47 protein-coding genes are annotated in these 57,671 nt (G+C 67.4%); 17 read left to right on the top strand and 30 right to left on the bottom strand.

The annotated features are described in order from the left end of the window. Positions 1-168: 168 nt before the first annotated feature. The 3 genes from gyrB to dnaA all read right to left on the bottom strand — a co-directional run bounded on the left by gyrB (position 169) and on the right by dnaA (position 6,141). Positions 169-2,694 carry a DNA topoisomerase (ATP-hydrolyzing) subunit B gene (gyrB, locus tag AC3WON_RS17015; protein WP_492352319.1) on the bottom strand — a complete coding sequence of 842 codons (2,526 nt, stop codon included), beginning with the start codon at positions 2,692-2,694 and terminating at the stop codon, positions 169-171. A gap of 217 nt (positions 2,695-2,911) precedes the next feature. Beyond that, positions 2,912-4,027 carry a DNA polymerase III subunit beta gene (dnaN, locus tag AC3WON_RS17010; protein WP_492352318.1) on the bottom strand — a complete coding sequence of 372 codons (1,116 nt, stop codon included), beginning with the start codon at positions 4,025-4,027 and terminating at the stop codon, positions 2,912-2,914. A gap of 368 nt (positions 4,028-4,395) precedes the next feature. Next, positions 4,396-6,141, bottom strand: coding sequence for a chromosomal replication initiator protein DnaA (gene dnaA / locus AC3WON_RS17005; protein WP_492352317.1), 1,746 nt, complete (start codon positions 6,139-6,141; stop codon positions 4,396-4,398). A gap of 814 nt (positions 6,142-6,955) precedes the next feature. Between dnaA and rpmH the strand changes: the two genes are divergently transcribed. The 4 genes from rpmH to yidC all read left to right on the top strand — a co-directional run bounded on the left by rpmH (position 6,956) and on the right by yidC (position 9,738). After that, positions 6,956-7,090 carry a 50S ribosomal protein L34 gene (gene rpmH / locus AC3WON_RS17000; RefSeq protein ID WP_008650850.1) on the top strand — a complete coding sequence of 45 codons (135 nt, stop codon included), beginning with the start codon at positions 6,956-6,958 and terminating at the stop codon, positions 7,088-7,090. 163 nt (positions 7,091-7,253) lie between these two features. Beyond that, complete coding sequence (gene rnpA / locus AC3WON_RS16995) at positions 7,254-7,718, top strand: ribonuclease P protein component (protein WP_492352334.1); 465 nt, start codon at positions 7,254-7,256, stop codon at positions 7,716-7,718. 19 nt (positions 7,719-7,737) lie between these two features. Further along, on the top strand, positions 7,738-8,049 hold the full coding sequence (gene yidD / locus AC3WON_RS16990) for a membrane protein insertion efficiency factor YidD (RefSeq protein ID WP_492352316.1): 312 nt from the start codon (positions 7,738-7,740) through the stop codon (positions 8,047-8,049). 21 nt (positions 8,050-8,070) lie between these two features. Beyond that, positions 8,071-9,738, top strand: a complete 1,668-nt coding sequence (gene yidC, locus AC3WON_RS16985; protein WP_011616294.1) for a membrane protein insertase YidC — start codon at positions 8,071-8,073, stop codon at positions 9,736-9,738. 107 nt (positions 9,739-9,845) lie between these two features. On the opposite strand, the gene AC3WON_RS16980 is transcribed toward yidC, so the two are convergent. The 6 genes from AC3WON_RS16980 to AC3WON_RS16955 form a co-directional block, all read right to left on the bottom strand. Further along, positions 9,846-10,010 (bottom strand): rubredoxin, encoded by a 165-nt coding sequence (locus AC3WON_RS16980; protein WP_035817912.1) that lies wholly within the window; start codon positions 10,008-10,010, stop codon positions 9,846-9,848. Then, positions 10,007-10,882: a metal-dependent hydrolase gene (locus tag AC3WON_RS16975; protein WP_492352315.1), complete on the bottom strand. Its 876-nt coding sequence runs from the start codon at positions 10,880-10,882 to the stop codon at positions 10,007-10,009. Before AC3WON_RS16975 ends, AC3WON_RS16980 begins: the two co-directional genes overlap by 4 nt. Positions 10,883-10,928: 46 nt before the next feature. After that, on the bottom strand, positions 10,929-11,891 hold the full coding sequence (locus AC3WON_RS16970) for an alpha/beta fold hydrolase (RefSeq protein ID WP_492352314.1): 963 nt from the start codon (positions 11,889-11,891) through the stop codon (positions 10,929-10,931). Further along, positions 11,888-12,778, bottom strand: a complete 891-nt coding sequence (locus AC3WON_RS16965) for an SDR family NAD(P)-dependent oxidoreductase (protein WP_492352313.1) — start codon at positions 12,776-12,778, stop codon at positions 11,888-11,890. The genes AC3WON_RS16970 and AC3WON_RS16965 overlap by 4 nt, the downstream gene beginning before the upstream one ends. Before the next feature lie 62 nt (positions 12,779-12,840). Beyond that, positions 12,841-14,415 carry a flavin-containing monooxygenase gene (locus AC3WON_RS16960; RefSeq protein WP_492352312.1) on the bottom strand — a complete coding sequence of 525 codons (1,575 nt, stop codon included), beginning with the start codon at positions 14,413-14,415 and terminating at the stop codon, positions 12,841-12,843. A gap of 258 nt (positions 14,416-14,673) precedes the next feature. After that, on the bottom strand, positions 14,674-15,747 hold the full coding sequence (locus tag AC3WON_RS16955; protein ID WP_492352311.1) for an AraC family transcriptional regulator: 1,074 nt from the start codon (positions 15,745-15,747) through the stop codon (positions 14,674-14,676). 115 nt (positions 15,748-15,862) lie between these two features. Here AC3WON_RS16955 and AC3WON_RS16950 point away from each other — a divergent pair, with 115 nt between their 5' ends. The 7 genes from AC3WON_RS16950 to AC3WON_RS16920 all read left to right on the top strand — a co-directional run bounded on the left by AC3WON_RS16950 (position 15,863) and on the right by AC3WON_RS16920 (position 24,266). Then, positions 15,863-16,468, top strand: coding sequence for a hypothetical protein (locus AC3WON_RS16950; protein ID WP_492352310.1), 606 nt, complete (start codon positions 15,863-15,865; stop codon positions 16,466-16,468). 8 nt (positions 16,469-16,476) lie between these two features. Next, a complete protein-coding gene (locus AC3WON_RS16945) occupies positions 16,477-18,072 on the top strand; it encodes a GMC family oxidoreductase (protein ID WP_492352309.1) in 1,596 nt (531 codons plus the stop codon). Positions 18,073-18,340: 268 nt separating this feature from the next. After that, a complete protein-coding gene (locus AC3WON_RS16940; RefSeq protein ID WP_492321320.1) occupies positions 18,341-19,315 on the top strand; it encodes a TetR/AcrR family transcriptional regulator in 975 nt (324 codons plus the stop codon). A gap of 206 nt (positions 19,316-19,521) precedes the next feature. Further along, positions 19,522-20,418, top strand: coding sequence for a DUF1571 domain-containing protein (locus tag AC3WON_RS16935; protein ID WP_492321321.1), 897 nt, complete (start codon positions 19,522-19,524; stop codon positions 20,416-20,418). Between the two features lie 250 nt (positions 20,419-20,668). Beyond that, complete coding sequence (locus AC3WON_RS16930; RefSeq protein ID WP_492352308.1) at positions 20,669-22,021, top strand: DUF2957 domain-containing protein; 1,353 nt, start codon at positions 20,669-20,671, stop codon at positions 22,019-22,021. 37 nt (positions 22,022-22,058) lie between these two features. Further along, positions 22,059-23,339 carry a DUF2957 domain-containing protein gene (locus AC3WON_RS16925; protein ID WP_492352307.1) on the top strand — a complete coding sequence of 427 codons (1,281 nt, stop codon included), beginning with the start codon at positions 22,059-22,061 and terminating at the stop codon, positions 23,337-23,339. 87 nt (positions 23,340-23,426) lie between these two features. Further along, complete coding sequence (locus AC3WON_RS16920; RefSeq protein WP_492352306.1) at positions 23,427-24,266, top strand: OmpW/AlkL family protein; 840 nt, start codon at positions 23,427-23,429, stop codon at positions 24,264-24,266. Positions 24,267-24,389: 123 nt separating this feature from the next. Here AC3WON_RS16920 and AC3WON_RS16915 read toward each other — a convergent pair whose 3' ends face one another. The 3 genes from AC3WON_RS16915 to AC3WON_RS16905 form a co-directional block, all read right to left on the bottom strand. After that, complete coding sequence (locus tag AC3WON_RS16915) at positions 24,390-25,877, bottom strand: efflux transporter outer membrane subunit (protein WP_492352305.1); 1,488 nt, start codon at positions 25,875-25,877, stop codon at positions 24,390-24,392. Positions 25,878-25,879: 2 nt separating this feature from the next. Beyond that, positions 25,880-29,032: an efflux RND transporter permease subunit gene (locus AC3WON_RS16910; RefSeq protein ID WP_492321326.1), complete on the bottom strand. Its 3,153-nt coding sequence runs from the start codon at positions 29,030-29,032 to the stop codon at positions 25,880-25,882. A gap of 63 nt (positions 29,033-29,095) precedes the next feature. After that, entirely contained in the window at positions 29,096-30,346 is a 1,251-nt protein-coding gene (locus AC3WON_RS16905; protein ID WP_492352304.1) for an efflux RND transporter periplasmic adaptor subunit, read from the bottom strand. Positions 30,347-30,956: 610 nt separating this feature from the next. On the opposite strand from AC3WON_RS16905, the gene AC3WON_RS16900 reads away from it, so the two are divergent. Beyond that, a complete protein-coding gene (locus AC3WON_RS16900) occupies positions 30,957-31,700 on the top strand; it encodes a TetR family transcriptional regulator (RefSeq protein WP_492352303.1) in 744 nt (247 codons plus the stop codon). 9 nt (positions 31,701-31,709) lie between these two features. On the opposite strand, the gene AC3WON_RS16895 is transcribed toward AC3WON_RS16900, so the two are convergent. Next, a complete protein-coding gene (locus AC3WON_RS16895) occupies positions 31,710-32,804 on the bottom strand; it encodes an ABC transporter substrate-binding protein (protein WP_492352333.1) in 1,095 nt (364 codons plus the stop codon). 296 nt (positions 32,805-33,100) lie between these two features. On the opposite strand from AC3WON_RS16895, the gene AC3WON_RS16890 reads away from it, so the two are divergent. Both AC3WON_RS16890 and AC3WON_RS16885 read left to right on the top strand, forming a co-directional pair. Then, positions 33,101-33,775 carry a response regulator gene (locus AC3WON_RS16890; RefSeq protein ID WP_492352302.1) on the top strand — a complete coding sequence of 225 codons (675 nt, stop codon included), beginning with the start codon at positions 33,101-33,103 and terminating at the stop codon, positions 33,773-33,775. A gap of 2 nt (positions 33,776-33,777) precedes the next feature. Beyond that, positions 33,778-35,232, top strand: a complete 1,455-nt coding sequence (locus AC3WON_RS16885) for a sensor histidine kinase (protein WP_492352301.1) — start codon at positions 33,778-33,780, stop codon at positions 35,230-35,232. Positions 35,233-35,235: 3 nt separating this feature from the next. On the opposite strand, the gene AC3WON_RS16880 is transcribed toward AC3WON_RS16885, so the two are convergent. The 12 genes from AC3WON_RS16880 to AC3WON_RS16825 all read right to left on the bottom strand — a co-directional run bounded on the left by AC3WON_RS16880 (position 35,236) and on the right by AC3WON_RS16825 (position 46,517). Next, complete coding sequence (locus AC3WON_RS16880) at positions 35,236-36,705, bottom strand: dihydrolipoyl dehydrogenase family protein (protein ID WP_492352300.1); 1,470 nt, start codon at positions 36,703-36,705, stop codon at positions 35,236-35,238. 67 nt (positions 36,706-36,772) lie between these two features. Beyond that, positions 36,773-37,669 (bottom strand): patatin-like phospholipase family protein, encoded by an 897-nt coding sequence (locus AC3WON_RS16875; protein WP_492352299.1) that lies wholly within the window; start codon positions 37,667-37,669, stop codon positions 36,773-36,775. A 22-nt stretch (positions 37,670-37,691) separates the two neighbouring features. Continuing rightward, a complete protein-coding gene (locus AC3WON_RS16870; protein ID WP_492352298.1) occupies positions 37,692-38,114 on the bottom strand; it encodes a PaaI family thioesterase in 423 nt (140 codons plus the stop codon). 50 nt (positions 38,115-38,164) lie between these two features. Next, entirely contained in the window at positions 38,165-39,223 is a 1,059-nt protein-coding gene (locus AC3WON_RS16865) for an AbrB family transcriptional regulator (RefSeq protein ID WP_492352297.1), read from the bottom strand. 124 nt (positions 39,224-39,347) lie between these two features. Continuing rightward, on the bottom strand, positions 39,348-40,862 hold the full coding sequence (locus AC3WON_RS16860; RefSeq protein ID WP_010811346.1) for a tripartite tricarboxylate transporter permease: 1,515 nt from the start codon (positions 40,860-40,862) through the stop codon (positions 39,348-39,350). A gap of 28 nt (positions 40,863-40,890) precedes the next feature. Continuing rightward, a complete protein-coding gene (locus AC3WON_RS16855) occupies positions 40,891-41,364 on the bottom strand; it encodes a tripartite tricarboxylate transporter TctB family protein (protein ID WP_492321334.1) in 474 nt (157 codons plus the stop codon). Between the two features lie 230 nt (positions 41,365-41,594). After that, the gene (locus tag AC3WON_RS16850) at positions 41,595-42,563 is read right to left on the bottom strand and encodes a Bug family tripartite tricarboxylate transporter substrate binding protein (RefSeq protein WP_492321335.1); all 969 of its coding nucleotides are present in this window, start codon (positions 42,561-42,563) and stop codon (positions 41,595-41,597) included. Positions 42,564-42,957: 394 nt separating this feature from the next. Next, complete coding sequence (locus AC3WON_RS16845; protein WP_492321336.1) at positions 42,958-43,794, bottom strand: ChaN family lipoprotein; 837 nt, start codon at positions 43,792-43,794, stop codon at positions 42,958-42,960. A gap of 16 nt (positions 43,795-43,810) precedes the next feature. Beyond that, positions 43,811-44,158 (bottom strand): DUF2149 domain-containing protein, encoded by a 348-nt coding sequence (locus tag AC3WON_RS16840; RefSeq protein ID WP_492352296.1) that lies wholly within the window; start codon positions 44,156-44,158, stop codon positions 43,811-43,813. Further along, complete coding sequence (locus AC3WON_RS16835) at positions 44,155-44,664, bottom strand: MotA/TolQ/ExbB proton channel family protein (RefSeq protein ID WP_492352295.1); 510 nt, start codon at positions 44,662-44,664, stop codon at positions 44,155-44,157. The genes AC3WON_RS16840 and AC3WON_RS16835 overlap by 4 nt, the downstream gene beginning before the upstream one ends. Positions 44,665-44,708: 44 nt before the next feature. Next, positions 44,709-45,902: a cobaltochelatase subunit CobN gene (locus AC3WON_RS16830; RefSeq protein WP_492352294.1), complete on the bottom strand. Its 1,194-nt coding sequence runs from the start codon at positions 45,900-45,902 to the stop codon at positions 44,709-44,711. An 18-nt stretch (positions 45,903-45,920) separates the two neighbouring features. Next, positions 45,921-46,517, bottom strand: a complete 597-nt coding sequence (locus AC3WON_RS16825; protein ID WP_492352293.1) for a TonB-dependent receptor domain-containing protein — start codon at positions 46,515-46,517, stop codon at positions 45,921-45,923. 128 nt (positions 46,518-46,645) lie between these two features. Here AC3WON_RS16825 and AC3WON_RS16820 point away from each other — a divergent pair, with 128 nt between their 5' ends. Both AC3WON_RS16820 and AC3WON_RS16815 read left to right on the top strand, forming a co-directional pair. Next, positions 46,646-46,903, top strand: coding sequence for a type II toxin-antitoxin system RelE family toxin (locus AC3WON_RS16820; RefSeq protein ID WP_492352292.1), 258 nt, complete (start codon positions 46,646-46,648; stop codon positions 46,901-46,903). Further along, complete coding sequence (locus AC3WON_RS16815) at positions 46,900-47,280, top strand: helix-turn-helix domain-containing protein (protein WP_492321342.1); 381 nt, start codon at positions 46,900-46,902, stop codon at positions 47,278-47,280. The genes AC3WON_RS16820 and AC3WON_RS16815 overlap by 4 nt, the downstream gene beginning before the upstream one ends. 27 nt (positions 47,281-47,307) lie before the next feature. On the opposite strand, the gene AC3WON_RS16810 is transcribed toward AC3WON_RS16815, so the two are convergent. From AC3WON_RS16810 to AC3WON_RS16790, 5 genes are all read right to left on the bottom strand, one after another. Then, complete coding sequence (locus AC3WON_RS16810; protein ID WP_492352291.1) at positions 47,308-50,514, bottom strand: efflux RND transporter permease subunit; 3,207 nt, start codon at positions 50,512-50,514, stop codon at positions 47,308-47,310. A gap of 3 nt (positions 50,515-50,517) precedes the next feature. After that, on the bottom strand, positions 50,518-51,756 hold the full coding sequence (locus tag AC3WON_RS16805; RefSeq protein WP_492321344.1) for an efflux RND transporter periplasmic adaptor subunit: 1,239 nt from the start codon (positions 51,754-51,756) through the stop codon (positions 50,518-50,520). A 260-nt stretch (positions 51,757-52,016) separates the two neighbouring features. Further along, positions 52,017-52,655, bottom strand: a complete 639-nt coding sequence (locus AC3WON_RS16800; protein ID WP_011616272.1) for an MOSC domain-containing protein — start codon at positions 52,653-52,655, stop codon at positions 52,017-52,019. A 165-nt stretch (positions 52,656-52,820) separates the two neighbouring features. Beyond that, entirely contained in the window at positions 52,821-53,993 is a 1,173-nt protein-coding gene (locus tag AC3WON_RS16795) for an MFS transporter (RefSeq protein ID WP_492321345.1), read from the bottom strand. Positions 53,994-54,215: 222 nt separating this feature from the next. Next, entirely contained in the window at positions 54,216-55,241 is a 1,026-nt protein-coding gene (locus AC3WON_RS16790) for a D-2-hydroxyacid dehydrogenase family protein (protein ID WP_492321346.1), read from the bottom strand. A gap of 460 nt (positions 55,242-55,701) precedes the next feature. Here AC3WON_RS16790 and AC3WON_RS16785 point away from each other — a divergent pair, with 460 nt between their 5' ends. Continuing rightward, complete coding sequence (locus tag AC3WON_RS16785; RefSeq protein WP_492321347.1) at positions 55,702-57,558, top strand: phosphoenolpyruvate carboxykinase (GTP); 1,857 nt, start codon at positions 55,702-55,704, stop codon at positions 57,556-57,558. Positions 57,559-57,671: the final 113 nt, after the last annotated feature.

The following is a 57,671-nucleotide window of genomic DNA, read 5'->3' as shown; positions in this document are numbered from 1 at the left end:
TCCAGGAAATGAAAAACGGGTTACGAGAAACTTCTCGCAACCCGTTGATTTTAGGGGTGTCGATGGAGGCACTTTTTGGGCTGCACGCTAGCCCAGCTAATTCCATCTCTAGCCCAGCAAGCTGGTACGCAGTCCAGCTAATTCCGGTTTCCTACAGCTATACCTTGATTAAACGTCGATATTTCTCGCAACCAACGCATTCGATTCAATAAAGTTCCTTCGCGGCTCCACCTCATCCCCCATAAGGGTGGTGAAGATTTGGTCGGCGGCAATAGCATCCTCAATCTGCACCTTCAGCAGACGGCGTTGCGTAACATCGAGGGTGGTCTCAAACAGCTGCTCGGGGTTCATTTCACCAAGACCCTTATACCGCTGCCTCGAAACCCCACGCTCCGCCTCCGAAAGCAACCACTGCATCGCCCCATGGAAGTCATTGACAGTCTGATCCCTCAGCTTGTCCCCTTCCCCGCGCTGCACCTTGGTCCCCTCAGGCGTCAGCCCCTGGAACGTCTTGGCCGCATTGGACAGCGCCGCATAATCCGCCCCGTGGACAAAATCCGCATCCAGATGTGACAGCCGCACGTTGCCATGATGACGCCGCGCAATCATCAGGCGGTGCTTGTCGGTCTTTTCGTCGAACTGAGCATAGACATCGGCAGTGCCGTCGTCATTGACTGCGGCGCCGATCAGGGTCTTAGCATGCATCTCAGCCAACTTAGCCTTCAACGCCACAGCCGAAGCCTCAGCAGCAGAAGCGCTGTCCAGATCCAGCGCCACCCCATCAGCAATCGCCCGCAGCGCATCAGTATCAACAACCCGTGACAGCCGCGAAATCACCCCCTCAGTCAACTGATACTGCCGCGCCAACTCAGTCAGCGCATCCCCATTGATCTCCGACCCATCCGGCCGCACCAGCACAGCCTTCTCCATCGCCAGCTTCAACAGATAAGCATTGAGCTCGACATCATCCTTGATATACCGCTCTTCCTTGCCATGCTTGATCTTGTACAGCGGCGGCTGCGCGATATACACATAACCGCGCTCGATGATGTCAGGCATCTGGCGATAGAAGAACGTCAGCAGCAGCGTGCGGATGTGGGAGCCGTCCACGTCCGCGTCGGTCATGATGATGATGCGGTGGTAGCGCAGCTTTTCCAGGTTGTAGTCGTCCTTGCCGATGCCGGTGCCCAGCGCGGTGATCAGCGTCAGCACTTCCTGGCTGGACAGCATCTTGTCGAAGCGGGCGCGCTCTACGTTCAGGATCTTGCCCTTCAGCGGCAGGATGGCCTGGAACTTACGGTCGCGGCCCTGCTTGGCGGAGCCGCCTGCGGAGTCGCCCTCCACCAGGAAGAGTTCTGACAGGGCGGGGTCTTTTTCCTGGCAGTCGGCCAGTTTACCGGGCAGGCCCATGCCGTCCATCAAGCCCTTGCGGCGGGTCATTTCGCGGGCCTTGCGGGCGGCTTCGCGGGCGCGGGCGGCGTCTACGATCTTGCCGCAGATGATCTTGGCGTCGCCCGGGGTTTCCAGCAGGAAGTCGTTCAGGGCCTTGCCGACAAGTTCTTCCACGGGCAGGCGCACTTCGGACGAGACCAGCTTGTCTTTGGTCTGTGAGCTGAACTTGGGCTCGGGCACCTTGACGGAGAGCACGCAGGACAGGCCTTCGCGCATGTCGTCGCCGGTGGTTTCCACCTTGGCTTTCTTGGCGACTTCGTTTTCTTCGATGTACTTGTTGATGACGCGGGTCATCGCGGCGCGCAGGCCGGTCAGGTGGGTGCCGCCATCCCGCTGCGGGATGTTGTTGGTGAAGCAGAGCACCTGCTCGTTGTAGCCGTCGTTCCACTGCATGGCCACTTCCACGGCGATACCGTCTTTTTCGGTATTGGCGTAGAAGATGTTGGGGTGCAGCACGCTCTTGGAGCGGTTGATGTATTCGACAAAACCCTTCACGCCGCCGGAGAAGGCAAAGTCTTCTTCCTTGCCGGTGCGCTGGTCCACCAGCTTGATGTGGACGCCGTTGTTCAGGAACGAGAGCTCGCGGATGCGCTTGGAGAGGATCTCGTAGTGGAACTCAACGTTGGTGAAGATCTCTTCGTCGGCCAGGAAGTGCACTTCAGTGCCGCGCTTGTCGGTGGCGCCGATGATCTTCATCGGCGAGACTTCAACGGGCTGGCCGTCGGGGCCGGGCACGGTCTCGACGATGCGGTTCTGCACGTCGCCCTTGGCGAATTCGATCAGGTGCACCTGGCCGTCGCGGCGCACGGTCAGGCGCAGCCACTTGGACAGTGCGTTCACGCAGGACACGCCCACGCCGTGCAGGCCGCCGGATACCTTGTAGCTGTTCTGGTTGAACTTGCCGCCGGCGTGCAGCTCAGTCATGGCGATTTCCGCCGCGCTGCGCTTGGGTTCGTGCTTGTCGTCAAACTTGACCAGGGGCGGGATGCCGCGGCCGTTGTCGACGATGGAGATCGAGTTGTCGCTGTGGATGGTGACCTGGATCTCGGTGCAGTAGCCGGCCAGCGCTTCGTCGATGGAGTTGTCCAGCACCTCAAACACAAGGTGGTGCAGGCCGGTGCCGTCGGAGGTGTCGCCGATATACATGCCCGGGCGCTTGCGTACCGCCTCCAGGCCTTCCAGGATCTGGATCGAAGAGGCTCCGTAGGTGTTTTCCTGTTGCGGTTTCTGCTGTTCGGTCATGTCTTTCTACTCAACGGCTGATGCGAAAGCCCGGCCGCGCCGGCACATTGGCAGGGCGTCTGGCTTTCCGCATGGCGGGTTACTAAAAACGGCAAAAGGGGCAGATCGTTTTCGATCCTGCCCCCGCTGCGAAGAGACGTCCCGCGATGAGGCGGGTGTCGTAGCGTGCCGTTTGCTGCTCCGGTATCTCTGTATCTGTAGTCCTGTTACCGGATCATCAGATGCGCATCGGCATGACGACGTACTTGAAGTTGTCGTCTTCCGGCACGGTAATCAGCGCACTCGAATTCGAGTCGCCAAGGCTGACCTGCACCTGCTCGGTCTTCAGGTTGGCAAGCACGTCGAGCAGGTAGGTCACGTTGAAGCCGATATCGAGCGCGTCGCCCGAGTAATCGAGTTCCAGCTCTTCCTGCGCCTCTTCCTGGTCGGCGTTGGTGGAGCTGATCTTGAGCATGTGCGTGTCGAGGATGCAGCGCACGCCCTTGAATTTGTCGGTGGTCAGGATCGCGGTGCGTTGCAGCGCCTGCTGCAGGCGCACGCGGTCGATCGCGAAGGCGTTCTTGTAGCCCTTGGGGATCACGCGCTGGAAGTCGGGGAACTTGCCTTCGACCAGCTTGGAGATCAGTTCGATATTGGCGAAGGTGAACTTGACCTGGTTGGCGGCCAGCTGCACCGTCACCGGATCGTCGTTGTCTTCCAGCAGGCGCTGCAGTTCCAGGATGGTCTTGCGCGGGATGATGACTTCCTGGCGCGAGCCGACGCCAGCCGCTTCGTTCTCGAGCTCAACGCCGCAGTAGGCCAGGCGGTGGCCGTCGGTGGCGACTGCCATGACCTTCTTGCCTTCCACCACCAGCAGCATGCCGTTCAGGTAGTAGCGGATGTCTTGCTGCGCCATGGCGAAGTGGACCATCGCCAGCAGGTGCTTGAAGGTCTTCTGCGGCAGCGTGACGCTGGCGTTGAATTCGCTGGCTTCGGCAACGGTCGGGAATTCCTCTGCGGCCAGCGTCTGCAGTGCGAAGCGGCTCTTGCCGGATTGCACGGTCATGCGCTTGTCGTTGAGCGACAGGGCCACGTCGCCGTCAGGCATGGCACGCAGGATGTCCAGCAGCTTGCGCGCGGCCACGGTGGTGGCGACGCTGTCGCTGCCGACGCCGCATTCCGCATGCGTGGTGATCTGGATCTCGATGTCGGTCGAGAGGAAGGAAACGTTGGACCCGGACTTGCGAATCAGCAGATTGGCCAGGATCGGGAGGGTGTGGCGGCGCTCCACGATGCCGCTCACGATTTGCAGCGGACGCAGCAGGTTGTCTCGCGAGGTTTTGACCAATTGCATTGAATTTATCCTTCGTCGTTTGTAATCGGCGACCGCAGAACGCAAATAGCTCCGAATTCACTTAGGAATCAAGGAGTTAATGTGCCATTGTACCAAGGATAAGCCGCTGCGGTGAAGCGGGGCGGGACCGGCGGGCGGGCCAGCTGTGCACAAAAAGCCACGCTGGCGCAAACCGTACTTGCCATCCCGTCCCGACTCACCGCAAAGCCTTATCAGTGGCCATTTTCCGGTCACTTGCCCCGGCGTCGCTGACGTTAATTCCCCAGGCGCCACGGGATGTCCGTGGCGCGCACCCTACAGTATGCCAGCCCCGAGGGGCCGGCCCTTCAAAACGCCTTTCCCGGGGCATCCCGGGCACCGGCCATGCATCAACCCTTGAGCGTTTGCTCCAGCACGTGCAGCTCATGGTTGAGCTGCGCGTCCTTGCTGCGTTCGTCGGCAATCTTGCGCACGGCGTGCAGCACGGTGGTGTGGTCGCGGCCGCCAAAGAGCTCGCCGATTTCGGGCAGGCTCTTCTGCGTCAGCTCCTTGGCCAGGTACATCGCAATCTGGCGCGGCCGTGCAATATTGGCAGGCCGCTTTTTCGAGTACATGTCAGCGACCTTGATGTTGTAGAAATCCGCGCAGGTCTTCTGGATGTTCTCCACAGAGATCTGGCGGTTCTGCACGGTCAGCAGGTCCTTCAGCGCCTCGCGCGTCACCTCGATGGTGATGTCCTTGCCGTGGAAGTTGCTGAAGGCCAGGATCTTGCGCAGCGCGCCTTCCAGCTCGCGTACGTTGGAGCGCAGGTGCTTGGCGACGAAGAACGCCACCTCTTCAGGCACGTTCACGTTCTCGGCGGCGGCCTTCTTCATCAGGATGGCCACGCGCATTTCCAGCTCGGGCGGCTCGATGGCCACGGTCAGGCCGGAGTCGAAGCGCGAGATCAGGCGGTCGTCGATGCCGGTGATTTCCTTGGGGTAGGTATCGCTGGTGATGATCACCTGCGCCCGGTTGGCAATCAGGGCCTCAAAGGCATAGAAGAACTCTTCCTGCGTGCGGTTCTTGCCGGAGAAGAACTGGATATCGTCGATCAGCAGCAGGTCCAGCGAGTGGTAGTAGCGCTTGAACTCGTCGAACGCCTTGCGCTGGTAGGCCTTGACCACGTCGGACACGTACTGCTCCGCATGGATGTAGCGGATGCGCGCGCGCGGGTTCTCCATCAGCATGTGGTTGCCGATGGAGTGGATCAGGTGGGTCTTGCCCAGGCCCACGCCGCCGTACAGGTAAAGCGGGTTGTAGGACTTGCCCGGGTTGTTGGCCACCTGGATGGCGGCGGCACGGGCCAGCTGGTTGGCTTTACCAGTGACGAAGTTGTCAAAGGTCAGGATCGGGTTCAGGCGCGAGCGCTCATGCACCGTGTCGCTGGGCTGGTGGCCGGGCATCGGCGTGGCGCCGCCCATCTGGGGCTGGTGCTGCGGGGACGGATGCTGCGGGTGCTGCGGCTGGTGCTGCGCCTGGCGGTAGGAGCGGGCGCTGGCCTCGGCGGGGTCCATGTGGACCACGTCGATCTCGGCCATGTCGGCGCCGTGCTGCGGGTGATGCTGGCCCGGGTACTGACCCTGGGCGCGCGCGCCGGCCGGGACCGGCGCCGCTGAGGGCATGCCGGCGGGGTTACCGTACTGCGGCTGGCCCATGCCGTACGCGGCTGCGGCGGGGTAGTCGCCGTAGCCGGGCTGCCCCGGCATGGCAAACGGGGGCTGGCCGGGCATCGGCTGGGCGCCGGGATAGCCGCCCATGCCCGTACCCGGTGCTGCGTGGCTGTCCATGCCGCCCGGGCCCATGCCGGGCTGGGCCGGCTGCATATAGGCAGCGGCACGGCCCGACGCGGCGGGATCCAGCACGAACTGGACGCTGACCTGCGCTTCCCAGTACTCGCAGGCCAGTGCGGTGATGCGCCCGGAGAACTGGCTCTTGACCCAGTCCAGCTTGAAACGGTTGGGCGCAGCAATCCGCAGCGCGTGCGTGTCTTCATCGAACGCAACGGGCGCCAGCGGCTTGATCCACGTTTTGAACTGTTGCGGCGTCAGCTCGCGCTCTAGTTGCGCGGCTGCCGCCTGCCAGAAATCTTGCATTGTTTGTTGTTTGGTAATCGCACCCGGATCCACTTCTTCAGCAGCCCGGGCACGCCACAAGCGGCGTATACGCCGCGCTATCCGGGCCGCCCCAGCCGTATTGGGAATTAATTCCCTTCGGCAAGGCCTCCGCGGCATGCCATGCAGCCGCCAGCGAGCCTTCAGGCTCGCCGCACTGGCGTGCGTTCAGTCATGCGTTGCCGCGGTGGGGGCCCGGGTTGCGCCTGCGCCACGCAGCCCGTGTTGTGTTTGGACCCGGATTGTATACCCGCCGCCGAGTTATCCACAAAGGATAAGTCTGTGGACAACTTGTGCAAATGCGGTGGATTTGTGTGCACAACCCTTGCTGTGATGCGGCTTTGCGGGGTGTGGAAACGGGCAAAATCTCAGGCAAAACAGGGACTTCGCCTGTGGATGACTACGCTAGAGGTGGCCCTCGGGGCACATGCAGTTACCCACCGGCTGTTGTGGACAATGGGGCACCACGGGCCACAGGGCGCTGTGGCAATTGTGCCCTTGCACACAGACTTGCGCCTTGACAGCGCCGGAGAAAATCGTTTAAATGGCGGGTTCTGCGATGCGGCAGGGGATCACGTATGCGCATCGCCGGTCTGGCCTGTTCGTGCCGTCCGCGCTAACAGGTTAGCTACCTGCACACGCGTAAGCACGGCCGGCAGCAAGACAGAACCAGAATCGTCGGATACGCCGCTGCAGTTCCTCGCAAGCGGCAGCCCCATGCGAACCATACGCGGCGGCCACGGCACCCCGGCACCGGCCGGAGTCGGGCGAGCCAAGATCAACCAGAGAGTGCAACATGAAACGTACCTACCAACCTTCCGTTACCCGCCGCAAGCGTACCCACGGTTTCCGCGTGCGCATGAAGACCCGCGGCGGCCGTGCCGTCATCAACGCACGTCGCGCCAAGGGCCGCAAGCGCCTGGCCATCTGAGGCCCGGGCGACCGGCCTGACGGCGCACCCGGCGCCGGCTGCAGCATACCGCAGCCGTGCCGCGCAGCCGTCAATGCCCACCGCCCCGGCTTCAGGTCGGCCGGCAGCTTGCCGCAGGGCGCCGCTTTTGCGCCAGCAGTCTTACTCGCCAGCGTTACCAAGCGTGTCAGCCCATGCCTTCCCCAAAGCCGCGAGGCTAACAAAGACGGATGAGTTTTCATCCGTTTTTGCTTTGCGGCCCCGGCGGCGCAGCCCGCATTTCGTGCTCTACGTGCGCGCCAATGACCGTCCGGAAGGCCGGCTTGGCGTGGTGGTCGGCAAGAAGTTCGCGCCGCGCGCGGCTGAGCGCAACCTGGTGAAGCGCATGGCGCGCGAGCTGTTCCGCCAGCGCCGTGAACACCTGGCGGGGCGCGATGTACTGCTGCGCCTGCAAGCCAAGTTTCCGCGCGCGGAATTTGCAACGCGCGCGGCGGTCCGAAGGGCATGCGCGGCGGAAATCGCCAGCCTGCTCGACGTAGCGGCCAAGCCATTGCCGCCACCCGCACCGCCTGCCTCGCCCCCGGCACCGCCTTCCGCGGCGCCACCGGCGAGCCCCTCGCAAAGCCAGCCACCGGGCCTTCCGGCCTGAACGCGCGCCAACGCCCGCCATGAAGCGAATCCTGATAGCCCTGCTGCGTATCTACAAGATCGCCCTGAGTCCGTACCTGGGCTCGCAGTGCCGCTTCCTGCCGACCTGTTCCGACTACGCCCGCGACGCCATCGTCCATCACGGCGCCGCGCGCGGCAGCTGGATGGCCGCCTGCCGGCTGTGCCGCTGCCATCCTTTCGCCCAAGGCGGGTATGATCCCGTGCCGGGCACGGAAGCTGACGACACTGCCAGGCCGGACACCCACGCGGGCCGTTCCGTCCATGCCGCCGCAGGCCATGCGCCTGTTGCGATCCGTCTGCCCAGACCCTGATTTCTCCGACCACAGCCAGACATGGATATCAAACGCACCATCCTCTGGGTCATCTTCTCGATGTCCCTCGTGCTGCTCTACGACAACTGGCAGCGCTCCCAAGGCCATGCGTCGATGTTCTTCCCGAGCACGACCCAACAGGCCGCCTCGGCGCCCGCCGCCAGCGGCGCTGCCGCGCAGGGCGACGTGCCCAAGGCCAACGTGGCGCCAGGCGCAGCGGGTACCGCTGCCCCGGCCGCGCCGCAGGCCGCGGCCCAGCCCACCGGCGAGAAGGTCGTGGTGACCACCGACACGGTGCGCGCCGAGATCGACACCGCCGGCGGCATCGTGTCGCGCCTGGAGCTGCTCAAGGAGCATGAGAAGGACGGCAAGCCGGTGGTGCTGTTCGAGCGCGACAACGTGCGCACCTACATGGCACGCTCGGGCCTGATCGGCGGCGACCTGCCCAACCACACCACGGTGTTCACCGCCGCCCCGGGCCCGCGCACGCTGGACGGCGCCGAGCAGCTGGAAGTGGCGCTGACCGCCGAGAAGAACGGCGTGAAGCTGGTCAAGACCTATGTGTTCCGCAAGGGCAGCTATGTGGTCGACACCAAGTTCGCGGTGACCAACGCGGGTGCCGCGCCGGTCTCGCCGACGCTGTACCTGGAACTGGCGCGCGACGGCAGCAAGGTCGAGCAGTCGCAGTTCTACAGCACCTTCACCGGCCCTGCCGTCTACACCGACGCCGACAAGTACCACAAGATCGACTTCGAAGACATCGCCAAGGGCAAGGCCACCGTGCCGGCCGCCGCCAACAATGGCTGGGTGGCGATGGTGCAGCACTACTTTGCCTCGGCCTGGATCCCGCAGACCGGCAAGGAGCACAGCTTCTACGTCCAGCAGATCGACCCGCACCTGTACCGCGTGGGCGTGCAGCAGCCGCTGGGTGAACTGGCCCCGGGCGCCACGGTGACCACCGATGCACGCCTGTTCGCCGGTCCGCAGGAAGAGCACATGCTCGAGAAGATCGCCCCGGGCCTGGAGCTGGTGAAGGACTATGGCTGGCTGACTATCCTGGCCAAGCCGCTGTTCTGGCTGCTGGAGAAGCTGCACGGCTTCCTGGGCAACTGGGGCTGGTCGATCATCGCGCTGACGGTGCTGATCAAGCTGGTGTTCTTCCCGCTGTCGGCGGCAAGCTACAAGTCCATGGGCAAGATGAAGGACCTGCAGCCGCGCATGACGTCGATCCGCGAGCGTTACAAGAACGACCCGCAGAAGATGAACCAGGAGATGATGGGGCTGTACAAGACCGAGAAGGTCAACCCGCTCGGCGGCTGCCTGCCCATCGTGATCCAGATCCCGGTGTTCATTGCGCTGTACTGGGTGCTGCTGTCGTCGGTGGAAATGCGCGGCGCGCCGTGGCTGGGCTGGATCCATGACCTGTCGGTGCCGGATCCGTTCTACATCCTGCCGATCGTGATGGCCGTGTCGATGTTCGTGCAGACCAAGCTGAATCCGACCCCGCCGGACCCGGTGCAGGCCAAGGTCATGATGATCATGCCGCTGGTGTTCTCGGTGATGTTCTTCTTCTTCCCGGCCGGCCTGGTGCTGTACTGGGTGGTGAACAACATTCTGTCGATTGCGCAGCAATGGCAGATCAACCGCATGCTCGGCAAGGGCAAGGCGGCAGTGGTGGCGAAGAGCTGAAGCTGTTGCAGGTTGCGGTAAGCAAAAAAGCCCGGCAGTGATGCCGGGCTTTTTGTTTGGCGGATCGGGGCGCTGACAGCCATCACCCCTCGTTGATCACCGCCCGCCTATAGCGCAACCATGTCGAAATCCGCTTTCGCCATGCCGCAGTCCGGGCAGCTCCACTCCAGCGGGACCGCGCCCCACGGTGTGCCGGGCGCGATCCCGTGCTCGGGCATGCCGAGCGCTTCTTCATAAACGAATCCACAGATACGGCACTGCCAGATGGTCATGCGGCCCCCCGCAGCGAGGGCGCTCGAGTGGAGACACCGGCGGCGCGCGCGGTGTTTTCGATTTCCTCGACCAGCGGGGCGATGCGCGCCAGCTCGGCGCGGCTGTCGTCGTCCCACGGATGGAAGCCGGGGCGGAAGTAGCTGAGCCATTCCGGGATCATCTTGGGCAGCACGGCGGGCGAGGCCCACAGGAAGCGCAGCACGCCACCAAACCCGCTCAGCTTGTTGCGGCAGCCCTTGTCGCCCATCACCAGCGCGATATGGAACACGAACACCATGGCCCAGAACGTCACGGTGGTGGTCAGCATGGTGAAGGTGCGCAGGAAGTAGCGGTAGGGACCGGGCTTCATCACCGTGTTCCAGACATCGTAGGCCACCGCCTTGTGCTCGGTTTCTTCCAGCGCGTGCCAGGTCCACACCTGCCGGTAGCCGGTCTCGGAGGCCGCGCCCATGTGGCGCTGATCCTGCAGCAGGCCGCCGGCCAGCATCGCGGTGTAGTGCTCCAGCGCGATGGTATGGGCCAGCTGCCACGATTTGGGCAGGATCTTGCGCAGCAGGTCCAGCAGCTTCCACACCGTGCGGTCCAGCGCCGCGGCGGGCAGGCCGGCGTCTTCCATCAGCCGGTTGTAAAGGATGTGCTCGCGCGTGTGCATCGCTTCCTGGCCGATAAAGCCGGCGATGGCGCGGCTCAGTTCGGGGTCTTTCACCTGGTCGCGGTAGTTGCGCACGCTGTCCATGAAGAAGCGCTCCCCGGCGGGGAAGAAGATCGACAGCGCGTTGATGAAATGGGTGACGTGACGGCCCCGTTCGTGCCAGTCGCTGATGCGTTCTGGCGGCAGGTGGGGATGCACGTCGCGGCGGACTGGCATCATGGCGGTCTCCTTGGGTGACGGCCGGCGCGTGCTGCGCCGGCGCAATTCATTGGCTGGCGAGGAATGGCAGCAGGTCTGCCGCCACGCGTTGCGGGTCTTCTTCCATCGGCACGTGGCCAAGCCCCGCGTAGCGGAGCAGCTGCGCGCCGGGGATGCGCTCGGTGAAGGCCTGCGCGTGCGCGTGCGGGATCCAGCGGTCGCGCTCGCCCCACAGCACCAGCGTGGGGGCGCGCACGCTGCCGAGCAGGTGGGTGTCAAGCTGGGCAAAGTCGAGCCTGGGCACCATCTTGCCGACGGCCTCGCGGCTGCCTTCGGCGTAGAAGAAATCAACGTAGCGGCGGAAGGTGGATTCCGGCACGCGCGAGGCATCGCCATAGACGTCGCGCGTGGCGGCGCGGATGATGAACTCGGGCAGCATCCACGGTGCCGACCAGCGCACCGGCGCATGGCGGAACAGGTCGATGTAGATCGGCAGCCGCATCGGGAAGCCGGCGGCGTCGATCAACACCAGCTTGTCGACCGCATCGGGCCGGCGCACCGCCAGGTCCCACGCGATCAGCCCGCCCAGCGAATTGCCGATGATGCTGGCGCGGCGCACGTTCACCGCGGCCAGGAAGGCATCGATGAAATCGCGGTAGCGGTGCACGTCCATGGTTTCGATGCGCCCGCGCGCATCGCGCAGCGGCCCGGTCAGCCCGAACGGGGCGATGTCGAGCCGCAGCACGCGATAACGCTGCGCCAGCATCGGCACCATCCCCTGCCACGTATGCAGCGAAGCGGCGAAGCCGTGGATCAGCACCAGGGTCTCGCCGTCGGCGGGGCCTTCATCGGTGTAGTGCACCATCGCATCGAGCACGCGCACCCAGCGCGAGGCTGGCAGCGCATGGCGCTGCGCCAGCGTGGCGCGCGACAGGCTGAACAGCCCTACGCGGCCTTGCCCGAACCAGCGCGTCAGCGCCCCCGGTGGCGCCAGCAACGCAGCATCCTGTTCGATCGCGAGCCGGTTCACGGGCGCTCTCCCTGGCCGACCGAGGCCGGTGCGGCAACGGGGCCCAGATCGCGCTTGCGGCGCGTTTCGCGCACCACCAGCGACTGGTAGGCAGCGGGCAGCAGCCGCGCCATGGCATCGGCGGCGTAGGCGTCAGGTCCGATCAGCACGCGCCGGCGGTTGCGGCGCACGCCTGCCAGGATCACGCGCGCGGCCTTGTCGGGCGAGGTGATGAAGAATTTCTCGAACTCATCCTTGCCGTGCTGCGCGTCGCGCACCAGGAAGCCGTTGACGCTGGATGACACACGGCTGGCCTGGGCGATATTGGTCTTGATGCCGCCCGGGTGCACGGTGGTGGCCGACACGCCGCAGTCCATCAGGTCCAGCTCCTGCCGCAGCGATTCGGTGAAGCCGCGCACCGCGTACTTGCTGGCGTTGTAGGCGCCCATGCCGGGCTGGGCGAAGATGCCGAAGATGCTCGATGTATTGACCACGTGGCCGTCGCCGCTGGCCTTCAGGTACGGCAGGAAGGCCTTGGTGCCGTACACCACGCCCCAGAAGTTGATGCCCATGATCCATTCCAGGTCGTCGTAGCTCATGCCCTCGACGGTGCTGGACAGCGCCACGCCGGCGTTGTTGAAGATCAGGTTGATGCGGCCGTGGGCCTCGGCGGCCGCGGCGGCCCACGCGTAGACCGCGGCGCGGTCGGCCACATCCACGGTGTGCTGCGTGATGCGGGCCTGCGGTGCGGCGGCCATGGCCTGGACCACGGTCTGCGCCAGCCCGGCCTCGTTGCGGTCTGACAGCGCCAGGTGGCAGCCCTGCCGTGCCAGCGCCAGCGCCAGCGCGCGGCCGATGCCAGAGCCGGCGCCGGTGATTGCGGCAACCTTGTTGCGGAAGTCCTTCATGTCCGGTCTCCTTCCGGTGATGTCGTTCTTTTGGGTGTGAATCGGGGGAATGCGCGTGTGCGTCACGCACCGGCGACCGTGGCGATATCGGCCGACCCGGCCTGCATTGCGGTCTCGTCCGGCAACGCGCGCCGCACCGGGTACAGGTCGTAGTCGGTCATGCGAAAGCTCGCCGTGGCGCGGCGGAACTGCCAGGTGAAGCCCGGCCACAGCGTGGTGTTGCGGCCGCTGCGCGGGTCGATGTACCAGCTGGCGCAGCCGCCGGCGGACCAGATCGCATGGCCCAGCCGCGCCTGCAGCCGTTCGTTGAAGCGGCGCTGCACCGGCTCGCGCACGTCCACCGCCTGCACGCCTTCGCGGCGCATCTGCTGCAGGGCGTCGACGATGTAGGCCACCTGCGACTCGATCATGAACACCATCGAGCTGTGGCCCAGGCCGGTATTGGGACCGACCACGAAGAACAGGTTGGGGAAGCCCGCCACGGTGGTGCCCAGGTAGGCCTGCGCGCCGTCGCGCCAGGCATCGACCAGGTCCACGCCGTCAAGGCCCGAGATCACGCCGCGCGGCATCGGGTCGGTGGCATGGAAGCCGGTGCCCAGGATGATGCAGTCGGCGGGCCGGCGCGTGCCGTCGCGCAGCACCACCGCGTCGCGCTCCACGCGGGCAATGCCGGTGGTGACCACGTCCACGTTGTCGCGCGCAAGCGCCGGGTAGTAGTCGTTGGAGATCAGCACGCGCTTGCAGCCGATGGTGTAGTCCGGCGTCAGCGTCGCGCGCAAGGCAGGGTCGCGCACCTGCCTGGCCAGATGGCGGCGCGCGACGCGCTCCACCACCTTCATGATCTTCGGATGCAGCACGAAGCCCAGCACGCGCGATTCCAGCATCCAGTAGATGCCGGTGCGCACCAGCGTCTGCGTGAACGGCAGGCGGCGGAACAGCCAGCGCTCCGCCGCGCTGACCTCGCGGTCCGGCTTGGGCATGATCCACGGCGGAGTGCGCTGGTACAGGTCCAGCTGCGCCACCTGGGGCGCGATCTGCGGCACGAACTGGATCGCGCTGGCGCCGGTGCCGATCACGGCCACGCGCTTGCCGGCGAGCGCATAGGCGTGGTTCCAGTGCTGCGAGTGGAAGCACTCGCCCTCGAACGAGTCCAGCCCCGGGATATTGGGATAGGAAGGCCGGCTCAGCCCGCCCATGCCGGAGACCAGCACGCGCGCCCGCACCACCTTGCCGTCGGCCATCTCCAGGCGCCACACCTGCGCGGCCTCGTCCCAGGCGGCGTGGCGCAGTTCATGGTGCAGCCGCAGGTGCGGGCGCAGGCCGAAGCGGTCGGTGCAGCCTTCCAGGTAGGCGCGGATCTCCGGCTGGGTCGAGAACATGCGCGACCAGTCCGGGTTCGGCGCGAATGAAAAGGAATACAGGTGCGACTGCACATCGCAGGCGCAGCCCGGGTAATGGTTGTCGCGCCAGGTGCCGCCGACTGAGCCGGCCTTTTCGAAGATCAGGAAGTTGCGCTCGCCGCGCTCGCGCAGCCGTATCGCCATGCCGAGGCCGGCAAAGCCACTGCCGATGATGGCAATGTCTGTGTGCTCAAGGGCAGGGGATGCCTGCTGCGGCAACTCCGCGGGTGCATTCATGGGCGCTCCTCACCGTTATTACAGTGTTTATTGTGACATTGATGGATGTCATCGTAGGAAGCGCAGGGCAGGTGGTCAATGCCGTGAGTTGAAGGATGGTTCTAATTTCTGGGGATTTCCAGCGGCGCTTCACGCACATAAAACAAGGCCATGCCACCCCGCAGGCGCTTGCGCCGTGGGATTCGGTCGTGCGTTTGAAACCGGGAGATTTTTTTCAGGCTTCGCGGATCACGAAGGCGTGGCCGCAATATCGGGGCGCTAGGCGGCCTGTCCCTTGCGGCGCCAGCCGTGCGGCGTTTCACCGGTCCAGCGCTTGAAGGCGTGGGTGAAGGCACTCTGCTCGGAATAGCCGAGCCGCATCGCGCACTGCGCCAGGCTGATGCCGGGATCGGCAAGATACTGCTCCGCCAGCGCGCGCCGCACGTTATCCACAAGCTGTGAATAACTGATGCCCTGCGCCTGCAGCCGCCGCTGCAGGGTGCGCACGGGCATGCCCAGGTGCGTGGCCACGTCGGCAATCGGCAGTTCGCCCTGCGGCAGCCGCCCGCTGATATAGGCACGCGCCTGCGCCAAGGCGTCGGCCCCGGCCGGCGCGATCTGCTGCAGCTGGGTATCGGCGATGCGCGTCATCTGCGCCTGCATGCCCGCGTCGGCCTGCAGCGACGGCAGGTCGAGCAAGGCCCGTTCGATATGCATGGCATGGCGCGCGGCGTTGAAGACCACGGGGCAGCCGAACACCTCGGCATGCAGGCGGGTATCGGCCGGCGCGGGATGCGGGAATTCCACCTGGGTGGCCACGTGCTGCTCACCGATCAGCCAGCGCGCGAACACCACCCAGGTTGCCATGTGCAGCTCATGCGCATGGCGCGACAGCGGGCCATGCCGGGCTTCCCAGGTCATGCAGGCGGCCTGCGGCGTTTCGATCAGGCGGGTGCCGCCGATATCGTTGGCCAGCACCTCATAGCGGATGCCTTGCAGGATGGCGTCGCGCACCGTGGGCGTGGTCAGCACCACGTAGCCCATCTCGGCATAGTGGCGCGGCGCGAAGGCGGCGCCGGCGCGCAGGCCGACATCGGAATCGCCGGTGACCTGCTCCAGCCAGTCGAGCAGCGCCAGGTAGGCGGCACCGGGAATGCGCGTGGCGGTCTGCGCACCGGTGGCGTGCAGCAGCTCGGGCGGCACGCCGACGGCGCGCAGCTGGTCGGCCGGGGCAATGCCCTGGCGCGCGCCGTGGTCGAGCACGGCGCGGAGGTAGGCGAGCGAGACGGTGCCCAGTGCGGTGCCCGCTTGCGCACCACTGGCACCGCCGTCGGGCTGGTTGGCGCGTGGCATCAAATCACCTGTCGTGCGGGATCAAGACCGGGCACCGATCTTTATCCAAACTCCGGGTAGCGTCAATGCGGGCCTGCCCCCGCCTGAATACAAGAGACCGACGCATGGAGACAATATGGCCCCCAATCATCCACACCGCCGTGCGGATGCCGATGCCGAGGCGCTGCACGCGCTGACGCGGCGCGGCTTCCTGAAAGTCGGCCTCGGCTTTTCGGCCGCGCTGGCCTGTACCGCGCTGGTGCCGTCGCTGGCCGGCTGCTCGTCGGCAGATCCCGCGCCGCAGGCCGGCATGACCTGGCTGCGCCCGCAAGACGTGGCGATGTTCCGCGCGCTGCTGCCGGCCATCGTCACCGAGCTGGCCGAAGCGCCGCCGCCGCGGCGCGCGGCCCTGGAGCAGGACGCGCTGCGCAATATCGACGCGACCTGCGCTGCGATGGGCGCGGGTGCGCAAGCCGAGCTGCGCAAGCTGTTCGGCCTGCTTGCCAGCATGCCGCTGCGCTGGGCGCTGACCGGCATCCGCCAGGACTGGAGCGCGGCCACGCCCACGCAGGTGCAGGCCTTCCTGGCGCGCTGGCGCGCCAGCCGCCTGGCCACGCTCAATGCCGGCGCGGTGGTGCTGGTCAAGCTCACCAGCGTGGGCTACTACGTGTTGCCGGCCGCGTGGGCGGGCAGCGGCTATCCCGGCCCGAACGCGGCCGTCTACAAGGCGCTGCACGCCTGATCCCCGACATGGCCATCGACAATCTCTACGACGCCGGCATCGCCGCCGGCTGGAAGGTACTGGACGCCGCCACCTTCACCACCACGCGCACGCTGGATGCCGACGTGGTCATCGTCGGCAGCGGCGCGGGCGGCGGCATCAGCGCCGAGGCGCTCAGCCGCGCGGGCCTGCGCGTGGTGCTGCTGGAAGAGGGCGCGCTGCGCACCTCGGACAGCTTCCGCGACATGGACGAGAACCGCGCCTATCGCGAGCTCTATCAAGAGGCCGCGGCCCGCACCACGGCCGACGGCGCCATCGCCATCCTGCAGGGCCGCTCCGTCGGCGGCAGCACCACGGTCAACTGGTCATCGAGCTTCCGCACGCCGCCGCAGACGCTGGCGCACTGGGCAACGCATCACGCCGTCACCGGCCACAGCGAGGCCGACATGGCGCCGTGGTTCAGGAAAGTGGAAGAGCGCCTGGGCATCGCGCCATGGGCGATGGCGCCCAATCCCAACAACGACGTGCTCAAGCGCGGCTGCTCGACACTGGGCTGGGAATGGCACGTGATCCCGCGCAACGTGAAGGGCTGCTGGAACTCCGGCTATTGCGGGCTGGGGTGCCCGGTCAATGCCAAGCAGTCGATGCTGGTGTCGACCATCCCGGCGGCACTGGCCAGCGGTGCGACGCTGGTGCACCGCGTGCGCGTGCGCACGCTGGACCATGACGGCAAGCGCGTGCAGTCGGTCACCGGCGAAGCGCTGGGCGCGGACGGCTATACGCCCACCGGCGTCGGCGTGGTCGTGCGCGCCAAACACTTCATCGCCGCCGGCGGCGCCATCAACACGCCGGCGCTGCTGCTGCGCTCGCGCGTGCCGGACCCGCATGAGCGGCTGGGATTGCGCACGTTTATCCATCCGGTGAATATCAGTATCGCGAAAATGCCAGAGCGCATTGATCCCTATTATGGCGCACCGCAGTCGATCGCTTCCGACCACTTCCAGTGGAAGGATGGCGCCACCGGGCCGATGGGCTACAAGCTGGAGGTGCCGCCGATGTTCCCCGGCATCAGCGCGGGCGTGCTCAACGGCGTGGGCGAGGCGCTGCGCCGCGACATGGCGCGACTGCCCCATACCAACGCCATGCTGGCACTGCTGCGCGACGGCTTCGTGCCAGAGAGCACGGGCGGGCGCGTGCGGCTGGCGGCCGACGGCAGCCCGCTGCTGGACTATGAGATGAGCGACTACGCCTGGGACGGCGTGCGGCGCGCGTGGCTGAGCATGGCGCAGGCGCAGTTTGCCGCCGGCGCGGAGCGGGTGCGGCCCGCCCACCTGGACGCCGCCGAGTACCGCAGCTGGCCCGAGGCGCGCGACGCCATCGCGCAACTGCCGCTCAAGCCATTCCGCACCGCGCTGTTCACCGCGCACCTGATGGGCGGCTGCGGCATGAGCGACGATGCGCGCGGCGGCGTGGTGGACAGCCATGGCAACCACCACCAGCTGGCCAACCTGTCGGTGTTCGACGGCTCGGTGTTCCCGACCAGCGTGGGGGCCAATCCCCAATTGTCGGTGTTCGCGCTGACGGCACAGAATGCGCACGCGCTGGCACGGCGCCTCACGTCATGAGGTATTGGCCGCGCAAGCCTGCAATGTCCTGCGTTGCAGGCATCCGGCATGGCTGCTCGATGCAGGCTGCGGGCGACATTGTTGTGCGATTCCCCACGCCAGTGGCGCAATTAGAATGTCCACTCCAATTCAGCTCTTGTGAAACGCTCGAAGCGCTGGATAGGCTTCGTACAGCTGTTTCAAGCATCCGTATGCCGTCAGAGCAGGGAGCGGAACAGCGTAGCAAATTGCTAAGGGGTTTACGGCAGCAACAACGAGAGACGCCCCCATGAAGACCGGCAAAAGCTCGGCAGGAGACACCAAGGCCCGGATTCTCGACGCCACGGAAAAGCTGTTTACCGAGGTCGGCTATGAAGCCACCTCGCTCAGGCAGGTCACGTCGCGCGCCATCGTCAACCTGGCCGCCGTGAACTACCACTTCCGCAGCAAAGACATCATGATGCACGCCGTGCTGAGCCGGCGGCTGGACCCGCTCAACGCGCGGCGCCTGGCGCTGCTCGATGCGTGCGAAGCGCGCTGGCCCGGCAACAGCATCCGCTGCGAACACGTGATGGGTGCGCTGTTCGTGCCCGCGCTGCAGATGGCACGCGACCCGTCGGTGGGCGGGCCGTCGTTCCTGCGGCTGCTCGGGCGCGTGTATTCGGACACCTCGCCCTTTATCCAGCAATACCTGCTGGAGCACTACGCCCCGGTGTACGGGCGCTTCTTCGACGCCTTCTCGCGCGCCATTCCGGGGCTGCCGCGGCATGAGCTCGGCTGGCGCCTGCAGTTTGCGCTCAAGGCGCTGGCCGGCGTGCTGGCCGGCGAAGAACTCACCAACCTGCTGCCGGCGTTCACGCAGGGCCGGCAGATGAGCGATGCGCACGTGCTGGCCCAGCTCACCGCCATGGTGGAAGCCGTGCTGAACGTGGCGCAACCCAGCGCGGATGAGTTCTCGGCGCTGCAGTCGGTGTTCGAGCTCGGCGAGCAGCAGCAGGCCGAGCAGCGCGCCAGCAGGCTGGCCGCTGCGCAGTCTGCCGATGACCCGGGTGCCAGTTATGCCGCAATGGCGGCAACGATGGGCGATGCGGCCAGCCAGACCGCCGCCGCCCTCGGCAAGGCCCGCATCAGCGCACGCACCGTGCGCAATGAGGGCACCAAACGCGCAGCCGTGACCAGCATGCCGGTCCGCGCGCGCGAGCAGACCGTGAGCTTCCCCAGCAACCCGCTGGATGACTGGATGCGAATGCGCACCAGGACATAGCGGCGCGCGCCACGCCCGGTTACCGCCGGGCCGGCGCCACCGCGCTCACGCAAACCTGAACCGTCGATCCATCCAGCGAGGCCACGCACAGGCCCCGCGGACCCCGTGCGCCTTATCGGATTTTCCAAGGGCGCGGCGGTGGCCCCGTTCGTCCCTGCGTTGCCCGCGCTCCGCCTCCTGGCGGACATCTTGAGGAGGAAGCTGCCATGTCGATCCAACCGCTTTACCTTGCCGCCGTCGCCGGTGCCGTCATCGGACTGCTGGCCGCACCGCTGGCCATGCCCCCCGTGGCCATGGCCCAGACGGCCACAACCACCGCCGCCGCGGGCACGGGCTATGACGGCCAAACATCCGCACAGCAAGCCGCACTGTTCTCGCGCCAGGTCGCCAGCGGCGAACTCGCGCGGCTGTCCGATGAGCAGGTGCTGGCCGTGTTCCAGGCGCTGCAGCCGGATGCACTGCTGAAATGGGCCCGTGCCGAGATGAACCGCTATCCCGAGTACGAGTACTGGATGTCGCGCCAGGAGCGGCTCAACAACCAGTGGCAGGACCAGCCCGCCAAGATGCAGATCCGCTACCGCCACCAGCCGCGCCAGCTCTATGCCAAGTGGCTGCCCGGCGGCGCGCAGTCGGGCCAGGAAATCATCTACGACGAGACCCGCCGCAAGGACGAGATGTACGGCCACCTGGGCGGCGTGCTGGGCTTCACCTCGATGTGGATCGCGCTGGACGGCACCCTGGCGCGTTCGCAGTCCAACCACACCGTGCGCGACCTGGGCTTCCAGTTCGTGCTGTCGATGCTGGAGCGCGATGCCAGGTCCCTGCGTGCCGCCGGCCTGTCCGAGAAATACAGCAAGGCCGAGATCGTGCAGGAGCAGGGCGTGCGCATGGTGGCGCTGACCTGGGACCTGCCGGCCGGCGCGCCGCAGTACTACGCCAAGAAGGTGCAGCTGATGCTGGACCTGAAGCATCCCTATATCCGCGTGGAAACGGCCTGGGATGCGGACGGCAACATGGTCGAGAAGATCGTGTTCGACAAGCTGGTGCGCAAGACCTTCGAGGCCTCGGCGTTCGATCCGGCCAATCCTGACTATCGCTTCTGATATCGGCAAAGCGGCGCGCACCGTGCGTTTGAATCGGTGGCCGCGCCGCTTTGCCGCGCAGTCCGTGCAACACCCGCAATCCACAGCCACATGCGGCATGCACGCCAGGCGCGCCTGTTTGGAACGGCCGCTCTATTGACGCAAAAACACGCGAGCGGCGAGAGTCGCCGCACCCGGGAGGGATCCGGCCGCAGAGCCGGACACCAGATCCAGAAACAGGGGTCGCCAAGAAAAAATCAGGAGACAGGCAATGACCATGTCGATGCTTCGACGCAGTACTTTGGTTTTGACAGGGGTGAGCCTTGCCGCGGCGCTGGCCGGCTGCGGTGGCGGCGGCGGCGATGAAGAGGCGCCGCGCGCCGGCACGCAGGCACCGCAATGCGCTGACACGGGCACGTGCCCCGCGCAGGGGCCGGTCACCATCGGCGGCCCGCCGGGGTCGTTGTGCCCGGCGGCACTGGACTACAGCACCACCTTCACCGGCGGCTCCGGCGCGGGCGAACTGGTCAAGCTGCGCTTCGACACCGCGGCCCGCACCTACCAGCTGGAGATCATCGAGTCGCCGGTGCCCAAGCAACCCGGCAGCGTCAGCCCGACGCGCGCGGGCGTGACCTTTACCGGCACCTTTGCCAACATGACCTCGCTGCCGACTGCCGAGCAGAACCGCTGCGCGGTTGCGCTGCAGACAGCAACGGCGTCTGACGGCACCTCGCAGGCGAATATCGACAGCGCGAAGCCGCCGGTGATCTTCCTGGGCAACGGCGTTGCCGGCGGCGGCATCCCGGGTGCCACCATCTCCTATCCGGGCGTGCTCGGGCTGGGCGCGATCCCGGCCACCACGTTCCCGTTCTACCCGGTGCTGGCATTCGCGCAGACCGAGACCGACTTCATCAAGGTTGCCGGCAGCTACAACCTGCTGGGCTACCACCAGGTGCCGTCCGGCGGCTCGCTGACTTCGTCGAGCCACTTCACGCCCGCGACCGCGCAGACCACCGAGACGCTGAACGCCGACGGCAGCTGCACCGCCGCGGCCGGCAGCTGCCTCAGCACCGGCAACAGCTGGAAGCTGCGCAGCGCCGATGGCGCCTTCGAAAGCAGCAATGCCGATGGCAGCCGCCGTTACCCGTCGTTCCAGAGTGCGGCCATCACCAGCAACAACGCCAGCCGCGCCAAGGGGCTGATGGTGGTGGGCAAGCTCAACGGCGCGCTGGTGCCGCTGCTGGTGCGCACCGGCTACGCGCAGATCTCGCTGCTGCCGCTGACGGTCAATGTCGACGACGAATCGGGCCTGGCGCTGATGGCGCCGGCGAAGGCACTGGCGAGCGGCCAGCTTGACGGCGGCTATATCGGCTCGGGCAGCGACTTTGTCTACACCGCCTCGCTGGTCAAGGGCGCGCGCGTGGAGCTGCTGGACCCGATGACGATGAACCAGACCGGCGCCTTCCAGCTCGACTTCACGCAGAACGCGCCGGGCATGATCGCCACCACCGACAACAGCGGCACCACCGGTGCGCTGATTGCCAGCGGCCGGGTGTTCAGCCACCTGTCCGGCGCCGGCAGCGCCAGCCCGACCTTCCGCGTCGGCGTGCTGGCAGCACCCTGAGTCCACCAAGAACACACAAGACCGAGGAGACCACGCCATGCAACCCCATCGACTGATCCTGCCGCGGGCCTCGCGCCCATCCACGGTGCCGGCGCGTGCGCTGGCCGTGGCCGCCGCCGCCATGCTCGCCGCCTGCGGTGGCGGCGGCGGCGACGACGCGCCGTCCACGCCGGCCGCGGTGCAGACGCGGCTGTGCCCGGCATCGCTCGACTACACCACCACCTTCACCGGCGGCACCGGCTCCGGCGAGCTGGTGAAGGTGCAGATCGACACCATCAAAAAGACCTGGCAGGTGACCTTCGTGGATTCCTCGGTGCCGCGCCAGACCGGCACCGTGCAGCCCACGCGCAGCGACCCCACCAACGGGCAGAACGTGATGCGCGGCACGCTGAAGGCGGAGACGGGGTTGCCGACCGAGAAGCTTAACCAGTGCGCGTTCGAGCTGAGCGGCGCCAGCCTCGATCCGAACCGCCCGGCCAAGCTCTTTGTCGGCGAAGGCGTGGTGGGCGGCACCATCCCGGGCGCGCGCATCCAGTTCAACGGCGTGCTGGGCGCCGGCGCGGTGCCTGACACCACCTTCCCGTACTTCCAGTTCATCGGCTTCGCGCAGACCGAGACCGACCTGTCGAAGATTGCCGGCCAGTACAACGGCACGGGCTTCCACGAGGTGCCGTCCAAGCAGTTCCAGCTGGTGGCGCAGGACTACCGCATGGCGCTGGCTGCCGATGGTTCGTTCACCGTCTGCGACAACGCCACCAACACGTGCGAGCGCAAGGGCAACAACTTCGTGCCGCAGGCGAGCGGCGCGCTGCTGTCGACCAACTACAAGGCCGAGAGCCAGCCGCCCACGCTGGGCGGCACGCTGGGCAAGGCCTACCTGATCGTGGGCAAGCTGCGCGGCCAGCTGGTGCCGATCATGATCCGCGTGGGCTATGCCAATGACACGCTCGCCAACGGCCCGCTTGGTGCCGACGACGAGATCGGCATCGGCATGATGGCGCCGGCGGTAGCGGTCAGCGAGGGCACGGTCAACGGCGAATACGTCGGCGTCGACAGCAACTTCAACTACCGCGTGACGGCACTGATCGGCGCCGCGGCCACCATGATGGATCCGTTCCGGCCGCACGATGCGTCGCTCGCCATCCCGTACCGGCTGGACTTCTCGCAGCAGGTGCCCGGCGTGGTCCGCACTTCGCGGCGCGATGCACCCGCAGGCTCGCCGCCGACCGGCAAGCTGATGTTCACCGGCGGCGTGTTCGGCTTCCTGGAACAGCGCGACAGCGGCCCGTACTTCACCGTCGGCGCATTCGTGCAGTAGGCACGCTACCAGGCCCGGGCCATTGCAGCCCGGGCCACTGCGCCACGATTCGACCATACAGAGACATCCAATGCCGGGGGACACAAGATGAAAACCATACGCCTCACGCTCACACTGATGCTGGCCGCGCTGGCCAGCTTCGCCCTGCCTGCCCATGCCCAGAAGAAGGGCGACAACGTCGTATCCGCCGGCTGGTTCTATATCCAGACCCATGGCCAGAGCGGTCCGCTGACCACGTCGCTGCTGGACGTGCCGATCAACTACCCGCTGGGCCTGCCGTCCAGCTTCACCGCGCCGGGCAGCAGCCTCTCGTCGTCCAATGCCAATACGCTGGGGCTGACCTTCAGCCACTTCGTCACCGACCATATCGCGGTCACCGCGGTGGGCGGCATCCCGCCGGAGTTCAAGATCTATGGCCACGGCGAGCTGATTCCGCCGGGCCCGGCCGGCGCGCTCGGCCGCCAGAGCCTGGGCGACCCGGCGCTGAACCCCATCATCACCAAGGCACGGCAGTGGAGCCCGGCGGCGATGGTGCAGTACCACTTCCTGGATCCGGGCACGCGTTTCCGCCCGTTCCTGGGGCTTGGGGTGTCGTACAACTTCTTTACCAACATCGAGGTCAATCCGGCGTTTGCGAGTTCGGTCAACAACAACCTCGGCGCGATCCTGGCGGCGGGGGCGGGCATCCCGGGGCCGACGTCGGTGAGTGCGGATGCATCGTCGTCATGGGCGCCGGTGTTCAATATCGGCGGCACCTACAACTTCGACGAGCATTGGGGGCTGACGGCGGCGGTGACTTATATCCCGCTGAAGACGACGTCCACGATGACGATCAAGGCGGCCGACGGGACCGTGCTGTCGACGTCGAAGACCAAGCTGGAGCCGAATCCGCTGGTGTTCTTTTTGGCGGCTTCGTACAAGTTCTGACGGCTGAAAGAAGAAAAGCCAGCGGCAGTACCGCTGGTTCTTGATTGACCGATTGTGGTCTCCCTCTCCCGCTTGCGGGAGAGGGGAGCAAACCAGCGGCGCGGGAAGCGCTGCAGGCTGACCTTACTGCGTGACGGTGCCCGACGTAGCAGGCGTCCCCTGCTGCGCCACCGGACTGCTCTCCTGCAAGCCACCGCCCAGCGACCGGTACAAGTCGATCGCATTGTTCAGCCGCAGCTGCCGCGCCTGGATCAGCGCCTGCTCGGCAGTGAACAGCTGGCGCTGCGCATCGAGCTCGTCCAGGTAGCTGGCGATGCCGCTACGGAAGCGCAGGCGCGCCAGTTCATAACGTGCCTGTTCCGCGTTGCGCACCTCTTCCTGGCCGGTGACCTGGTCTTCCAGCGTGCCGCGCGCCACCAGTGCATCGGCCACTTCCGCGAAGGCCGTCTGGATGGTCTTCTCGTAGTTGGCGATCTGGATGTTCTTGCGCACATTGGCCAGGTCCAGGTTCGACAGGTTGCGGCCATAGTCGAAGATCGGCAGCACCAGTTGCGGCGCAAACGACCACGCGCGCGTGCCAGCATCGAACAGTCCCGAGAACGTCGGGCTGATGGTGCCCGCACTGGCGGTCAGCGTGATGCGCGGGAAGAACGCCGCGCGCGCCGCGCCGATATTGGCGTTGGCCGACAGCAGCAACTGCTCGGCCTGGCGGATATCGGGGCGCTGCTCGAGCAGTTCCGACGGCAGGCCGGCCGGGATGTCGCTGATGATGCGCTCGTCCGACAGGCGCACCGGCGCCGGAAGGTTCTCGATGCTGCCGATGGGCTTGCCCACCAGCACTTCAAGCGCGTTCTGCGCCTGCGCGCGCTGGCGCGCCAGCTGCGCCGCGGCCACGCGGGCCTGCGCCACCAGCGATTCGTTGTCGCGCAGGTCCAGCGCCGAGGTGGCGCCCGCCTCGAAACGCTGCTTGGCCAGGCCGTAGGTGCTTTCACGCGCCTTCAGCGTGTCGCGCGCCAGGTCGTACTGCTCGGCGAAGGAGCGCTCGGCCAGGTAGGCCTTGGCAACTTCCGACACCAGCGAGATCTGCGCCGAGCGGCGTGCCTCTTCGGTGGCGAAGTACTGCGCCAGCGCGGCATTGGACAGGCTGCGCACGCGTCCGAAGAAATCCAGCTCATACGACGTGATGCCCAGGCCCACCTGGTAGACCTCGGTCACGCCGGGCTGGCCGAGCACCGTTGCCGACTGGGCAGCGGTGGTGCGGGCCCGGGTGTAGCCGCCGGTCGCGTTCACCGTGGGCAGCAGGTCGGCGCGCTGCACCTGGTACAGCGCGCGCGCTTCCTCGATGCGCAGCGCGGCGGTGCGCAGGTCGCGGTTGTTTTCCAGCGAGGTCGCGATCAGCGTCTGCATGCGCGGGTCGCGGAAGAACTCGCGCCAGCCGATGTCGACGGCGCGGCGGGTCTCGCCGCTCTTCACCTCGGCGGTGGCGTAGCCCTCGGGCGCCACCGGGAAGCTGTCTGCCACCGGCGGGGCAGGGCGGTCATAGTGGGGCGCGAGCGTGCACCCCGTCAGAACGCCGGCCACCAGCAGCAGTGTGGTCAGAGTCTTGGTCATGTTCAGATTTCCTCTTTCGGCTCGTGCCACTTCTGGTCCAGCATGCGCTGGCGCGCACTGCCCTTGAAGCGCTTGCGCACCACCACGAAGAAGACCGGCACCAGGAAGATCGCCAGCACCGTGGCGGTGATCATCCCGCCAATCACGCCGGTACCGATGGCGCGCTGGCTGGCCGAACCCGCACCGGTGGCGATCGCCAGCGGCAGCACGCCCAGGATGAACGCCATCGACGTCATCAGGATCGGGCGGAAACGCAGGTGCACCGCTTCCAGCGTGGCTTCGATCAGGCCCTTGCCCTGCGCCTGCAGGTCCTTGGCGAATTCCACGATCAGGATGGCGTTCTTCGCCGACAAGCCGATCGTAGCGATCAGGCCCACCTTGAAGTACACGTCGTTGGGCATGCCGCGCAGCGTCACGCCGAGCAGCGCGCCGAGCACGCCCAGCGGCACCACCAGCAGCACCGAGAACGGGATCGACCAGCTTTCATACAGCGCGGCCAGGCACAGGAACACAATGATCAGCGACAGCGTGTACAGGATCGGTTCCTGCGAGCCGGCCAGGCGTTCTTCATAAGACTGGCCGGACCACTCGAAGCCGAAACCCGGCGGCAGCTTGGCGAAGTTCTCTTCCATCACGCGCATGGCTTCACCGGTACTGCGGCCCGGCGCGGCCTGGCCCGCCAGCTTCACCGCCGGCATGCCGTTGTAGCGCTCCAGGCGCGGCGAGCCCATCACCCACTTGGAGGTCGCGAACGCGGCAAACGCCACCATGTCGCCGTTGCTGTTGCGCACGCGCAGCTTGGTCAGGTCGTCCGGCAGGCGGCGGTCCGAGCCTTCTGCCTGCACGATCACCTTGCGCACCCGGCCTTCATAGATGAAGTCGTTGACGTAGTTCGAGCCGAACGCAATCGACAGCGTCGAGTTGATGCTCGCCACCGTGACGCCGAGCGCCTTGGCCTTCTCGCGGTCGATGTCGATCTGCAGCTGCGGCGCATCTTCCTGGCCTTCGGGGCGCACGCCCATCAGCACCGGGCTCTGCGCGGCCATGCCGAGCATCATGTTGCGCGCTTCCATCAGCTTGGCGTGGCCCTGGCCGGTGCGGTCCTGCAGGCGGAAGTCAAAGCCCGAGGAGTTGCCCAGCTCGGAAATCGCCGGCGGGTTGAGCGGGAAGATAATCGCGTCCTTGATGAACGACAGCGCGCCGAAGGCACGGCCGACCAGCGCCTGCGCGGTCTCGCCGTCGCCGGTGCGCTCCTTCCAGTCCTTCAGGCGCACGAACGCGATACCGCCGTTCTGGCCGCGGCCGAAGAAGGAGAAGCCCGCCACCGTGATCATCTGGTCAACCACCTTGCTTTCCTTCTGCAGGTAGTAGTCCTCGATCTGCTTGAGCACGCCGATGGTACGGTCCTGAGTGGCGCCGTTGGGCAGCTGCACCACGGTGATCATGTAGCCCTGGTCCTCGTCGGGCAGGAACGACGACGGCAGGCGCTTGAACAGCACCACCACGCCGACGATGATGACCGCGTAGATGATCAGGTAGCGGCCGGAGCGCTTGAGGATGCGCGCGACCACGCCCTGGTAGCTGGTGGCCGAACGCGCGAAGGTGCGGTTGAACCAGCCGAAGAAGCCCGTCTTCTCATGGTGATGGCCGGCTTCCACGGGCTTGAGCAGCGTCGCGCACAGCGCCGGGGTCAGCGTCAGCGCCAGCAGCGCCGAAAACGCCATCGACGAGATCAGCGACAGCGAGAACTGGCGGTAGATGTTGCCCACCGAGCCCGAGAAGAATGCCATCGGGATGAACACCGCGGTCAGCACCAGCGTGATGCCGACGATGGCGCCGGTGATCTGGCCCATGGCCTTGCGCGTGGCTTCACGTGGCGAGAGTCCTTCCTCGCTCATGATCCGCTCGACGTTCTCGACCACCACGATGGCATCGTCCACCAGGATACCGATGGCCAGCACCATGCCGAACATGGTCAGCACGTTGATCGAGAAGCCGAACGCCAGCAGCGCGCCGAACGTACCCAGCAGCGCGATCGGCACCACCAGAGTCGGGATCAGCGTGGCGCGGAAGTTCTGCAGGAACAGGTACATCACCAGGAACACCAGCACCACGGCTTCGAGCAGGGTCTTGATCACTTCCTCGATCGAGATCTTGACGAAGGCCGAGGTGTCGTAAGGCACCGAGTACTGGTAGTCCGCCGGGAAGTTCTTGGACAGCTCTTCCATCTTGGCGCGCACCGCGGTGGCCGTGGCCAGCGCGTTGCCGGTCGGGGCCAGCTTGATGGCGATGGCCGCCGACGGCTTGCCGTTGGTGCGGGCCTGGGTCGAGTAGTCGGCGCCGCCCAGCTCCACCCGGCCCACGTCCTTGATGCGCACCGAGGACCCATCCGGGTTGGTGCGCAGCAGGATGTTGCCGAACTGCTCAGGCGTGGTCAGGCGGCTTTCGGTGGTGACGGTGGCGTTGAGCTCGGTGCCCTTGGGCGAGGGCGTGCCGCCCAGCTCGCCCACGGCGACCTGGATGTTCTGCTCGCCCACCGCGGCGGTGACGTCGGTCGGGGTCAGGTTGTAGCCCGTCAGCTTGGCCGGGTCCAGCCAGATCCGCATGGCGTACTCGGTGCCGAACAGGTCGGCCTGGCCCACGCCCGGCACGCGGCGGATCGAGTCGATCACCTGCGCCGAGACATAGTTGCCGAGCTGGATCGCGTCAGCCGTGCCGGACTTGGACGACACGGTCAGGAACATCATGTAGTTGTTCCCGGCCTTGTCCACGCGCACGCCCTGCTGGCGCACTTCAGCCGGCAGGCGCGCTTCCACGCGCTTGAGGCGGTTCTGCACTTCGACCGAGTTCAGGTCGACGTTCGAACCCGGCGCGAAGGCGATGGTGATGCTCGCCAGGCCGGACGACTCGCTGGTGGAGTTGTAGTAGAGCAGGTTAGGGGCGCCGTTGAGCTCCTGCTCGATCACCGAGGTGACGGAATCCTCCAGCGTCTTGGCCGACGCACCCGGGTAGGTGGCGGTGACCGAGATCGTCGGCGGGGCGATGTTCGGATATTGCGCGATCGGCAACTGCAGGATCGCCAATATGCCGCCCAGCATGATGATCAGCGCGAGCACCCACGCGAACACCGGCCGGTCGATAAAAAACTTGGCCATAAACTGGCTCCCTCTTGGTCTAGCGGTCTAGCCGTATTTGCCGTATTGGTGGTACGGCAGGGTTCAGCCTTGCTTGGCGTCAGACTTGGCTTGCTGCGGGCCCTCGGCCTTGGGGGCCGAGGCCGGCGCCGCCGGGGCGGAGCCCGTTGCCGCGGCCGGTGCCGAGGCCCCGGCCGGCTTGAACGGCACCGCCTTGGCCGGCGCACCGACCTTGACCTTCTGCAGGCCCTCGACGATCACCTTCTCGCCGCCCTTCAGGCCTTCGGTCACCACCCAGCGGTCGCCAATGGCCTGCGGCGCCTTGACCGGCACCGCCGCGACATTGCCGTCCGTGCCCACCACCATCACGCTGGCACCCTGCGCGCCGCGGATCAGCGCCCGCTGCGGCACGGTCAGTGCGTTCTCGTCCACGCCCTGCTCGATCTTCACGCGCACGAAGGTGCCCGAGAGCAGCTCGCGCTTCGGGTTCGGGAACTGCGCACGCAGCGTGATCGCGCCGGTGGTCGGGTCGACCGTCATGTCCGAGAACAGCAGCTTGCCGGTGTGCTCGTACTCGCGGCCGTCTTCCACGAACAGGCGCACGTTGGCGCCGCCGTTGACGCCCTTGACCACGCCGGACTCGATGGCGCGGCGCAGGCGCGTGACTTCCGAAGCCGGCTGGGTGAAGGTGACCCACATCGGGTCGACCTGCTCCACCAGCGCCAGCTTGGTCGCCTCGCCCTTGCCCACCAGCGCGCCCTCGGTCACCAGCGCACGGCCGGCGCGGCCGCTGATCGGCGCGGTCACGGTGGTGTAGCCCAGGTTGATCTGGGCGGTGCGCACCGCCGCCTTGGCCGAAGCCACGTCGGCGTTGGCCTGGCCGGCGGAGGCCACGGCGTCGTCGTACTCCTGCTTGCTGACCGCGTTGACGGCCACCAGGGGCTTGTAGCGGTCGGCCTTCAGGCGCGCCGAGACGGCATTGGCCTCGGCGCGCTGCAGCGCGGCCTGTGCCGAAGCCAGCGTGGCCTGGTAGGGTGCCGGGTCGATGCGGAACATCACCTGGCCGGCCTTCACTTCGCCGCCCTCGGTGTAGTTGCGCGACAGCACGATGCCTTCGACGCGAGCACGCACTTCGGCCGTGCGTATGCCTTCCAGGCGGCCCGGCAGTTCATTGACGACGGCGACCGGCGACGGCGTCACGGTCACCACACCCACTTCCGGCGGGGGCGGAGCGCCGCCTTCGGCCTTCTTGTCGCCACAGGCAACAAGCGCCACGGCAGACAGCGCCGCTAGTGCATAGGCAGCAACGCAACGGATACGTTGGGACTTCCTCATCGATAACCCCATGATGGCAATTTGAGATCTGCCGCATCGTCCCGACCTGTCATCCGACAAACGGAAACGACACAGCGCGCCGCACGGTTTGCGGCGGACAAAAGCGTGATGCTAGCCACAATTCGCGGCGTCGCAATGTCAAATGCGACGAACGGTGGCTTTTATGTAACGACTGGATTCATGACCGGCTGGCCTGCGGCAGGGATTGCCAGCTGTGCTGGGTATGTCACAGAAGGCGGCTGGCCGAATGCCGGGCAAGCGCGTATTATATATACATTCAAGCATGTATGTTAAGTTGATGTTGCAGAAGGGCCTTTCGGCGCACAACCTGCGCAGCGGGGCCGCTGGAATACGGATCCTGGCCCCGGTCAAACCCAACCGGCCAGTCCGAATACCCGTTCGGAATCACGGCGCAAACCGCCGGCTCGGGTTAGGATGCGCGCCGTCGTGTCGGCTCGCAAGCTGCAAGCACATTGGCATGTGACGACAACGACCCGCCGGCGCGTGCGCCGGCCCGTGCGGCTGCCACAGCGGGGCCGCACCCAGGGAGAACTAACAAGGCTGGCCATGACGGCTCGATCGCGTCATGCCGCCGGCACCAGAGACAAAAATGGTCAGACGTACCAAGGAAGAGGCGCTTGAAACGCGCCACCGGATTCTCGACGCGGCCGAAGCCGTGTTCCACGCCCGCGGCGTGGCACGCCCGTCGCTGGCCGACATCGCCGAGGCGGCGGGTGTCACGCGCGGCGCGATCTACTGGCACTTCAAGAACAAGAGCGATGTGTTCGCCGCCATGTGCGACCGCGTCAACCTGCCCGTGGAAGCGCTGTGCGACCCCGAGCGGCTCGCGCGCCAGGAAGACCCGCTCGGCGGCATCCGCGACATCTGCGCCTATGTGATGCGCCAGACCGTGGTCAACCCGCGCTGGCGCCGGGTGTTCGAGATCATCTTCCACAAGTGCGAAATGGTGCAGGACAACGGCGCCATCCTCGAGCGCCAGCGCCAGTCGCACCAGGAAGGCCTGATCAAGATGCGCGAGCACCTGCGCCTGGCCCTGGAGCGCGGCCAGCTGCCCGCCGACCTGGACCTGGACCTGGCCGTCAACGCCTTCCATGCCGCCATCGGCGGGGTGCTGGCGCACTGGCTGTTCTCGCCGCAGGACTTCGACCTCGACGCCAACGCCGAGCGCATGTCCGACGCCTTCATCGATACCCTGAAGTTCTCACCGGCGCTGCGCCACGGCTACGTGCCGCGCCCGATGGCGGCGCTGGACCGGGAACTGTCCACGCTGTGCCAGCAGGCCTGCCCGAACGGCCAGCCGGGCGGGCTCGATACCGGCGACCTGGTCCCCTGAGCCGCGCGCTCAGCCGCGCATGGCCTCGCGCCAGCGCGCCAGGAATGCGCGCTTGCGCATCGCGTCCTGCGCGGCCAGCAGGCCCGGGCCGACGCTGATCGGCTTGAGCGCGTAGCCCAGCCGCTCGGACAATGCCGCCGCGGTGTGCACGCTGTCGGTATCGGTGCGGATGGTGTAGAGCTGCGAGGTCGACTTGGCCAGCAGCGCCTGGCCCTCGCGCGAGAGCAGGTAGTCCAGCCACAGCCGCGCCGCATTGGGCCGCGGCGCGCGCCGGGCAATAAACGCCACCCGCGACATCACCAGGGTGTAGTCGCGCGGGGCGATCACGTCGATGGCCGCGCCACGCTCCATCAGCGACAGCGCGTACGAACCCAGCAGGTTGTAGCCCATCACCAGCTCGCCGCTGGCGATGCGCTCGATCATCTCGGCAGTGGACGCCGACAGCTGCACCCCGGCGCGCCCCAGCGCCTGCGCCAGGTACCAGAACTCGCTGCCCATGCGCGCATCCTGCTGCGCCAGCAGGTAGCCCACGCCCGAGCGCTCCACGTCATACGTCACCACCTTGCCATGCCAGCGCGGCGCGTGCTCCTGCAGCAGCCGCGCCAGCCCGCTGCGGCTGCGCGGCGGGCGCATGCCGGCCAGGTGGTGGCGGTTGTAGACGATCACCGCGGGCTCGAAGGTGGTGCCCCAGGCCTCGTCGCGCCACACCGCCCAGCCGGGCAGGCCGCCGCGCTCGGGCGAGGCGTAGCGCTGCGCATGGCCGTCGTTGACGAGCTTGATCTGCAGGTCCATCGCCGTGCTCCACAGCACGTCGGCGAAGGCCGCACCGGGCGCGGGCCGGCTGCCGCCCAGCGCCGCGGTCTCGGCCAGGAAGCGCTGGTTCAGCTCGATCGTGTTGAGATCCTGGTAGTGCACGCGGATGCCCGGGTAGCGCGCCTCGAACGCGGCGATCAGCGGCTGCGCCACTTTCAGGTCGGTCGATGCATAGACCGTGACCATGCCTTCGCGCATGGCGCCGGCGATGGTGGCGTCATACCCGGACGGATACCCCGGCGGTGGCGCCGGGGGCCTAGACTGGGCATGAAGGGGCCACGCAGCCGACAAGGTGGCGCCGGCCAGCAGCGATGCGCCCAGCAGGCGGCGGCGCTGCCCCGAGGCAGGCGGCTCGCAAGCGCACGGCAGGGACGGCGGGGGTGGACGCGTGGGCACGGTGGTCGGAAACGGAAGAACTGCCTGTGGAAGGGAGCGGGCGCACGGACAACACGCGCCGGGACCAGCGGGGCGGGGGTATTATAGGCGCCCGCGGCGGGCGCGCTCCATCGGTGCAGCCCCCTGTTGTGCGGGCGTTTTCCGCCGCCGCGACTGAAACATGGACCAAACCGGCAGAGGAGGAGACCGGCATGCGCATCCTGCTGGTGGAGGATGAAATCGAACTGGCACGCTGGGTCGCCCGCGCGCTGGAGCAGGGCGGCTTTGTGATCGAGCATGTCGCCGACGGCCTGCCCGCCGAGGCCCGCCTGCAGGCCGAGGAATACGACGCGGTGCTGCTCGACCTGCGCCTGCCCGGCAAGGACGGGCTGGCCGTGCTCAAGTCCATGCGCGCGCGCGACGACCGCACCCCGGTGCTGATCCTGACCGCGCAGGACACGCTGGACGAACGCGTGCGCGGCCTGAACCTGGGCGCCGACGACTACCTGCCCAAGCCCTTTGCCATTGCCGAGCTGGAAGCGCGGCTGCTGGCGCTGATCCGCCGCAGCCGCGGGCGCGCGCATCCGCGCTTGCAGTGCGGCACGCTGGTGTTTGACGGCGAGACCCGCAGCTTCACGCTGGACGGCGCCCCGCTGGCGCTGACCCCGCGCGAATCGACCCTGCTGGGCGCGCTGCTGGCACGCAGCGGCCAGCCGCTGACCAAGGCGCAGCTGCTCGACAAGGTGTTCTCGCTCGACGCCGATGTCTCGCCCGACGCGATCGAGGTGCTGGTCTACCGGCTGCGCAAGAAGCTGGCCGGGCACGGCGTCACCATCGTCACCCTGCGCGGCTTCGGCTACCTGCTGGAGCCCGAGGCCGGGCGCTGAAGATGGCGCGGCGCCATCGCGTCCCGTCCTGGCGACGCGGCAGCCTGCGCCGGCAACTGCTGTTGCTGCTGGTGCCGGCGCTGGCGGCGATGATGGCGATCGACACCTGGCTCACCTACGGCACCCTGCGCGACGCCGCCAACACGGCTTATGACCGCTCGCTCTATGGCTCGATCCGCGCCATCGACAGTGCCATCGGCATGGCTGGCGACAACGTCCAGCTGACCCTGCCCGATGCCGCCATGGAGATGTTCGAGACCGCGGCGCAGACCCATGTGTTCTACCGCGTGTCGACCGAGCGCGCCGGCCAGGTCGAGACCGTCACCGGCTACGACGACCTGCCGCTGCCTGCCGGCACCCTCGTCAACAACCAGCCGCGCTTCTACGACGCCGAATATTTGGGCGAGGCCGTGCGCATCGCCGCGATGGCGCGGCCGGTATACCGCCCGGATGCGCGCATGCGCGTGATCATCCAGGTGGCCGAGACCGCCGAGCCGCGCACCACGCTGATCGGCACGGTCTGGCGCAGCGCGCTGGCGCGCGACCTGCTGCTGATCCTGCTGAGCGCCGGCATCCTGGTGGGCGGCGTCACCTACGTGCTGCGCCCGCTGGCGCGCGTGCGCGACGACGTGGAAGCGCGTTCGCCGGATGACCTGACCCCGCTTACCTTCGAGCGCGTGCCCGCCGAGGTGCGCCCGCTGGTCGACGCGGTCAACCTGCACGTGTCGCGCTCCGCGGCGATGGCGCAGTCGCAGGCCCAGTTCATCGCCGACGCCGCGCACCAGCTGCGCACGCCGCTGGCCATCCTGAAGACCCAGGCCGAATACGCCCAGCGCCAGCTGCGCGCGCCCGACCCCGAAGCCGCGCGCCAGGCCGCCGGCGAAGCCGTGGGCGGCATCGTCACCCAGCTGGAGCAGGCCGCGCGCCTGACCAACCAGCTGCTGGCGCTGGCGCGGGTACGCCAGCACCACGGCGAAGCCGCCCAGGAAGCCGATGGCATCGACATCATCGACGCCGTCACCGTGGCCGAGCAGGTGGCGCTGGACTACCTGCCGCTGGCGCGCGGCAAGCAGCAGGACTTCGGCTGGGAGCCGGTGCCGGGGCTGAAGCTGCCGGTGCGCGCCGACCCCGCGCTGCTGCGCGAGGCGCTGGCCAACCTGGTCCACAATGCGATCCAGTACTCGCCACGCGGCAGCCGCATCACGCTGTCGGCCACGCGCGCCGACCAGACCGCCTGCCTGGTGGTGGAAGACGATGGGCCGGGCATTCCGGCCGAAGAGCGCGAGAAGGTCTTCGCGCGCTTCTACCGGCGCGTGGGCAATGCGGAGCCGGGCTCCGGGCTGGGGCTGGCGATCTCGCGCGAGATGGCGGCGCGCTTTGGCGGCACGGTGGAGCTTGGCGACGGCTTGCAGGGCACCGGCGTGCGCGCGGTGCTGAAGCTGCCCATCGGCGAATAACCCCTAACCATATAACTCCTCCGCCACCGTCGGATGCAGCTGCACCGTGGTCTGCAGGTGCGATTCGCGCACGCCCAGCCGTAATGCCACCGCCAGCGTCTGCACGATCTCGGGCGCGGCGTCGTCCATCAGGTGCGCACCGAGCACGCGCCCGCTGCGCGCGTTCAGCACCAGCTTGAACATCGACTGGTGGGAGGTGCCGGCAAAGCGGTTTTCCAGCGAGACAAAGCGCTTGACCACGGTGCGGATGCGATCGGGCTTGCCGGCGGCTGCGATCGCCTGGGCCTCGGTCAGGCCCACGGCGCCGATGGCGGGCTCGCAGAACACCGCGGTGGGCACGAAGTCGAAATCGGCGCGTTCGCCGCGCCGGCCGTACAGGCGGTCGGCCAGCCAGCGGCCCTGCGCGGTGGCCACCGGGGTCAGGTGCAGGCCGTCGATGGCGTCGCCGAGCGCGTAGATGCCGCGCACGTTGCTGCGGAACTGGCGGTCCACGCGGATGCCGCCCTTGTCGCCAAAGTCCACGCCAAGCGCCTCGAGCCCGAAGCCCTGCACGTTGGAAATGCGCCCGATCGCCGCCAGCGCGGCCTGCGCGCGCACAGCCTCGGTCTGGCCCGGGCGGTCGGTGGGGCGGTAACACACTTCAACCGCGCCGTTGGCCTGGCTCAGCAGGTGCACCCTGGCGTTCAGGTGCAGGCGCACGCCGCGCGCGGTCAGTGCCTCGGCCAGCGACCGGGAGACGTCGTGGTCGAAGTGGGGCAGCAGCCGGTCGCCGGCAACGATCAGGTCTACCTTGACGCCGTAGCGCGACAGGATCGAGGCCTGCTCCACGCCGATGTAGCCGCCGCCGATGACCGCGATCGAACCCGGCACGGTCTGCCAGGTGAAGACGTCGTCGGAACTGGCGGCCAGTTCGCCGCCGGGGACTTCGAGGTCACGCGGGCGCGCGCCGGTGGCAATCAGGATGCGGCGCGCGTGAATGGTCTCGTCGCCGACGCGCACTTCGTCCTTGCCGGTGACCAGCGCATCGCCGCGCAGGATTTCCACGCCGGATTCGTGCAGGCGCTGGGTGTAGCCCGCGTTCAGCCGCGCAACCTCGGCATTGACGCGCACGATGGCGTCGCGCCAGTCCTCACGCCCGCCGGTATGCGACAGGCAGCCCGACAGGATGGCCGACCAGCCGGCGCCGTAGGACAGCATCTTCTTGGGCACGCAGCCGCGGTTGACGCAGGTGCCGCCGATGGCATCGCGCTCGACCAGGATCACGCGTGCGCCGTGCGCGGCGGCACGCCGCGCGCAGGCCACGCCGCCCGAGCCGCCGCCGATCACCACCAGGTCTGCCTTGCGCACCTTGTCGTTGCGCCGCGTGCGGCCGTCGCGCACGCGCGGCACCTGCTCCACCGGCGGCGCCGCGCTGACCTCGCGGGCGCGCCGCGGTTCCTTGGCCCCGGCGGGGGTTGTCTGGCGCTTAGTCATCCATGCCTCCTGTCGCGGCACGCGGGCCGCATCGACAACAATCAGGCCAGCGCCAGCAAACGAATCACTAGGCAGCGGGCCGCAGTTCGGTATTCAGGATCGACGGCCACTCGCGCAGGAAAGTTTCCCCGTCGCGGCGGCCCAGCTCGTAGGCGTGCGTCATGGCATCGGGCCGGGTGTAGTCCCAGCTCGAGATCGGCACGCGCTGCGAGGGCTGCAGGTACAGGCGGCGCTGGCCGCCTTGCTCAAGCACGAAACGGCGCGGGCGCGGATACAGCCTTGTCACCAGCACCAGCACATTGCCCGGGGTGGCATCGAGCGCGTCCACGGGCACGTTGTCGACCAGCCCGCCGTCCAGCACCGGGCGGCCGCCGCGGCGCAGCACCGGCGTGAACGGCGGCGTGGAGGCCGACTGCAGCAGCAGGTCGGCCAGCTGCTCGGGCGAATCGCAGTCCTGCGCGCGCACGAACTCCGGCCGGAAGCCCAGCTTGCGCCCCAGCCGCGGGTGCAGCGTCTTGAGCACATGCTTGTCGATGTTGTACGCCAGCAGCCCCGCTGCCACCGCCAGGCGCGGGCCGCTCCAGCGCGGGATATGGGCCACGCCGATGCGGATCTCCGGCGCCTGCTGCAGGTGCGAGAGGCGCCCGTCGGCGAAGATCGTCAGCAGCGCGGTGCGGTAGATGCCGTAGTGCGGGAACACGCGCTCATTGCGCAACAGGTTGCCCCAGTAGGCATTGCGGCGGTTGTTGGACAGCACCTCGCGGTAGTAGTCCATGGTCTGGTGCGAGTCGTGCGCATAGACCATGCACGCCGTCGCCGCGCCGGCCGAGATCGCGGCGATCACGCGCGGGCGCAGCTGCAGTTCCGACGCGACCGTGTCCCACCAGCCCGCCTGCCACCAGCAGCGGTTGCCGCCGCCGGCAAAGACGACCTGGTCGAAGGGATGGGCGTGGCCGGAAGTCATGGACGCTGGCGTTGCGGGCGGATCAGAGCAGGGCGTAGGTGGTGGTGGCCTGCACCGCCAGCTTGCCGTCGGTGCCAGTCAGCTCGATCTCGCCGAACACCACGGTCTTGCCCAGGCGCAGCACGCTGGCGCGCACCAGCACGTCGCCGTCGATCACCGGGCGCATGAAGTTGGTGGTGAGCGTGACCGTGGTCATCGGGCGGAACGCGCCCAGCGCGCTGGCCACGGCGACGATCATGGCGGTATCGGCGGCGGACATCAGCACCTGGCCGCAGACCACGCCGCCCGCATGGCGGAACGATTCGCTGAATGGCAGGCGCAGCGTAACGCCCTGGGCATCGACGGCCTCGGCACGCAGGCCGAGCTGGCGCACCCATGGCGCCAGCACGCGCTCCAGCGTGGCATCGATATCGGTGAGGCTGAATTGCGGTGCGGCTTCGGACATGGCGCTCCTGGTTCTGGCTGGCCGCACCGTAGCCGTCCTGTGACGGACCGCTACTCTGTCTCCTCCGGCGCGACGCGATGTTTGAGGCAATGATACAGGGGGCCGGTGGCCAGCACCACGAAGGCCATCCGGATCACGTGGAACGCGGTCACCAGCGGCACCCCCACCTCCAGCACCTTGGCCGTGATGCACATCTCGGCAATGCCGCCCGGCGTGGTGCCCAGGATCACCGTGGCCGGGTGCGCGCCCGACAGCGCCGCCAGCCCCCAGCCGAACAGCGCCGACACCACCAGTGCGATCACCGTGTACAGCGCCACGCCCGACAGGAAGCGCGGCGCGGTATGCAGGAACTCGCGCGAGAAGCGCACCCCCAGCGAGACCCCGATCAGCAGCTGGCCGGCACGGCTCATCCAGGTGGGGATGGCCGACAGCTCGATCCCGGACGCGGTCAGCACCGCCGCGGCCAGCAGCGTGCCGATCACGAACGGGTTGGGCATGTTCAGCCGCTTCACCAGCAGCGCCACGCCCAGCGTGATCGCGACCAGCGCCAGCAGCCCCGGCGCGCTGACCACGCGCGGGCCGGGGATATAGGGGTCGAGCCCGTGGATGCCGCCGTACTGGAAGATGGCCGGCACGGTCACCACCACCATCAGCACCCGCAGCGAATGCGCGGCCGCCACCTGGTCGATGCGCGCGCCGTTGCGCTCGGCCAGGTTGGCCATCTCCGAGGCGCCGCCGATGGCGGTGGAGAAGAACGCGGTCTTGAAGGCCACGCCGGTGGTCCGCCGCAGCAGGATGGCACCGCCCGCGCCCAGCACCAGCGCGAACAGCGAGCCGGCAATGATGTAGGGCAGGTACTCCACCAGCCGCGCCACCACGTCCGGCGTGAAGTAGAGCCCGAGCGACGCGCCAATCACCCACTGGCCCGCATTGCGGGCCTGCGACGGCGCCCGCAGGTCGGCCCCGGCCATGCGCGCGGCGGCCACGGCCAGCAGCGGGCCGATCATCCACGGCAGCGGGGTATGCAGCGCGGAGCAGAGCAGGGCGGCGGCCAGCCCGAGCGCCAGCGTGGGCAGCGCGGACAGCCAGGGGTTGGAGAAGAGACGCATGGTTCAGCGGCCTGGCACGGAAGCGCCGGCGCCTTGTTGTTTTGGAAAACGAGAGACGAAAGACAAGAGGCCCGCACACCATTGGCGTGCGGGCCTCGCAAAGCTTACCGCAAGATCGCGTGCATCAGGCCGCGTTGTCGGCCTGCGCGTGCGCCGAGGTGCGGGTCGCGTGCCAGCGCAACAGGCGCGGGATCACCACCACCGCCACGGTCAGCGCCAGGATGGTGGCCGAGATCGGCTGGCGCAGGAACAGGGTCCAGTCGCCCTGGCCGATCGACAGCGCATTGCGCAGCTGCTTCTCGGCCATCGGCCCCAGGATCATGCCCACGATCACCGGCGCGGTGGGGAAGTCGAAGCGGCGCATCACCATGCCCAGCAGGCCGACCACGAACAGCAGCAGCAGGTCGAACCACGACTGGCGGATGCCGTAGGCGCCCAGCCCGGCGAAGATCAGGATGCCGCCGTACAGCAGCGGCGTGGGCACGCGCAGCATGCGCACCCACAGCCCGATCGCCGGCAGGTTCAGCACCAGCAGCATGACGTTGCCGATATACAGCGACGCCAGCAGGCCCCACACCAGGTCGCCCGAGGTCTGGAACAGCATCGGGCCCGGCTGCAGGTTGTAGTTCTGGAACGCGGCCAGCAGGATCGCGGTGGTGTTGGAGGTGGGGATGCCCAGCGTCAGCAGCGGGGCCAGCGTCGCGGTCACTGCGGCGTTGTTGGCCGCTTCGGGGCCGGCCACGCCTTCGATCGCGCCGACCTTGCCGAAGTCTTCCTTGTGGTCCGACAGCTTCTTCTCGGTGGCATACGACAGGAAGGTCGGGATCTCGGCGCCGCCGGCGGGGATCAGCCCGAACGGGAAGCCGATGAAGGTGCCGCGGATCCACGCCGGGATCGAGCGCTTCCAGTCCGACTTGTTCATGTGGACCGAGCTGAGCTTGTTGAAGGTGCCTGCCGGCTGCGGGAAGAACGCGTTGAACAGCGCCTCGCCCACCGCGAACAGGCCCACCGCCACCACCACGATGTCGATGCCGTCGTACAGCTCCTGCACGTTCATCGAATAGCGGGTCTGGCCCGACAGCGAATCCATGCCGATCAGGCCGATGCCCAGGCCCAGGAACAGTGCGGTCATGCCGCGCAGCAGCGACGAGCCCAGCACGGCCGAGACCGTGGTGAAGGCCAGCAGCATGATCATGAAGTACTCGCCCGGGCCGAACTGCAGCGCCACGTCCGCCGCCACCGGCGCGAACATCGACAGCATCACCGTGGCGATGGTGCCCGCCACGAACGAGCCGATCGCCGCGGTGGCCAGCGCCGGGCCGGCGCGCCCGTTCTTGGCCATCAGGTTGCCTTCCATGGCTGTGACCATGGTGGAAGACTCGCCCGGCGTGTTCATCAGGATCGAGGTGGTCGAGCCGCCGTACATCGCGCCGTAGTAGATGCCGGCGAACATGATCAGCGCGGCGGTCGGTTCCACCTTGGCGGTCAGCGGCAGCAGCATCGCCACCGTCAGCGCGGGGCCGATGCCCGGCAGCACGCCGATGGCGGTGCCAAGGAAGCAGCCCACCAGGGCCCACATCAGGTTGATCGGCGTGATGGCCACGGCAAAGCCGTGCATCAGCTGGTTCAGGGTATCCATTCGAAGACTCCTTGCTGGACGGGCGGGCTCAGAAGCCGGCGATGGGCAGCAGCGGCAGGTTGATGCCGAGCAGGAATTCAAACAGCGCCCACATCGGCACCGTGATGCACAGGCCGATCAGCGCGTCGCGCACGATGCGGCGGCTGCCGTAGCCACGCGCCACGCACACCATCAGCAGCGTGGAAGCGATCACGAAGCCAAGCGTGCCGATCAGCGCCATGTTCAGCACCAGGCCCGCGGCCACCCACAGGAAGCCGCCGAAGTTGTGCGGCGCGTTGGGCAGCTCGGCATCTTCTTCCGGCATGTTGCGGAAACCGCCGCGCACGCCCTGCCAGGTCAGCAGCGCGCCGCACACGGCCAGGCCGACGGCCACCAGCGTGGGCACGAAGCGCGGCGACAGGCCGGCGTAGCCCTCGTCGCCGGAAATGCCGGACAGCCCGAGGAAGAAAAACAGCGAGAGCGCCAGCACGGCAATGCCGATGGCGAGGTGCGAGGGTTTCATGGAGACTCCTTGGCCTTTGTCGCCAGCATGGGTGCTGGCGTCCGCGACGCTGGCAGGTGCTGCCCGCGCGGCGGCAGGGCCCGGCGACATATGGTTATTTGTCTGGTATCGCAGGTGGACACCGGGCCCTGCGCCGTTTTCCCCCCGCCGGGTTCACCGGCGGGGTTGGCAGGCACGACAGGTAAAGCAGGTTGAAGCGGTACTGCTGGTTTGGGTGCTGCCGGCAGCTCTTACTTGGCCACGCCCAGTTCACGCAGCGAGCCGCCCAGGCGGGCCGATTCGCTGTCGACGAACTTGCCGAACTCGTCGCCGGTCAGCAGGAACGGGGTCCAGTCATTCTTCTGCAGCGTGTCCTTCCAGGCCTGGCTCTCGGTGGCCTTGACCACGGCGTCGATCATGGCCTTGCGCTGCTCGGCGCTGATGCCGGGCGCGCCGTACACGCCGCGCCAGTTATAGATCTCGACGTTCACGCCTTGCTCCTTGAGCGTCGGGATATCGGCGGTGCGGTCCTTGGAGGTCACCGCCAGCGCGCGCATCTTGCCGCTCTTGATGAAGGGCAGGAATTCCGACACACCGGCAATGCCCACCGTCACGTGGCCGCCCATGATCGAGGCCGAGGCTTCGCCGCCGCCCTGGAACGGCACGTAGTTGATCTTCTTGGGATCGACGCCCGATTCCTTGGCGATCAGGCCGGCCAGGATGTGGTCGATCGAACCCTTGGAGCCGCCGCCCCAGCTGACGCTGCCCGGGTTGGCCTTGAGCTGCGTGGTCAGGTCCTTGATCGACTTGATCGGCGAGCTGGCCGGCACGGTGATGACCATGGTGTCGGCGAACAGGCGTGCGATCGGGGTGGCGTTCTTCAGCGTGACCGGCGGCTTGTTGGTCTCGATCGCGCCCACCATCACCGCGCCCACCACCATCAGCGCATTGGGGTTGCCCTTGTCGGTATTGACGAACTGCGTCAGCGCGATGGTGCCGCCGGCGCCGCCCTTGTTGTCGTATGAAGCGGTCTTGGCCTGGCCCGCGGCAATCATCGCGGCGCCCAGCGAGCGGCCGGTCTGGTCAAAGCCGCCGCCGGGGTTGGCGCCGATCATGACCTTGACGCTGTCCAGCGCAAAGGCCGGCGCGGCGGCGAAGGTGGCGGCAACGGCGGCCGATGCCATCACGGCATGGGCCAGGCGGGAATAGGTACGGCGCATAGCGGTCTCCTGGTGTTACCGGGGATGCGCCATGCCAGCCTGCTGGCAGCCGCGATCCGACCCGGGCGTTCCGGCTGCCACTGCGTTGCGGGGGACGGGAAGACAGCCTGGCGGACTGCGCGCAAGGCGCAGTGCCGGTGCTTGTCTCCTGTCCGGCGCGGCGGGGCGTGGCCGGGACTGTTCTTGGACTTTTGGTGAACGTCAGACCGGAATTACCGGTCATGGGGCGGATTCTAGGCGGCGGAAACTGTCAAAAGGCTGTCAATTGGGGGGAGAAATGGTCGGGGTTTACGTGGATGGCGCCCCGGCATGCCGCCGGTTTGCGCCCCTCTCCCACTGAGGGGAGAGGGAGCAAACCTCGAGACTAGCTCGAGCCGCTTGGGAGCATTCGGCCTCACGCCGCCGGCTTCGCCTGCAGGCACGGGTCCTTGCGCGCCACCGCCGGCACCACCACGGCCATGTCGAACTCGCCGTCGGCCGGCGGGTTTTCCACATACCCCACGCTGACCACCTGCCCCACGCCCGCCCCCAGCCAGCGCGGCACGCCGATGTCGCGCCGCACGTGGCCGTTGCCGGCGATCAGCACCGCGCCGCGCTGCGCGTAGGGGCGCAGCGTCTGCGCCATCACCGCATCGCGCGCGGCCTGCGCCGCCAGCATCCCGGGCAGCATGGCCTTGGGGAAATTGCCGCAGTGGCCCAGGTCCAGCACCGCCGTCTGCGCGGCCACGAGGTCGTCGGGCAGCGCACCGGACAGGCCCAGCTGCTGGCGCTCGCCGGCCGGGAACAGGCTGTCCAGTCCGCCGCGCACGATCTTGCCGGCGTCGGCGCGCGACAGGTTGGCCGCCACCAGCGGCAGGTCGTACTGCAGCGCCAGCGCCACCACCGGCCGGTACAGCGGCCATTGCCAGGCACCGCCCCCGGCCTGGGCGATCAGGTAGTCGGCATCGCGCGGGCGCTCGCGGCGGGCGCGCTCGATATCGGGCTGGCGCTCGCGGTCGAACTGCTCCATGGCGATGGCCGGGCGCCAGCCTTGCTCGATGGCGCGCGTCAGCGCGGCCAGGCGCTGCTGCTGCGCGGCGGCGTTGTCGTGGACCTCGCCCAGCAGCACGTAGGACTTGCCGGCGAAGGCGGCGCTGACCGCCTCGGGAGCGGGGCGCGTGGCCGCACAGCCGGTAGCGAGCACAGCAACAGCGGCGGCCAGCATGCTGGCGACAGGCAAACGCAATGACATCACCAAGATCCTTTCCTCATCTCGTTGTGGTGGTGGGGCCGGCGGCCTGCTGCCCCGCCTGCTCCGGCACATACACCATTGACCCATCCTTCATCCGATAGGCTACGCCAGCCTTGATGCCGTCGCCCGAACCCACCTGCCCGCTGGCCTGGTAGCGCACCACCTTCTCGCCCTGGCGCGACACGATCTCCATATTGGGCTTGCCCGGGTTGGTGATGATGGTCACGTCGTCATGCGTGAACGGGTTGGCCGGATTCTGCGCGATCGCCACCAGCTGGGCGGCGATCACCACCAGGAACACGTCGATCAGGTTGACCACCGACAGGATCGGGTCGTCGGCTTCCCTCTCTTCCAGGAACTTCATTCCGCGGGCTCCCATTGCGGCCGCGACTGGCCCAGCCACACCAGCTCCTCGGCCAGCCAGCGGCGGCGCACATTGACCACCCAGAAGGTGATGCTGGCCGCGATCAGTGCCAGGATCACCGTGGAGAAGGCAATGGTGAGATTCTCGCCCACATTGGCCAGGTTGCCGCCGGACAGGCCCTTGAGCGCCGGACCCATCGGGATCATGGTGGCCACCAGCCCCAGCATCGGCGCCACGCGCGTGGCGATGCGCGGGCGTTCCAGCAGGCGGTGCGCGGCAACGTCGAGCGCATCGGCATTGGCCACCTTGTGCCGGCGCGCCCACGTCACCAGCACGTAGCCGCGCCCGCTTTCAATCGGATGGCGCGCGCGCAGCCAGGCCTGCATGGCGAACTCGCCCAGCGCCCAGAAGGCATACAGGAACAGCAGCGCGATCAGCGCCAGCGTCGGGATCAGGAACAGCTGGCCGACGTCGTACATCAGGGTTTCAAGCAGGGTAGGGGTCATGATGGGTCGTTTTCAAGTATTCAATGGATGCTTTGGCCAACCGTTCAACGCGGTCCCGGTATCCAGCTGCCGCCGGCAGCCGCCTGGCGGCGCCGCGCGCTGATGGCGCCGCCGGCGATGGCCGCGGCCAGCGCGACGGCGCCGGCCAGCCACGACAGCACCGGCACGATGGCGGCCGCGGGCGGCTGGCGCTCGACCAGCTGCATGCCCTGCACGGGCTGGGGTTGGGACTGGTTCGGCGCTGGCGGCGGCACCGGTGCGGGTTCGGCCGCAGCGGGCCTTGCCGGCGCGGCAGGTTTGGCAGCGCGGGGCGCCGCCGGCGCCTGCATGCCGAAGCCGTCCTGCCACGCCTGCGCATCGCCCTTGCGGTAGGGCATCACCTGCATCACGGGCACGTCGAGCTTTTCGAACTCGGCCTTGCGCCCCTGCGGGTTCAGCATGATCTGGCCGTTGATGAGCACGTCGACCAGGCGCCTGCCTTCGGGCATGGCCATGCGCAGGATGCCGTCGGCATCCATCACCGGGCCGTAGAAGGTGAGCACGCGCGCATGGCGGGCTTCCAGGCGGCGGATCAGGTCGTCGATAAAGGCGCTGTCCAGCCCCGAGACATAGGCCTGGTGGATGGCGATGCAGATCACCGGGCCGCTGCTGCCGGTCGCGGCCAGCGCTTCTTCCGGCGAGGTGGTGATGACGTTGGCCAGCTTAGGATGGTAGTAGGCCGCCTTGGGGAAGGCGACCGGTGCCGGGATATCGCCGTCGGCGCGCAGGCGGAACTGCTGCGCGGCCAGCGTGCGCATCATCGCGCTGAAGTTGGCACGGCCGCCGTTGACGTAGTACGCATGCAGCTGTGCGGCAAGCTTGTCGTCAACGCCGTGGGCCTCGTAGCGGTCGGTCGCCACCAGCACGCGCGGCACGCGTGCCTGCGTCCACAGCGGGCCCAGCTTTTGCAGCATCGCGGTGACGATATGGTCGCGCGGCGCATCGACGATCAGCAGGTCGGCGTCGTTGATATAGGGCGCGATCTCCTGCGCCGGCATGCGTTCGAGATAGCGCGCCTCCAGCGCCATGCCTTGCGCCAGCGCCATCTCGCGCAGCGGCGCGAACTTGCCGGCGGGCACCGGCGAGCTGGTCAGGATGGCGATGCGCGGCAGCGCGGCGGCATGCGCGGCGCCGGCCAGCATCAGCAGCCATAGCAGCGCCCACACGAAGCGGCTTCTCATTGTGTTTTGTGGGGACATGGCAGAGCTCCTGCGGGCTCAGAACGACAGCTTCAGGCTGGCGGCAAAGGTGCGGCCCGGCTGGGTGTAGAAGTCCACGCCGGGCTCGGTGGCCGCGACGCCGGTCTGGCGCACATCGCCCCACAGCCAGTACTTCTTGTCGAACAGGTTGTTCACCGACAGCGCCACGCTGACGTAGCGGTTGAAGCGCCACCACGCCTGCAGGTCGACCACGCCGTAGCCCGACGGCTTGAAGTAGGTGAACGAGGTATCGTCGGTGCGCGTGACCGGACGCGCGCCGCGCCAGCGAATGCCCGCGCCCCGGCCCGGCGTGCGCTCCCAGCTCAGGCCCGCGCTCGCGCGCAGCGGCGACACGCTGTTCAGCGGCTGGCCGGTCTGCTCGTTGTTGCCGTGCGCATAGGCCACCGCGCCGTCGACGCGCCATTGCGGCAGGAAGCGCCACGTGCCGCGCCATTCGGCGCCGTAGATGCGCACGCTGGTCTGGTTGCGGTACTGGTAGGTCGCGCGCAGGCCGGGCAGGCAGGCCGGGTCGGACGGGCCGGCGGTCTGGCCGAAGCCGCTGTCGATGCCGTTCCAGTTCAGGCCCAGCTCGCCGCCGGCCTTGCGACCGTGCATCAGGTCGGAGGGATCCCTTAGATCAAAGGATGTGGCGGCAGTACCACATGTGTGCAATGTTGGAGACCGGCCCAGCAACCCGTTGCAAACTTTATTTGCGACGGTGTTAGCGCCTCGCTAACATACCCATGTACGCCATCGAGTTCACCAAGCAAGCCGCGCAGGCCTTGAAGGCAATGCCCAGGAACGTAGCGGCAAGGATCCGCGCAAAGATCGATGCCCTTGCCGTGTATCCCTATGCTCCGAACCCGAACGCCACCAAGCTCGCCGGCCGCGATGGCTACCGGCTGCGGGTGGGTGACTGGCGCGTGCTGTACCAGATTGAAGACGGCCGGCTAGTAATCCTGGTGCTGGCGGTCAGTTCCCGTGGAGGCGCCTACCAATGACCGAAATCCAATTCATCGAGCGGGATGGCCGTCGCGAGTTTGCGGTGGTGCCAATCGAGGTCTGGGAACGCGTGAAGCATCTCATCGAAGCTGCCGACGACGTCGCCTTGTTCGATGCTGCCAAGGCCGAGGACGATGGCTTCCGGGTGCCTGCCGCGGTGCTGGACGCCGAGCTGGCGGGAGATCACCCAGTGAAGGCCTGGCGCAATTACCGCCGGATGACACAGGACGCGCTTGCCCGGGCCTGCGGCCTGAGCAAGCCCTATCTCAGCCAGATCGAGAACCGCTCCCGACCCGGCAGCCACGACGCGCTGCGGAAGCTGGCGAAGGCGCTGGACGTACCCTGGGAGATGCTGGCAGACCAGGGAGAAGGCTGAGACGAGGTTACGGGGAGCAAGAAAGCCTCAGTGCTGCTTCACCGCTTCCCCAGGCGCCTTCTCCGGCAGCTTGTTCCCCTCCGAATCGATCTGCAACGGCCCCGTCCCCGAGAACCGGTCCAGCGCGAGGTAGATCACCGGCGTGATAAACAGCGTGATCACCTGCGAGAACAGCAGGCCGCCAACCACCGCCAGCCCCAGCGGCTGGCGCAACTCGGCACCGGCGCCCAAGCCGAGCGCGAGCGGCAACGCCCCCATCACGGCAGCAAAGGTCGTCATCATGATCGGCCGGAAGCGCAGCAGGCACGCCTGCCGGATCGCCTTCGCCGGTGTCATCCCTTGTTCGCGCTGCGCCGCCAGCGCGAAGTCGATCATCATGATCGCGTTCTTCTTGACGATGCCGATCAGCATCAGCACGCCGATCACGGCGATCAGCGACAGCTCGACATTGAAGATGAACAGCGTCAGCAACGCGCCAACCGCCGCTGAAGGCAACCCCGCCAGGATCGTCAGCGGATGGATATAACTTTCATACAGCACGCCCAGCAGCGTGTAGATCACCGCGATGGCTGCCACCAGCAGCACGATCTGCGTCGCCTGCGACGACTGGAACACCGCCGCGTCGCCGCCCCAGCTGGTGAAGATCGAGCTGGGCATGGCGATCTCCTGCCGGTAGCGGTCGATGCGTGCCGAAGCATCGCCCAGCGCCGCGCCCGGCGCCAGGTTGAACGACACCGTCACCGAAGGCAGCTGCCCCTGGTGGTTGACGGAGATCGGCCCGACCCGGCGCTCGGTGGTGGCGAAGGCTGAGACCGGCACCATCTGGCCGGTCTTGCTGCGCACATAGAGCTTGGAGAACGCGCTCTCGTCGGTGCGGTCGACATCGGCCGCCTGCAGGATCACGTAGTAGTTGTCGATCGGCGTATAGATGGTCGACACCTGCCGCTCGCCGAAGGCCGAGTACAGCGCGGTGCGCACGTCCTGCATCTGCACGCCCAGCGCATTGGCCTTGTCGCGGTCGATCGACAGGTGCGCCTCCAGCCCGGACTGCTGCGAATCGCTGGTGACGTCGCGGAAGATCGGATCGGCGCGCATCTTCGCCATCAGCTTGTCGGACGAGTCCTGCAGCTGGCCGGCCTTCACGCTCTGCAATGTGTACTGGTAGCGGCTCTTGCTCTGGCGCCCGCCCAGCTGCAGGTTCTGCACCGGCGCAAAGTACACCGCCAGGCCCGGCACTCCGGCAACATCGCGCCGCAGCGACTCGATCACCCTGGGCATGGCCTCGCGTTCGCCGCGCGGCTTCAGTTCGACAAACATGCGCCCGGTGTTGATGGCCGGCGACGGGCCGCCGCCGATGGCGACCACGATGCTCTTGACCGCGGGGTTGGCGCGCATGCGCTCGGCGGCGTCGCGCAGGCGTTCCGCCATGGCGTCGAAGGAGATGTCCTGCGGGCCTTCGGCGTTGACGCGGATCTGGCCGATGTCCTCTTCGGGGAAGAAGCCCTTGGGAATGGTGACGAACAGCACCGCGGTCAGCACGAAGGTCAGGCCCGCGACCGCAAGCACCGAGCGGCGGTGCGCCAGGCACCAGTCCAGCCCGCGCGCATAGCGGTGCAGCGTGAACTCGAACAGGTTCTCGAACCACTGCGTCGAGCGCATGCCCAGGGTCTGCTTCTGCGCCACGGCGGGCGGCGCCACATGGCCCGGCGCATGGTCGCCATAGGCGTGGTGCGACTCATCCACCGGCACGTTCTCGGCCGACAAAAAGCGCGCGCACAACATCGGGATCAGCGTCAGCGAGACCAGCGCCGAGACCAGGATCGCCAGCGACACCACCGCCGCGAATTCATGGAACAACAGCCCGATCACGCCGGGCATGAAGAAGATCGGGATAAACACCGCCACCAGCGAGATCGAGATCGACAGGATGGTGAAGCCCATCTCGCGCGAACCCACCAGCGCGGCCTTGAGCGGCGCCACGCCTTCCTCGATATGGCGCACGATGTTCTCGAGCATGACGATGGCATCGTCCACCACCAGGCCCACGGCGAGCGTGATCGCCAGCAGCGAGACGTTGTCCAGGCTGTAGCCGAACGCCTTCATCAGCGCTACCGTGCCGATCAGCGAGATCGGCAGCGACACCGTGGGGATCAGCGTGGCGGCGGCGCGGCGCAGGAACAGGAAGATCACCATCACCACCAGCGCAACGGTCAGCGCCAGCGTGAACTGCACGTCGTGGATCGATTCGCGGATCGAGCGCGAGCGGTCGTTGACCACCGACACATTGACCGAGCCCGGCATCTGCTGGATCAGGCGGGGCAGGGCGGCGTTGATCGCATCGACCACCGCCACGGTGTTGGCGTCGGGCTGGCGCAGCACCGCCAGCACGATCGAGCGCTCGTTGTTGAGCCAGCTGCCGGTCTTGATGGTCTCGACGCTATCCTCGACCTCGGCCACGTCGGAGAGCCGCACCAGCGCGCCGCTGGGCTGGCTGGCCACGATGATGTTGCGGAAGGCGTCGGCACTGGTCAGCTGCCGGTTGGCCTGGATGGTCAGGGTCTGGCGCGCGCTGTCGAGCGTGCCCACCGGCGTGTTGGCGTTGGCGCGATTGAGCGCCGTGGCCAGCTCGTCCAGCGTCAGCCCGCGCGCGGCGAGCGCATCGGGGTGGGCGCGCACACGCACGGCAAAGCGCTTCTGCCCGAAGATCTGCACCTGCGCCACCCCCGGCAGCGTGGCCAGCGTAGGCGAGATCAGGTTGTCGCCAAAGGCGTTCAGGTCAGCCAGGCTCATCGCCGGCGAGTTGATCGCCAGCAGCAGCACCGGCGCATCGGCCGGGTTGACCTTGCGGTACGACGGCGGCACCGTCATCTCGATCGGCAGCGAGCGCTGGGCGCGGAACAGCGCCGCCTGCACGTCGACGGCCGCATCGTCGATATCGCGGTCGTTGTTGAATTCGATGGTGATGCTGGAGTTGCCGAGCGTGTTCTGCGAGCTGATCACCGTCACGCCGGGGATGGTCGCGAACTGCTTCTCCAGTTGCGTGGCCACCGACGCCGCCATCGTCTCCGGGCTGGCGCCGGGCAGCGTGGCGGTGACCTGGATCACCGGCGAGTTGAAGCTGGGCAGCGCCGCGATCGGGATGGTCGGGTACAGCACGATGCCGGCGACCACCACCGCCAGGCACAGCAGCACTGTCATCACCGGGCGGCGGATGCAGAGTTCAGACAGCGTCATGATTCAGTGCCCCGCAGTGGCGGTGGCCGGGCGGGCGGCGGCGGCCGAGGCGCCGGCGGCCGGGGCCTCGCGCACCAGCGCGCCGGGGCGCAGGTTCTGCATGCCTTCCACGACTACGCGGGCGCCGGGCTGCACCCCCTCGACCACGGCGGCGGCGGCAGTGGTGGTCACCACCTGCACCGGCACGCGCGCCACCTTGCTGTCGGGCTGTACCACATAGACAAAGCGGCCTTCAGGGCCCGTCACCACCGCCTGCGGCGGCACCGACAGCGCGCCCTTCAGGGTCTGCACCACGGCGTTGACGTTGGCATAGGTGCCCGGCCACAGCCGCTGCTCCTCATTGTCGAACTGCGCCTTGACGCGGATGGTGCCGTACTGCGGATCGACGGTGTTATCCACAAAGGTGATCCTGCCAGTCACCGGGGTCTTGCTGCCGTCGTTGGGCAGCGCGGTGACCTGCACCGGGCCGGCGTGCAGCGCCTCGCGCAGCGCGCCCAGCTGCCGCTCGGGCAGGCTGAAGGTGACGGCAATCGGCTGCACCTGGGCGATGATGACCATCGGCTGGGTGCTGTTGGGCAGCACCAGCGAACCCGGGAAGGCATTGATCACGCCGGTGCGGCCGCTGATGGTGGCGCGGATGGCGCCGTAGCTGACTGCCACGCGGCTGGCTTCGATCGCGGCCTGGTCGGCGCGCACGGTGGCGGCAAAGCCATCCACCTTGGCCTGGGCGGTGTCGACCGCGCTCTTGGAGATGAAGTTGCGCTGCAGCAGCTCCTGGCTGCGCGCGAGCGTGCGCCGGGCATCGGCCAGGTCGGCCTGGTCGCGCAGCAACTGGGCCTGCGCCTTGGCCAGGTTGGCCTCGTCCATGCGGGTATCGAGCGAGAACAGCAGGTCGCCCGGCTTGACGGTCTGGCCTTCCTTGATATGGACCGTGCGCACGGTGCTGGACACCTGCGGGCGCACCTCGACGGTGGACAGCGCGGTGACATTGCCATTGGCCGTGACCTGCAGCGGCACGTCGCCCTGCTGCACGCGCGCGGTGGACACCACCACGGCTGCCGGCGCCTTGGGCGCCGGCTTGGGCGCAAGCCAGGTACGCCAGGCAAACCAGCCCAGGCCGGCAATCACCAGCACCACGGCCACCACCGCCCACGGCGACACGCGGCCGCGCCCGGTTCCGGCGGCCGCCCTCCAGTTGCTGTCGACGAAGCCCTTGGGCTGGTCGATCCTGTCAGATTTCATATTTGTGTGGACCCTCTGCACCGCGTCTTCGCGCCACTCCCCGTAATCGCCCGGCTGGTTGTGCCCAGATGTTGCCGGTGCGCGTCGCGCAAAGACTCTACTAGTACCGCGCTTCGCCCGCCGGAGCCAGCGCCGCGTATTACAGTCCGTTACAGGGTTGCAAGGGTCTGGTAATGCCCGGCACCGGCAAACGCCGTCCGGGCCACAGGGGATGCCGGAGATGTGTGTGGCGGGGCGCTTGTATGGTTAGACAAACATTATCAGAAAAGCTGCCGCCGGCCATCGCGGCGCCACTGATTGACGCTGTCGACCGACAGTTCGCGTGGCCCGGCCTGCACAACCACGACATCGCCGGCGCGCACTTCTCCCTTCAGCACCACGCTGAGGTAGACCCCGGAGTAGCCGCTCTGGATCATGTCGCGCACCGCGTGGCGGTAGCCCAGCGCGGCATTGAACTTGTAGCAGGGCTTGCGCGGCGACTCCACCCGCAGCAGGGCCGTGCCCACGCGCACGAGGTCGCCGATCCAGAGTTGCGATTCAAGCAGCCCCTCCAGGGTCAGGTTCTCGCCGATGGCGCCAAACGGCAACGGCGGGCCTGACTCAGGCTGCCCGCACGCGCGGCGGCGCGCGTTCCACCACGGGTAGTGCTCGAAGGGATAGGCGTAGACCGCCTTGTCCAGGCCGCCGTGCACGGTCAGGTCGCCCTGTTCGTCGCCGGCCAGGCCCAGCGGCTGCACCTGTACCCGCAACGGGTGCAGCAGGGTGCTGACAGGGTGCTTGCGAATGCCCGACAGCACCACCGCCTCGGTGCCAGCCCCCGCGACCACCAGCGGGATGGCCTTGCCCAGGCTTACCGCCAGCACGCGCGCAAGGCCCGGCCGAGGTCTGGATTCGCTCACGTGCGCCCCCGCTTCGTGGTTGCCCTTCCGGCTGTGGAAAGGGTTGTGGATAAGCTGCGGATATGCCTGAGGATAACGGGGCGGATAACACTGTGGACAAGTGCTTGGTGCGGTCCCTCACAAGGAACCTGGCGGCGGGGAACCGCCTCGGGTTTCAGCCTTGCATCACACCTGCTGCGCCGCCTGCGGCCGCTGCCACTGGCAGCCTAGCGCCCGGGCGCGTTGCGATACCGCCAGCGCCACCAGCATCAGCGCCGCCGCGCCCCAGTGCAGCGTATCGGCGCCGGCCAGCGTATAGATGGCAGCCCCGGCCATGGCGCCGGCGGCCTGGCCCAGGTAGATCGACGAGGAATTGAGCGAGATCGACACCGATGCCCGCTCCGGGGCCAGCAGCACCAGCCGCGCCTGCTGCGCGCTGTTGGTGGCAAACCCGCCCACGCCCCACAGCATGAACAGCAACACCAGCGCCACGCTGCCCAACCCGGCCAGCGGCCACAGCACCATGGCCGTGATCGAGGTCAGCAGCGTGACCTGCACGATCCGGCTGGGCGTGACCCGGTCCATGCGCGACGCCGCCATGGCATTGCCGAACACGCCGCAGGCGCCGTAGGCCAGGAACATCAGGCTGAGCGCGCCACCGCTGATGCCGTATACGTCGCGCATCAGCGGGGCGATATAGGTGAACACGGTGAACATGCCCGCCGACGAGATCATGGTGGTCAGCACCACCAGCATGATCGGCTTGTGGCGCAGCACCGCGCCCCAGGCCTCGCGCCCGGCCGGCGGCACGGTCAGCCCGCGCGGCAGCGCGCGCCAGACCGCCGCCGACACCAGCAGCGCCAGGGCCCCGACCAGCGCCATGCTGACGCGCCAGCCCAGCGTGCTGGAAATCCACGTACCCAGCGGCACGCCCACCACGCTGGCAATGCTCCAGCCAAGAAACACAAAGCTGATGGCACGCCCGCGCGTCTGCGCGTTGACCAGCAGCGGCAATGTGGCGGCGGTCTGGGGCGTATAGATGGCCGCGCCGATCGCGGTCAGGAAGCGGATCGCCATCAGCGCCGCAAAGCTGGGCGCAAACGCGGCGGCCAGGTGCATCACGCCATAGACCAGCAGCGACCCGGCCAGCAGCAGCCGGCGGTCGATGCGCGAGCCCAGCGTGGCAAACAGCGGGGCGCCGATGCAGGTGGCCAGCGCAAACACCGAGATCAGCTGCCCGGCACTGGCCGCGCCCAGCCCGAAATCGCCGGCAATGTCGTTCAACATGCCGGTAACGATCATCGCACCGGTGCCAATGACGAAGTTGCCGACGCAGAGCGTCACTAGCCTGGGGTCCATGCCGGCCTTGGGAATAGGGATTGGCGCAGGAGGGCGCCTTGTTGTTGTCTGGGCTGCCGCGGGCCGTGGCAGGCCGGGCGGTAAGGGAAGTCCCGAGTGTAGCGGTTTCGTGGAATTCGCGTTCGCGGGGGATTGATGCCCGCTGCAGCCAACACCGTGCGAACGAGGCTCCCCTCGCCCGCCTGCGTGAGAGGGGGAATACCGGGCGGCCGGAGAAAACCCTCAGCGCGTCAGCACCGGCGCCAGCGCCTTCGGGTTGACGATGCAGTCATGGTTGCCGGCCAGCACGTCCAGGATGTTCTGGAACGCGGTGCGGAAGTACAGCTCGTAGCTGTCGCGCTCAACATAGCCCAGGTGCGGCGTGCAGATGCAGTTTTCCATGCGCAGCAGCGCGTGGCCCTGCAGGATCGGCTCGGATTCGAACACGTCGATCGCCGCCATGCCCGGACGGCCCCGGTTCAGCGCGGTGACCAGCGCGTTCTCTTCCAGCAGTTCGGCACGGCTAGTGTTGACGAACAGCGCCGTGGGCTTCATCCGGGTCAGGTCGGTCATCTTGACGATGCCGCGGGTGTCGTCATTGAGGCGCAGGTGCATCGACAGCACATCGCTGTCGGCAAACAACTGCTCCTTCGATTCGGCCACGCCCAGCCCGTCGGCAAGGGCGCCTTCCAGCGACGCCTCGCGGCCCCACACCAGCACCTTCATGCCAAAGGCGCGGCCGTAGCCAGCCAGCAGCCGGCCGATCTTGCCATAGCCCCAGATCCCAAGGGTCTGGCCGCGCAGCACCTGGCCCAGGCCGAAATTGGGCGGCATCGTCGTCGATTTCAGCCCCGATTGCTGCCAGGCGCCATGCTTCAGGCTGGCGACGTATTGGGGAATGCGCCGCTGCGCCGCCATGATCAGCGCCCAGGTCAGTTCCGCCGGTGCCACGGGCGAACCCACGCCCTCGAGCACCGCCACACCACGGTCGGTGGCGGCATCCAGGTCGATATGGCTGCCGGGGCCGGCGCCGACCTTGCCGGTCTGGCTGATCAGCTTGAGTTTGGGCAGTTTTTCCAGCAGTTGCCGGGTGATGCGGGTGCGTTCGCGGATCAGAACCACGGCTTCGACGTCTGACAGGCGTGCGGCCAGCTGGCCCACGCCCTTGACGGTGTTGTTGAACACCTTGACGTCATGCCCCTCCAGCAGGCTGAAGCAAGGCAGCTTGCGCACGGCATCCTGGTAATCGTCGAGTACGGCAATCTTCATCGGCAACTCTGGTTATGTAACGGTCTTGTGCCGGTTGGTGCGCGCGGCCACCGAGCAGCGCGCCGGCCAACTGTATTGTTGAGAAATATCGAAAACCCGCGCCGGCCGGTGGCGGCGATTGTTGCATAGCAAAAAACAGGGGGGTGCGCCAGTGGTATCCTTGCCCGTTCCGGTGCCGCTGCGGATTGTCGGTCGAGCCTTGCTCCCGCCACGCGATCGCACCCGGACAAAGTCCGGCCAGCCCGCGCAGCCACCCCTGCGCGCGCGAAGCGCAACTGTAGCGCAGCCGCAGGGACCGCCGCGACCTTTTGCCTAAACGGGGCCGCCGCGGAGTTGTAACGGGATGTGTCGATCCGAGTGCGACCATCACTCCGGGCGTGTGACGGCCCCATCTGCCCGCTGGCCAGGCTTTGCAAGGATTCCTTCCCTTCCTTCCCTTTACGAACCTGGAGTTTGCAGTATGAACCACCCCACGATGCAAGGTACGGCGCCCGTCAATGCGCCGGCCTGGGTCAAGCACCCCAAGCTGGTGGCCTGGGTCGCGGAAATCGCCGCCCTGACCAAGCCTGACAATATCTATTGGTGCGACGGCTCCCAGGAAGAATACGACCGCCTGTGCGAGCAGATGGTCGCCGCCGGCACCATGAAGCGGCTGAACCCGGCCAAGCGCAAGAACTCCTTCCTGGCACTGTCGGACCCCTCGGACGTGGCGCGGGTGGAAGATCGCACCTTTATCTGCTCTGAAAAGCAGGAAGACGCCGGCCCCACCAACAACTGGACCGCACCCGCCGAGATGCGCCAGACGCTGAACGGCCTGTTCGACGGCTGCATGCGCGGCCGCACGCTGTATGTGGTGCCGTTCTCGATGGGCCCGCTGGGCTCGCCGATCGCCCATATCGGCGTGGAACTGTCCGATTCGCCGTACGTGGCGGTCAATATGCGCATCATGACGCGCATGGGCCGCGCGGTGTACGACGTGCTGGGCACCAACGGCGAGTTCGTGCCGTGCGTGCACACCGTGGGCAAGCCGCTGGCCGCAGGCGAGAAAGACGTGCCGTGGCCGTGCAACCCCACCAAGTACATCGTCCATTTCCCGGAAACGCGCGAGATCTGGTCGTTCGGTTCCGGCTACGGCGGCAACGCGCTGCTGGGCAAAAAGTGCTTTGCGCTGCGCATTGCATCGACCATGGGCCGCGATGAAGGCTGGCTGGCCGAGCACATGCTGATCCTCGGCGTGACCTCGCCCGAGGGCAAGAAATACCACGTCGCCGCCGCGTTCCCGTCGGCCTGCGGCAAGACCAACTTCGCCATGCTGATCCCGCCCAAGGGCTTCGAGGGCTGGAAGGTCACCACCATCGGCGACGACATCGCCTGGATCAAGCCGGGCCAGGACGGCCGCCTCTACGCGATCAACCCGGAAGCCGGCTACTTCGGCGTGGCCCCGGGCACCAGCGAGAAGACCAACTACAACGCGATGGCGACGCTGAAGGAAAACGTCATCTTCACCAACGTCGCGCTGACCGACGACGGCGACGTGTGGTGGGAAGGCATGACCAAGGAAGCGCCGGCGCACCTGGTCGACTGGCAGGGCAAGGACTGGACCCCGGAAATCGCCAAGGCCACCGGCGCCAAGGCTGCACACCCGAACGCCCGCTTCACCGCGCCGGCATCGCAGTGCCCGTCGATCGACGACAACTGGGACAACCCGGCCGGCGTACCCATTGATGCGTTCATCTTCGGCGGCCGCCGCTCGACCACCGTGCCGCTGGTGACCGAGGCGCGCAACTGGACCGAAGGCGTCTACATGGCCGCCACCATGGGTTCGGAAACCACCGCCGCGGCCGCCGGCCAGCAGGGCGTGGTGCGCCGCGACCCGTTCGCCATGCTGCCGTTCTGCGGCTACAACATGAGCGACTACTTCGGCCACTGGCTCGAACTCGGCAAGAAGCTGGAAGCCGCGGGCGCCAAGCTGCCGAAGATCTACTGCGTCAACTGGTTCCGCAAGGATGCCGACGGCAACTTCGTGTGGCCGGGCTTCGGCGAGAACATGCGTGTGCTGTCGTGGATGATCGACCGCGTGGAAGGCAAGGGGCAGGGCGCCGAGCACGTGTTCGGCACCACCCCGCGCTACCAGGACCTGAACTGGAATGGCGTGGACTTCACGCCGGCGCAGTTCACGCAGGTGACCTCGATCGATCGCGATGCGTGGCAGCAGGAGCTGGCGCTGCATGACGAGCTGTTCACCAAGCTGCGGCATCGGCTGCCGCAGGCGCTGGCCGAAGTGCGGGCGGCACTGGGCAAGCGGCTGGACGGCTGATCGCGCCACGGTTCGCGCAGTTCGCGATAAAGACGCCCGTCTCTGCCGAGACGGGCGTTTTTTTATCCCGCCTCGCTGTCCCCCAGTGTCTCCACTGCGTACTTCACCAACCC

The sequence above is a fragment of the Cupriavidus sp. FW305-46 genome (assembly GCF_058787075.1).
This window is presented reverse-complemented; position numbering and strand designations above follow the sequence as displayed.

Coding starts and splice junctions, on each gene's coding strand:
- AC3WON_RS16915 (WP_492352305.1), bottom strand. CDS start 25,877: ATGACCAAGACTCTGACCACACTGCTGCTGGTGGCCGGCGTTCTGACG.
- dnaA (WP_492352317.1), bottom strand. CDS start 6,141: ATGCAAGATTTCTGGCAGGCGGCAGCCGCGCAACTAGAGCGCGAGCTG.
- yidC (WP_011616294.1), top strand. CDS start 8,071: ATGGATATCAAACGCACCATCCTCTGGGTCATCTTCTCGATGTCCCTC.
- AC3WON_RS16945 (WP_492352309.1), top strand. CDS start 16,477: ATGGCCATCGACAATCTCTACGACGCCGGCATCGCCGCCGGCTGGAAG.
- AC3WON_RS16805 (WP_492321344.1), bottom strand. CDS start 51,756: ATGAAATCTGACAGGATCGACCAGCCCAAGGGCTTCGTCGACAGCAAC.
- AC3WON_RS16860 (WP_010811346.1), bottom strand. CDS start 40,862: ATGGATACCCTGAACCAGCTGATGCACGGCTTTGCCGTGGCCATCACG.
- AC3WON_RS16940 (WP_492321320.1), top strand. CDS start 18,341: ATGAAGACCGGCAAAAGCTCGGCAGGAGACACCAAGGCCCGGATTCTC.
- AC3WON_RS16980 (WP_035817912.1), bottom strand. CDS start 10,010: ATGACCATCTGGCAGTGCCGTATCTGTGGATTCGTTTATGAAGAAGCG.
- AC3WON_RS16785 (WP_492321347.1), top strand. CDS start 55,702: ATGAACCACCCCACGATGCAAGGTACGGCGCCCGTCAATGCGCCGGCC.
- AC3WON_RS16885 (WP_492352301.1), top strand. CDS start 33,778: ATGGCGCGGCGCCATCGCGTCCCGTCCTGGCGACGCGGCAGCCTGCGC.
- AC3WON_RS16975 (WP_492352315.1), bottom strand. CDS start 10,882: ATGATGCCAGTCCGCCGCGACGTGCATCCCCACCTGCCGCCAGAACGC.
- AC3WON_RS16955 (WP_492352311.1), bottom strand. CDS start 15,747: ATGCCACGCGCCAACCAGCCCGACGGCGGTGCCAGTGGTGCGCAAGCG.
- AC3WON_RS16810 (WP_492352291.1), bottom strand. CDS start 50,514: ATGACGCTGTCTGAACTCTGCATCCGCCGCCCGGTGATGACAGTGCTG.
- AC3WON_RS16900 (WP_492352303.1), top strand. CDS start 30,957: ATGGTCAGACGTACCAAGGAAGAGGCGCTTGAAACGCGCCACCGGATT.
- AC3WON_RS16840 (WP_492352296.1), bottom strand. CDS start 44,158: ATGAAGTTCCTGGAAGAGAGGGAAGCCGACGACCCGATCCTGTCGGTG.
- AC3WON_RS16820 (WP_492352292.1), top strand. CDS start 46,646: ATGTACGCCATCGAGTTCACCAAGCAAGCCGCGCAGGCCTTGAAGGCA.
- AC3WON_RS16890 (WP_492352302.1), top strand. CDS start 33,101: ATGCGCATCCTGCTGGTGGAGGATGAAATCGAACTGGCACGCTGGGTC.
- AC3WON_RS16795 (WP_492321345.1), bottom strand. CDS start 53,993: ATGGACCCCAGGCTAGTGACGCTCTGCGTCGGCAACTTCGTCATTGGC.
- AC3WON_RS16905 (WP_492352304.1), bottom strand. CDS start 30,346: ATGAGGAAGTCCCAACGTATCCGTTGCGTTGCTGCCTATGCACTAGCG.
- AC3WON_RS16935 (WP_492321321.1), top strand. CDS start 19,522: ATGTCGATCCAACCGCTTTACCTTGCCGCCGTCGCCGGTGCCGTCATC.
- AC3WON_RS16850 (WP_492321335.1), bottom strand. CDS start 42,563: ATGCGCCGTACCTATTCCCGCCTGGCCCATGCCGTGATGGCATCGGCC.
- AC3WON_RS16815 (WP_492321342.1), top strand. CDS start 46,900: ATGACCGAAATCCAATTCATCGAGCGGGATGGCCGTCGCGAGTTTGCG.
- AC3WON_RS16930 (WP_492352308.1), top strand. CDS start 20,669: ATGACCATGTCGATGCTTCGACGCAGTACTTTGGTTTTGACAGGGGTG.
- AC3WON_RS16960 (WP_492352312.1), bottom strand. CDS start 14,415: ATGAATGCACCCGCGGAGTTGCCGCAGCAGGCATCCCCTGCCCTTGAG.
- AC3WON_RS16875 (WP_492352299.1), bottom strand. CDS start 37,669: ATGACTTCCGGCCACGCCCATCCCTTCGACCAGGTCGTCTTTGCCGGC.
- rpmH (WP_008650850.1), top strand. CDS start 6,956: ATGAAACGTACCTACCAACCTTCCGTTACCCGCCGCAAGCGTACCCAC.
- yidD (WP_492352316.1), top strand. CDS start 7,738: ATGAAGCGAATCCTGATAGCCCTGCTGCGTATCTACAAGATCGCCCTG.
- dnaN (WP_492352318.1), bottom strand. CDS start 4,027: ATGCAATTGGTCAAAACCTCGCGAGACAACCTGCTGCGTCCGCTGCAA.
- AC3WON_RS16965 (WP_492352313.1), bottom strand. CDS start 12,778: ATGAAGGACTTCCGCAACAAGGTTGCCGCAATCACCGGCGCCGGCTCT.
- AC3WON_RS16910 (WP_492321326.1), bottom strand. CDS start 29,032: ATGGCCAAGTTTTTTATCGACCGGCCGGTGTTCGCGTGGGTGCTCGCG.
- AC3WON_RS16865 (WP_492352297.1), bottom strand. CDS start 39,223: ATGCGTCTCTTCTCCAACCCCTGGCTGTCCGCGCTGCCCACGCTGGCG.
- AC3WON_RS16870 (WP_492352298.1), bottom strand. CDS start 38,114: ATGTCCGAAGCCGCACCGCAATTCAGCCTCACCGATATCGATGCCACG.
- AC3WON_RS16920 (WP_492352306.1), top strand. CDS start 23,427: ATGAAAACCATACGCCTCACGCTCACACTGATGCTGGCCGCGCTGGCC.
- gyrB (WP_492352319.1), bottom strand. CDS start 2,694: ATGACCGAACAGCAGAAACCGCAACAGGAAAACACCTACGGAGCCTCT.
- AC3WON_RS16835 (WP_492352295.1), bottom strand. CDS start 44,664: ATGACCCCTACCCTGCTTGAAACCCTGATGTACGACGTCGGCCAGCTG.
- AC3WON_RS16925 (WP_492352307.1), top strand. CDS start 22,059: ATGCAACCCCATCGACTGATCCTGCCGCGGGCCTCGCGCCCATCCACG.
- AC3WON_RS16880 (WP_492352300.1), bottom strand. CDS start 36,705: ATGACTAAGCGCCAGACAACCCCCGCCGGGGCCAAGGAACCGCGGCGC.
- AC3WON_RS16825 (WP_492352293.1), bottom strand. CDS start 46,517: ATGCACGGTCGCAAGGCCGGCGGCGAGCTGGGCCTGAACTGGAACGGC.
- AC3WON_RS16845 (WP_492321336.1), bottom strand. CDS start 43,794: ATGTCATTGCGTTTGCCTGTCGCCAGCATGCTGGCCGCCGCTGTTGCT.
- AC3WON_RS16950 (WP_492352310.1), top strand. CDS start 15,863: ATGGCCCCCAATCATCCACACCGCCGTGCGGATGCCGATGCCGAGGCG.
- AC3WON_RS16855 (WP_492321334.1), bottom strand. CDS start 41,364: ATGAAACCCTCGCACCTCGCCATCGGCATTGCCGTGCTGGCGCTCTCG.
- AC3WON_RS16790 (WP_492321346.1), bottom strand. CDS start 55,241: ATGAAGATTGCCGTACTCGACGATTACCAGGATGCCGTGCGCAAGCTG.
- AC3WON_RS16830 (WP_492352294.1), bottom strand. CDS start 45,902: ATGTCCCCACAAAACACAATGAGAAGCCGCTTCGTGTGGGCGCTGCTA.